At 61.6% G+C, this 53,331-nt stretch carries 68 protein-coding genes, 2 tRNA genes and 1 pseudogene (2 of these 71 only partly in view); 52 read left to right on the top strand and 19 right to left on the bottom strand.

The window, feature by feature from the left end:
• The 3 genes from F2P44_RS21980 to F2P44_RS21970 all read left to right on the top strand — a co-directional run.
• Positions 1-115, top strand: the end of a protein-coding gene (locus tag F2P44_RS21980) for a hypothetical protein (RefSeq protein ID WP_167089317.1). 413 nt of this gene lie to the left of the window's left edge; the window shows 115 of its 528 coding nt (coding positions 414-528); the start codon falls outside the window, past its left edge; the stop codon is at positions 113-115.
• 44 nt (positions 116-159) lie between these two features.
• Complete coding sequence (locus F2P44_RS21975) at positions 160-852, top strand: SGNH/GDSL hydrolase family protein (RefSeq protein WP_167089315.1); 693 nt, start codon at positions 160-162, stop codon at positions 850-852.
• Positions 853-951: 99 nt separating this feature from the next.
• A tRNA-Gly gene (locus tag F2P44_RS21970) sits at positions 952-1,025 on the top strand.
• A gap of 70 nt (positions 1,026-1,095) precedes the next feature.
• Here the strand turns inward: F2P44_RS21970 and F2P44_RS21965 are convergent.
• The 8 genes from F2P44_RS21965 to F2P44_RS21930 all read right to left on the bottom strand — a co-directional run bounded on the left by F2P44_RS21965 (position 1,096) and on the right by F2P44_RS21930 (position 5,258).
• Positions 1,096-2,127 (bottom strand): tyrosine-type recombinase/integrase, encoded by a 1,032-nt coding sequence (locus F2P44_RS21965; RefSeq protein WP_167089313.1) that lies wholly within the window; start codon positions 2,125-2,127, stop codon positions 1,096-1,098.
• Positions 2,105-2,326, bottom strand: a complete 222-nt coding sequence (locus F2P44_RS21960; RefSeq protein WP_167089311.1) for a DUF4224 domain-containing protein — start codon at positions 2,324-2,326, stop codon at positions 2,105-2,107. The genes F2P44_RS21965 and F2P44_RS21960 overlap by 23 nt, the downstream gene beginning before the upstream one ends.
• A 172-nt stretch (positions 2,327-2,498) precedes the next feature.
• Complete coding sequence (locus F2P44_RS21955; RefSeq protein WP_167089309.1) at positions 2,499-2,684, bottom strand: hypothetical protein; 186 nt, start codon at positions 2,682-2,684, stop codon at positions 2,499-2,501.
• On the bottom strand, positions 2,681-3,004 hold the full coding sequence (locus F2P44_RS21950) for a hypothetical protein (protein ID WP_167089307.1): 324 nt from the start codon (positions 3,002-3,004) through the stop codon (positions 2,681-2,683). Before F2P44_RS21950 ends, F2P44_RS21955 begins: the two co-directional genes overlap by 4 nt.
• A gap of 217 nt (positions 3,005-3,221) precedes the next feature.
• A complete protein-coding gene (locus tag F2P44_RS21945; protein ID WP_167089305.1) occupies positions 3,222-3,521 on the bottom strand; it encodes a hypothetical protein in 300 nt (99 codons plus the stop codon).
• Complete coding sequence (locus F2P44_RS21940; protein WP_167089303.1) at positions 3,518-3,775, bottom strand: hypothetical protein; 258 nt, start codon at positions 3,773-3,775, stop codon at positions 3,518-3,520. The genes F2P44_RS21945 and F2P44_RS21940 overlap by 4 nt, the downstream gene beginning before the upstream one ends.
• Positions 3,775-4,227: a hypothetical protein gene (locus F2P44_RS21935; protein WP_167089301.1), complete on the bottom strand. Its 453-nt coding sequence runs from the start codon at positions 4,225-4,227 to the stop codon at positions 3,775-3,777. The genes F2P44_RS21940 and F2P44_RS21935 overlap by 1 nt, the downstream gene beginning before the upstream one ends.
• 200 nt (positions 4,228-4,427) lie before the next feature.
• Positions 4,428-5,258 (bottom strand): helix-turn-helix domain-containing protein, encoded by an 831-nt coding sequence (locus F2P44_RS21930; RefSeq protein ID WP_167089300.1) that lies wholly within the window; start codon positions 5,256-5,258, stop codon positions 4,428-4,430.
• Between the two features lie 93 nt (positions 5,259-5,351).
• Here F2P44_RS21930 and F2P44_RS36630 point away from each other — a divergent pair, with 93 nt between their 5' ends.
• The 40 genes from F2P44_RS36630 (at position 5,352) to F2P44_RS21730 (ending at position 35,693) form a co-directional block, all read left to right on the top strand.
• Positions 5,352-5,621, top strand: a complete 270-nt coding sequence (locus F2P44_RS36630; RefSeq protein WP_370662737.1) for a YdaS family helix-turn-helix protein — start codon at positions 5,352-5,354, stop codon at positions 5,619-5,621.
• A 197-nt stretch (positions 5,622-5,818) separates the two neighbouring features.
• The gene (locus F2P44_RS21920; RefSeq protein WP_167089296.1) at positions 5,819-6,202 is read left to right on the top strand and encodes a hypothetical protein; all 384 of its coding nucleotides are present in this window, start codon (positions 5,819-5,821) and stop codon (positions 6,200-6,202) included.
• An 8-nt stretch (positions 6,203-6,210) separates the two neighbouring features.
• The gene (locus F2P44_RS21915) at positions 6,211-8,445 is read left to right on the top strand and encodes a helicase-related protein (RefSeq protein ID WP_167089294.1); all 2,235 of its coding nucleotides are present in this window, start codon (positions 6,211-6,213) and stop codon (positions 8,443-8,445) included.
• Positions 8,442-9,401 (top strand): toprim domain-containing protein, encoded by a 960-nt coding sequence (locus tag F2P44_RS21910; protein ID WP_167089292.1) that lies wholly within the window; start codon positions 8,442-8,444, stop codon positions 9,399-9,401. Before F2P44_RS21915 ends, F2P44_RS21910 begins: the two co-directional genes overlap by 4 nt.
• Before the next feature lie 505 nt (positions 9,402-9,906).
• A complete protein-coding gene (locus tag F2P44_RS21905) occupies positions 9,907-10,113 on the top strand; it encodes a hypothetical protein (protein WP_167089290.1) in 207 nt (68 codons plus the stop codon).
• A complete protein-coding gene (locus F2P44_RS21900) occupies positions 10,110-10,598 on the top strand; it encodes a hypothetical protein (RefSeq protein WP_167089288.1) in 489 nt (162 codons plus the stop codon). The genes F2P44_RS21905 and F2P44_RS21900 overlap by 4 nt, the downstream gene beginning before the upstream one ends.
• 90 nt (positions 10,599-10,688) lie before the next feature.
• A complete protein-coding gene (locus tag F2P44_RS21895) occupies positions 10,689-11,555 on the top strand; it encodes a ParB/RepB/Spo0J family partition protein (RefSeq protein WP_167089286.1) in 867 nt (288 codons plus the stop codon).
• Positions 11,552-11,962: a hypothetical protein gene (locus tag F2P44_RS21890; protein WP_167089284.1), complete on the top strand. Its 411-nt coding sequence runs from the start codon at positions 11,552-11,554 to the stop codon at positions 11,960-11,962. Before F2P44_RS21895 ends, F2P44_RS21890 begins: the two co-directional genes overlap by 4 nt.
• Positions 11,963-12,074: 112 nt before the next feature.
• Positions 12,075-12,171, top strand: a tRNA-OTHER gene (locus F2P44_RS21885).
• A 22-nt stretch (positions 12,172-12,193) separates the two neighbouring features.
• Complete coding sequence (locus F2P44_RS21880) at positions 12,194-12,355, top strand: hypothetical protein (RefSeq protein WP_167089282.1); 162 nt, start codon at positions 12,194-12,196, stop codon at positions 12,353-12,355.
• Positions 12,352-12,525: a hypothetical protein gene (locus F2P44_RS21875; RefSeq protein ID WP_167089279.1), complete on the top strand. Its 174-nt coding sequence runs from the start codon at positions 12,352-12,354 to the stop codon at positions 12,523-12,525. Before F2P44_RS21880 ends, F2P44_RS21875 begins: the two co-directional genes overlap by 4 nt.
• A 151-nt stretch (positions 12,526-12,676) precedes the next feature.
• Positions 12,677-13,234, top strand: coding sequence for a hypothetical protein (locus F2P44_RS21870; RefSeq protein ID WP_167089277.1), 558 nt, complete (start codon positions 12,677-12,679; stop codon positions 13,232-13,234).
• A 5-nt stretch (positions 13,235-13,239) separates the two neighbouring features.
• Positions 13,240-13,608 carry an HNH endonuclease gene (locus tag F2P44_RS21865; RefSeq protein ID WP_167089275.1) on the top strand — a complete coding sequence of 123 codons (369 nt, stop codon included), beginning with the start codon at positions 13,240-13,242 and terminating at the stop codon, positions 13,606-13,608.
• 122 nt (positions 13,609-13,730) lie between these two features.
• Positions 13,731-14,129, top strand: coding sequence for a P27 family phage terminase small subunit (locus F2P44_RS21860; RefSeq protein ID WP_167089273.1), 399 nt, complete (start codon positions 13,731-13,733; stop codon positions 14,127-14,129).
• 1 nt (position 14,130) lies between these two features.
• Positions 14,131-15,813, top strand: a complete 1,683-nt coding sequence (locus tag F2P44_RS21855) for a terminase large subunit (RefSeq protein ID WP_167089271.1) — start codon at positions 14,131-14,133, stop codon at positions 15,811-15,813.
• Positions 15,814-17,070 carry a phage portal protein gene (locus tag F2P44_RS21850; protein WP_167089269.1) on the top strand — a complete coding sequence of 419 codons (1,257 nt, stop codon included), beginning with the start codon at positions 15,814-15,816 and terminating at the stop codon, positions 17,068-17,070. It abuts the gene before it with no gap.
• Positions 17,067-17,777, top strand: coding sequence for a head maturation protease, ClpP-related (locus F2P44_RS21845; RefSeq protein WP_167089267.1), 711 nt, complete (start codon positions 17,067-17,069; stop codon positions 17,775-17,777). The genes F2P44_RS21850 and F2P44_RS21845 overlap by 4 nt, the downstream gene beginning before the upstream one ends.
• 83 nt (positions 17,778-17,860) lie before the next feature.
• Positions 17,861-19,057 (top strand): phage major capsid protein, encoded by a 1,197-nt coding sequence (locus F2P44_RS21840; RefSeq protein ID WP_167089265.1) that lies wholly within the window; start codon positions 17,861-17,863, stop codon positions 19,055-19,057.
• Positions 19,058-19,105: 48 nt separating this feature from the next.
• A complete protein-coding gene (locus F2P44_RS21835; RefSeq protein WP_167089263.1) occupies positions 19,106-19,372 on the top strand; it encodes a hypothetical protein in 267 nt (88 codons plus the stop codon).
• Between the two features lie 3 nt (positions 19,373-19,375).
• Positions 19,376-20,827, top strand: a complete 1,452-nt coding sequence (locus tag F2P44_RS21830; protein ID WP_167089261.1) for an SGNH/GDSL hydrolase family protein — start codon at positions 19,376-19,378, stop codon at positions 20,825-20,827.
• A 9-nt stretch (positions 20,828-20,836) separates the two neighbouring features.
• Positions 20,837-21,397: a head-tail connector protein gene (locus tag F2P44_RS21825; protein ID WP_167089259.1), complete on the top strand. Its 561-nt coding sequence runs from the start codon at positions 20,837-20,839 to the stop codon at positions 21,395-21,397.
• Positions 21,394-21,717 carry a phage head closure protein gene (locus tag F2P44_RS21820; RefSeq protein WP_370662734.1) on the top strand — a complete coding sequence of 108 codons (324 nt, stop codon included), beginning with the start codon at positions 21,394-21,396 and terminating at the stop codon, positions 21,715-21,717. Before F2P44_RS21825 ends, F2P44_RS21820 begins: the two co-directional genes overlap by 4 nt.
• On the top strand, positions 21,714-22,139 hold the full coding sequence (locus F2P44_RS21815) for an HK97-gp10 family putative phage morphogenesis protein (RefSeq protein WP_167089257.1): 426 nt from the start codon (positions 21,714-21,716) through the stop codon (positions 22,137-22,139). The genes F2P44_RS21820 and F2P44_RS21815 overlap by 4 nt, the downstream gene beginning before the upstream one ends.
• On the top strand, positions 22,136-22,486 hold the full coding sequence (locus tag F2P44_RS21810) for a DUF3168 domain-containing protein (RefSeq protein ID WP_167089255.1): 351 nt from the start codon (positions 22,136-22,138) through the stop codon (positions 22,484-22,486). Before F2P44_RS21815 ends, F2P44_RS21810 begins: the two co-directional genes overlap by 4 nt.
• Positions 22,487-22,515: 29 nt before the next feature.
• A complete protein-coding gene (locus tag F2P44_RS21805) occupies positions 22,516-23,022 on the top strand; it encodes an HNH endonuclease signature motif containing protein (RefSeq protein WP_167089254.1) in 507 nt (168 codons plus the stop codon).
• A gap of 52 nt (positions 23,023-23,074) precedes the next feature.
• Positions 23,075-23,764, top strand: a complete 690-nt coding sequence (locus F2P44_RS21800; RefSeq protein ID WP_370662736.1) for a phage tail protein — start codon at positions 23,075-23,077, stop codon at positions 23,762-23,764.
• Between the two features lie 98 nt (positions 23,765-23,862).
• On the top strand, positions 23,863-24,207 hold the full coding sequence (locus F2P44_RS21795; protein WP_187363387.1) for a phage tail assembly chaperone: 345 nt from the start codon (positions 23,863-23,865) through the stop codon (positions 24,205-24,207).
• A 17-nt stretch (positions 24,208-24,224) separates the two neighbouring features.
• Complete coding sequence (locus tag F2P44_RS21790; protein ID WP_229423679.1) at positions 24,225-24,518, top strand: DUF1799 domain-containing protein; 294 nt, start codon at positions 24,225-24,227, stop codon at positions 24,516-24,518.
• A gap of 36 nt (positions 24,519-24,554) precedes the next feature.
• Positions 24,555-30,080: a hypothetical protein gene (locus tag F2P44_RS21785; RefSeq protein ID WP_167089252.1), complete on the top strand. Its 5,526-nt coding sequence runs from the start codon at positions 24,555-24,557 to the stop codon at positions 30,078-30,080.
• Positions 30,077-30,991 (top strand): hypothetical protein, encoded by a 915-nt coding sequence (locus tag F2P44_RS21780; RefSeq protein WP_167089250.1) that lies wholly within the window; start codon positions 30,077-30,079, stop codon positions 30,989-30,991. Before F2P44_RS21785 ends, F2P44_RS21780 begins: the two co-directional genes overlap by 4 nt.
• Positions 30,988-31,797 carry a hypothetical protein gene (locus F2P44_RS21775; protein ID WP_167089248.1) on the top strand — a complete coding sequence of 270 codons (810 nt, stop codon included), beginning with the start codon at positions 30,988-30,990 and terminating at the stop codon, positions 31,795-31,797. Before F2P44_RS21780 ends, F2P44_RS21775 begins: the two co-directional genes overlap by 4 nt.
• Positions 31,798-32,446: 649 nt before the next feature.
• On the top strand, positions 32,447-32,923 hold the full coding sequence (locus F2P44_RS21770) for a hypothetical protein (protein ID WP_167089246.1): 477 nt from the start codon (positions 32,447-32,449) through the stop codon (positions 32,921-32,923).
• Between the two features lie 109 nt (positions 32,924-33,032).
• Positions 33,033-33,311: a guided entry of tail-anchored proteins factor 1 gene (locus F2P44_RS21765; RefSeq protein WP_167089244.1), complete on the top strand. Its 279-nt coding sequence runs from the start codon at positions 33,033-33,035 to the stop codon at positions 33,309-33,311.
• Positions 33,308-33,622, top strand: coding sequence for a collagen-like triple helix repeat-containing protein (locus F2P44_RS21760; RefSeq protein WP_167089242.1), 315 nt, complete (start codon positions 33,308-33,310; stop codon positions 33,620-33,622). The genes F2P44_RS21765 and F2P44_RS21760 overlap by 4 nt, the downstream gene beginning before the upstream one ends.
• On the top strand, positions 33,619-33,840 hold the full coding sequence (locus F2P44_RS21755; RefSeq protein ID WP_167089241.1) for a DUF7940 domain-containing protein: 222 nt from the start codon (positions 33,619-33,621) through the stop codon (positions 33,838-33,840). The genes F2P44_RS21760 and F2P44_RS21755 overlap by 4 nt, the downstream gene beginning before the upstream one ends.
• Positions 33,824-34,366 carry a glycoside hydrolase family protein gene (locus tag F2P44_RS21750; RefSeq protein WP_167089239.1) on the top strand — a complete coding sequence of 181 codons (543 nt, stop codon included), beginning with the start codon at positions 33,824-33,826 and terminating at the stop codon, positions 34,364-34,366. Before F2P44_RS21755 ends, F2P44_RS21750 begins: the two co-directional genes overlap by 17 nt.
• A complete protein-coding gene (locus tag F2P44_RS21745; RefSeq protein WP_167089237.1) occupies positions 34,363-34,758 on the top strand; it encodes a hypothetical protein in 396 nt (131 codons plus the stop codon). The genes F2P44_RS21750 and F2P44_RS21745 overlap by 4 nt, the downstream gene beginning before the upstream one ends.
• A complete protein-coding gene (locus F2P44_RS21740) occupies positions 34,755-35,024 on the top strand; it encodes a YajG family lipoprotein (RefSeq protein WP_167089235.1) in 270 nt (89 codons plus the stop codon). Before F2P44_RS21745 ends, F2P44_RS21740 begins: the two co-directional genes overlap by 4 nt.
• 94 nt (positions 35,025-35,118) lie before the next feature.
• Complete coding sequence (locus F2P44_RS21735; protein WP_167089233.1) at positions 35,119-35,358, top strand: hypothetical protein; 240 nt, start codon at positions 35,119-35,121, stop codon at positions 35,356-35,358.
• Positions 35,343-35,693 carry a hypothetical protein gene (locus F2P44_RS21730; protein ID WP_167089231.1) on the top strand — a complete coding sequence of 117 codons (351 nt, stop codon included), beginning with the start codon at positions 35,343-35,345 and terminating at the stop codon, positions 35,691-35,693. Before F2P44_RS21735 ends, F2P44_RS21730 begins: the two co-directional genes overlap by 16 nt.
• Before the next feature lie 185 nt (positions 35,694-35,878).
• On the opposite strand, the gene F2P44_RS21725 is transcribed toward F2P44_RS21730, so the two are convergent.
• Positions 35,879-36,778, bottom strand: coding sequence for an NmrA family NAD(P)-binding protein (locus F2P44_RS21725; RefSeq protein WP_167089229.1), 900 nt, complete (start codon positions 36,776-36,778; stop codon positions 35,879-35,881).
• Between the two features lie 62 nt (positions 36,779-36,840).
• Between F2P44_RS21725 and F2P44_RS21720 the strand changes: the two genes are divergently transcribed.
• From F2P44_RS21720 to F2P44_RS21710, 3 genes and pseudogenes are all read left to right on the top strand, one after another.
• Positions 36,841-37,770: a LysR family transcriptional regulator gene (locus F2P44_RS21720; RefSeq protein ID WP_229423678.1), complete on the top strand. Its 930-nt coding sequence runs from the start codon at positions 36,841-36,843 to the stop codon at positions 37,768-37,770.
• Between the two features lie 105 nt (positions 37,771-37,875).
• Positions 37,876-38,181, top strand: a pseudogene (locus F2P44_RS21715) (DNA adenine methylase); the annotation flags it as partial.
• Positions 38,159-38,689, top strand: coding sequence for a hypothetical protein (locus tag F2P44_RS21710; RefSeq protein WP_167089223.1), 531 nt, complete (start codon positions 38,159-38,161; stop codon positions 38,687-38,689). The pseudogene F2P44_RS21715 and the gene F2P44_RS21710, both read left to right, overlap by 23 nt.
• A gap of 523 nt (positions 38,690-39,212) precedes the next feature.
• Here F2P44_RS21710 and F2P44_RS21705 read toward each other — a convergent pair.
• The 3 genes from F2P44_RS21705 to F2P44_RS21695 form a co-directional block, all read right to left on the bottom strand.
• On the bottom strand, positions 39,213-39,494 hold the full coding sequence (locus F2P44_RS21705) for a hypothetical protein (protein ID WP_167089221.1): 282 nt from the start codon (positions 39,492-39,494) through the stop codon (positions 39,213-39,215).
• A 94-nt stretch (positions 39,495-39,588) separates the two neighbouring features.
• Positions 39,589-39,969, bottom strand: coding sequence for a hypothetical protein (locus F2P44_RS21700; protein ID WP_167089219.1), 381 nt, complete (start codon positions 39,967-39,969; stop codon positions 39,589-39,591).
• A gap of 38 nt (positions 39,970-40,007) precedes the next feature.
• Entirely contained in the window at positions 40,008-40,715 is a 708-nt protein-coding gene (locus F2P44_RS21695; RefSeq protein ID WP_167089217.1) for a LexA family transcriptional regulator, read from the bottom strand.
• An 88-nt stretch (positions 40,716-40,803) separates the two neighbouring features.
• Between F2P44_RS21695 and F2P44_RS21690 the strand changes: the two genes are divergently transcribed.
• From F2P44_RS21690 to F2P44_RS21675, 4 genes are all read left to right on the top strand, one after another.
• Positions 40,804-41,016 (top strand): helix-turn-helix transcriptional regulator, encoded by a 213-nt coding sequence (locus F2P44_RS21690; protein WP_167089216.1) that lies wholly within the window; start codon positions 40,804-40,806, stop codon positions 41,014-41,016.
• Positions 41,017-41,193: 177 nt separating this feature from the next.
• Positions 41,194-41,607 carry a phage holin family protein gene (locus F2P44_RS21685; protein ID WP_167089214.1) on the top strand — a complete coding sequence of 138 codons (414 nt, stop codon included), beginning with the start codon at positions 41,194-41,196 and terminating at the stop codon, positions 41,605-41,607.
• Positions 41,608-41,737: 130 nt separating this feature from the next.
• Positions 41,738-42,418, top strand: coding sequence for a tRNA (guanosine(46)-N7)-methyltransferase TrmB (gene trmB, locus F2P44_RS21680; RefSeq protein ID WP_167089351.1), 681 nt, complete (start codon positions 41,738-41,740; stop codon positions 42,416-42,418).
• Positions 42,419-42,546: 128 nt separating this feature from the next.
• On the top strand, positions 42,547-43,722 hold the full coding sequence (locus F2P44_RS21675; RefSeq protein ID WP_167089212.1) for a DUF418 domain-containing protein: 1,176 nt from the start codon (positions 42,547-42,549) through the stop codon (positions 43,720-43,722).
• On the opposite strand, the gene F2P44_RS21670 is transcribed toward F2P44_RS21675, so the two are convergent.
• Entirely contained in the window at positions 43,646-44,575 is a 930-nt protein-coding gene (locus F2P44_RS21670) for a DMT family transporter (RefSeq protein ID WP_167089209.1), read from the bottom strand. The two genes, F2P44_RS21675 and F2P44_RS21670, sit on opposite strands and share 77 nt — an antisense overlap.
• 101 nt (positions 44,576-44,676) lie before the next feature.
• On the opposite strand from F2P44_RS21670, the gene F2P44_RS21665 reads away from it, so the two are divergent.
• On the top strand, positions 44,677-45,561 hold the full coding sequence (locus tag F2P44_RS21665; RefSeq protein ID WP_167089207.1) for an AraC family transcriptional regulator: 885 nt from the start codon (positions 44,677-44,679) through the stop codon (positions 45,559-45,561).
• Here F2P44_RS21665 and recQ read toward each other — a convergent pair.
• The 6 genes from recQ to F2P44_RS21635 all read right to left on the bottom strand — a co-directional run bounded on the left by recQ (position 45,558) and on the right by F2P44_RS21635 (position 52,430).
• Positions 45,558-47,381 carry a DNA helicase RecQ gene (recQ, locus tag F2P44_RS21660; RefSeq protein ID WP_187363386.1) on the bottom strand — a complete coding sequence of 608 codons (1,824 nt, stop codon included), beginning with the start codon at positions 47,379-47,381 and terminating at the stop codon, positions 45,558-45,560. The two genes, F2P44_RS21665 and recQ, sit on opposite strands and share 4 nt — an antisense overlap.
• 11 nt (positions 47,382-47,392) lie before the next feature.
• A complete protein-coding gene (locus tag F2P44_RS21655) occupies positions 47,393-48,226 on the bottom strand; it encodes an undecaprenyl-diphosphate phosphatase (RefSeq protein ID WP_167089349.1) in 834 nt (277 codons plus the stop codon).
• Positions 48,227-48,364: 138 nt separating this feature from the next.
• A complete protein-coding gene (locus F2P44_RS21650; RefSeq protein WP_167089202.1) occupies positions 48,365-49,126 on the bottom strand; it encodes a YoaK family protein in 762 nt (253 codons plus the stop codon).
• Positions 49,127-49,184: 58 nt separating this feature from the next.
• Positions 49,185-50,099: a carbohydrate kinase family protein gene (locus F2P44_RS21645; protein ID WP_167089200.1), complete on the bottom strand. Its 915-nt coding sequence runs from the start codon at positions 50,097-50,099 to the stop codon at positions 49,185-49,187.
• Between the two features lies 1 nt (position 50,100).
• Positions 50,101-51,309 carry an AGE family epimerase/isomerase gene (locus F2P44_RS21640; RefSeq protein WP_167089198.1) on the bottom strand — a complete coding sequence of 403 codons (1,209 nt, stop codon included), beginning with the start codon at positions 51,307-51,309 and terminating at the stop codon, positions 50,101-50,103.
• A gap of 101 nt (positions 51,310-51,410) precedes the next feature.
• Entirely contained in the window at positions 51,411-52,430 is a 1,020-nt protein-coding gene (locus tag F2P44_RS21635; RefSeq protein WP_167089196.1) for a LacI family DNA-binding transcriptional regulator, read from the bottom strand.
• Between the two features lie 381 nt (positions 52,431-52,811).
• Here F2P44_RS21635 and F2P44_RS21630 point away from each other — a divergent pair, with 381 nt between their 5' ends.
• On the top strand, positions 52,812-53,331 hold the beginning of the coding sequence (locus F2P44_RS21630) for a glycoside hydrolase family 3 C-terminal domain-containing protein (protein ID WP_167089194.1). 1,736 nt of this gene lie beyond the right edge of the window; only the first 520 of its 2,256 coding nucleotides appear in the window; the start codon lies at positions 52,812-52,814; its stop codon lies beyond the right edge, outside the window.

The raw sequence follows: 53,331 nt of genomic DNA, 5'->3' as shown, positions 1-53,331 counted from the left end.
CGTGTCGACCATCCACGGTGCCGGAATGCAGACGGTGTTCATGACGACGGCTGGCGATCTTACTGGCGCGCAGAGTTTTTCCCCTGAGCAGACCGACGACAGCCGCTTTTTTTAACCGACGTCGAGGTCCTGGCCGCCAGCGCGCCACGCACTTCTGTCGTGCTGGGCGATGCGATCACGGATGGCATCGGATCCGCGAACGACAGTAACGCACGCTGGACCGATGCACCGGCGGCGCGCCTGCAAGGGGATCCCGGCCTCGCCCCGGTGGCCGTCGTCAATGCCGGCATTGCCGGCAATCGGCTCCTGAACGATGCGGCCAAACCCTTCATCGGTCCCAGTGCGCTGGCGCGTTTCGGGCGGGATGTGCTGGATAAGCCTGGGGTGCATTGGGTTCTGGTACACGAAGGAATCAACGACATTACCGCGACGCATATGTTGAGCGCCGCCAAGGACCAGGTATCGGCTGCGCAGATCATCGACGGCATGCAGACGCTCACTGCGCGCGCGCGGAAAAACGGGGTGAAAGTCTGGGCGGGGACCTTGTTGCCCTTTGAAGGGACCAAGCGCTTCTACACCGAGGCGGCCGAGGCCAAGCGCCAGGCGGTGAATGCGTGGATCCGTAGCTCTGGCGCATTCGATGCCGTTGTCGACTTCGACCTGGCCTTGCGCGACCCTGCGCACCCCGGGCGGCTTCAGCCGGACTTCGACAGCGGCGATCATCTTCATCCCAACGAGGCGGGTTACAGGGTGATGGCCAACGCGGTCGACCTGCGCCTGCTCGTAGCGCAACCACCGCCCAGCGATGCCGGCCGAAAGGCAGTCTCGGCAGGGGCCGCTGCGGGGCGATAACTGCCTCATGGGGCCGGATGCAGGCAACCGGCCCCCATCAGCTTGGCCATTTTGAAAATTTGTCAAACAAGGTCAAAGCCGCGTAGAATACGGCTGCACGCGGGTGTAGCTCAATGGTAGAGCAGAAGCTTCCCAAGCTTACGACGAGGGTTCGATTCCCTTCACCCGCTCCAATGAGAAATGGCTAAAATCTCGATTTCTCCGCTCCACAAAACGGCTGGCGCTCCACAAAACACCGAAAAGTTACTTTGTAGGCGCCACGATCTTGCCCCGGCGCAGGTAGTGCCGCTGGGTCGTTTTGACGCTGTCGTGCCCCAGCAGATCGCTGGCCGCCTGGTCGCCCCGGTCGTCTGAAGTATCGTCGGCGGCCTTCGCACGCAGGTCGTAGAACCAGAATTTCTCAATCTCATCCTTCAGCTCAGGCACCTCTTTTCCTGCTGCCGCTCGGGCAGTGTCGAAGTGTGCGCGCAGCGTCGGCGCGGTCAGGCGCTTGCCCTGCCTGTTCACCAGCAACGCGGCCGTCTTCATCTTGCAGCCCGCCTTTCTGACCTCAATACGTGCAAGCAGCGCCGCAAGTTCGCCGACGATCTGGATACGCAGCGGCTGCTTGGTCTTCTCTTGGGTGACGATGAGGTGCCCGTCGATGATGTCGTGCTCGCTCATGCTGAGCGCGTCGGCCGGGCGCTGGCCGGTGAGGTAGGCCAGGTCCATGGCATCGCGCAGCGGCGCGCTGGCGTGGTCATGCACGGCCTTAAACACTGCGTCGGTGATATAAACCGTTCGCTTGGCCAGTGAGTGCCCCTGGATGCCCTCGCATGGGTTTGGCAGGTCGGTATACCCCCACCCGCGTGCCTTATTCCACATCGTTGAAAAAACGCGCTTGCACCGGTTCGCCGTGGTCGGCTTGTCCGCATGCCCATCAAGGAACTGCCGGATGTGCATCGGCTTTATCTTGCTCAGCGGCGCCTCGCCGAATGAGGCCATCAGGTGCTTGATGTCCGAACGGTACATCTTGGCCGAGCTGGCGGCCAGCTTGGGCAGCGCATCGGTCAGGTACCGCTTTTGCACATCTCCGAACGTTGCGCCGGCGCTGGGGGCAACAACCACGTTCAATTCGGCGTACTTTTTCAGGGCCAGAATGAAGTCGTCGCCCAGCGCAATTTCCTTGCGTGGCTTGTCCTGGGTGTACATGTAGAAGTAGACCTTGCCGCTTCGTTGCTTACGTGGATGCATATGCGGCGGCATATTCAGGTTACGCGTGTTTTTTCGGCCCATGGCTTATCCTCGGCATTACCCATTCCTTCTCGCGCGGCGCCTCTTTCCGCCCCTCAACTGCGGCGACGGTGACGACTGGCTGTCCAATGGCATTGACCCAGAAGGGCAAGCCCATCGTTCGCAACGCCTCGATTTGTTTCGACTGCCTGCGACGCCCGGTCAGCGTGACCAGTGCGTCTTTAGTGAGAAAAGTTTCCAACTATGCACCATTCCTTTTTATCATCGTTCAGCCGGTTGTGCAGGTACTGAATCACGGGGTTTCGCCGTCACCGGGCGTAGATCGAGAGCGCACCGCTTCACCTCGTCCGAATGCCGGTGCTGGGAAGTCGCGGTTGAAACGCGAGCCCCAGACGCGCTCGACACAGCCGGATTCATGCTGCCGCTCGTGTGAGGGCGTCCAGCTCGTCGGCCACATCGGCTGCCATGCTGGCGCAGGTTTGCAGCGCATCCGCCTGGCTCTCGCGCTGCAAGATCGGTATCGCGGCCAGCAGCGCGCTGATCACGTTGGTCAGGCCGGCCAGGCGCTTGACGTCCACTTCGTTGAAGGCGGTGCTCATCGCGTGCTTCCTTTCTTCGGGTCGAAATCTCGGATCATGGCGATCATTGCTCCGTCGCCACCGACGCTGTAGGTCACATCGCAGGCCAATTGCATCGTACGGGCAGACTGCTCGCCGTTGCTGAGCATGGTGACCAGAATGTCGGCCTGGCCAAAACCGGCCCGTGTAGCGCGCGCCAAGATAACGTCGACGTGCTCACGCAGACCTGGTGCAGCCGACTCCGATGGATCGTAGGCGTAGACCGCGACCATCAGAAATGATGCGGGCGCGCTAAGATTGTAGTGGTCGCCTTTTTTGGCGAAGTGCTGGCGCGCGCTCACGCTGCACCTCCACGGACCAGGTGGAGCACCGGCCGGGCATTGCATGGATAGATCCGTGCGTAATCTTGTGCCATACCGAAGAACATGGCGCGGCTCCTTGCATCCGTGGCGCGGTACAGCGCGACGATGCGCAGCTCTTCATGCGTCAGGTTCGACGGAACATCAGCAGCAACGGGGACCGCTGGCTGTGGTCGAGGTCGGCGCGTAGTCGGGGCGCTCATTGAATCGCTCCCTTCAACGCCGTGAGCTTCGCAAGCATGTCGTCTCGCTCCGTCTCCAGGAATCCTCCCGCGTCCTCAACAATGATTCGCCCAACCTTAGCGAAATCCAAGATCAGACCCAGGCGCGTTCGGATCGCAGCAGCATCGGCGCCTTCAAAATCGGCCAGTGCGACGATTGCGCTAATCATCGGATGAATGCGGTTGTTGACGAAACACACAGCAACGTCTGCGACGTTGACTGCATCACTTGCGCTCGCAATTGCGTCTCGCTGCACGGGGAGTGTGGTGGCGCTCATGCTTCACCTCCGCATACAGGGCTGGCTTTTGCGAAAACGAGCTCTTCAATCGCCCCGTGCCCATCCTTGATTTTTTCGATGGATGAGCCCAGCAGCCGAGTGAACGCGTACAGGGTGTCGATAGTTTCTTGGTCGCACTCGCGGTATTCGAAATGCTCCAGCAGGCCCGTGATCGCCGAGTTGAGCGCGCGCATGTCCATTTGCGCAGTATTGATTTCGCTGGCGGCTTTCTTTGCCATATTCAGGATGCTCATTAGGCTGCTCCCTTCTTTACATCACGATGGACGTGCAGTTCGACTTCGCCGTGGAAGAAATTCAGGTATTGGAGCTGGGTGGCCAGTGAGGCCACCAACTGGCCCACGTCGGCGAAGTCACTGTGTTCGACCTGCTGTTCGTCATTGAGAGCGGCACACCACATGATCCGCCCCAGTGATTCCAGGCCGGCCAACAGGGAGGTGCTGTAATTACTGGCGTGCTCGGCCGCAGCCGCAGCCAAGTCGCGCTGTTCATCAGTCAGCGCGGGGTCAGACAGATAAGGGGGCAGCCTGCGCAGCAAGCAGCCGAGCTCGTACGGTGCGCGCTCGATGTGGTGGAAGTGCGGGTTGGCGAGCGCGAGAATAGCCCCACCTTTTGTAGCATTGTTGCAGCTAGCGGATTTATCGCTTGCTCTTGACGATACCTTATTGATACTATTAGCCTGTTCCAATTTTCACTCCAAAAATTTAGGTTGTACGAGGCCATCCAGCGTTCGAGCGCTGGGTGGCTTTTTTATGTGATCCACTGGTGTCACGGACACAACCATATCACTAAAAACTACCAAATACAACCATTTGAAAATAATTGGTTGTATTTAATATGTAAAAAAATGCCCGGAGCCGGGCAGTCTAGTTGAATGAGAGGAGTCGTCTATTGGTACGCGGACCCGCCGTCCATATCTGGAAAGATCAGATAAGAAGAGTCAAGGATGGAGATTACATCAGCTGGCGTACGCGAGACAAACAAAAACATGTTGAGAATGGCTGCCTGCTCGGTTAGCTCACGCAGTAGACGCCCGTTCCGGACCTCCCGTGCCTGACTCATCGCGCTATCCGACGGATCTTGCTCCCCTCCCCCATTTGCAATAGTCATAATAAGCATGTACGTGCGGGAATCCTTCAGATGCGCGCGCAGTGTCGCTAGCTCCCACAAAGTGCGCGGAACAGCAATGCGCAGGGTATTCCACATCGACAAGTTGGACGAATGTACAAAATTAGCGACCCGGCGATCGTCCATGTAGTCAACCTTCCACGCTATAGAGCTGCCGTGTACTACGCTGTCCCATCTTCCGTCTGGATAAAACGGTTCAAGCACCGGAGCGATCATTGCCTTCATCGCCGATGCGTACTCCGACGGCTTCATGTTGCTTGCGAGTTCTGGGAATTGAGCGTCAATCTTAAATTGCAACGGTGGTATTGGAGCATGCGCGGCTTCTGGTTCTTCGCTCGCTTTCAGAACTTGTGGAAGGCTCGTTACGCCGCGCGCGCGCTTATTCACACTACGTGCTTGCAGTAGGAACGCGGTGGATACGCCCAACGTAGCCGCCAGGGTGTCTAATATTGAGGCACGTGGGGCGGCCTTTCCTGCCTCCCATTTTGCGATCGATTGCTGTGTAATCCCCAGGCGCTCTGCCAGCTGCCCTTGCGTAAGCCCTGATCGCTCCCGCAAATCTTGTAATGTCTTCCCCAGATCGTTATTCATTCTGACAGCCATTTGGTTGTTAATGCGCTAATTGTATAGACTTTGTTCGTCCCTCTCAAAAATATTTTTCGTGTAGGTGTTTTTAGTTGTAAAATGGTTGTGTTACGTACACGGGCCACTTTCATGAACACTGTATTTATAGCTCCATCTGGTATTGCTGACGCTGTCATTGCCGCTGGTACGCAATCAATACTTGCGAGTCAGTTGGGAGTAACGCAGCAGGTCGTGAGTAAATGGTTGCGTCGAGGATGGGTTCCACTTCGCCGAGCAAGCGAAATCGAGGCGCGGTTCAAGATTGCTCGCGCTCGCTTGGTTAACCCGAAAATCATGATGTTGCTCTCAGACGCAACCGACAGCCGCTAAGTTCCAAAAACCTGAGTCTTAATTCGAACGCCGATCAGCTACTCGCTCGGCGCGAGGCCCCTTTACGCCCAAATTTTGGAGAGCAGCATGAAAACCATCATCAAACGCACCGTCATCCAGCTGTACTGCCGCGAGCTGATCAAGGGCTCGACCGTCATCCGCGCGTTCAACCGCTTCAACCTGTGGAGGGCATAAGCATGAGCAGCAAATTCTTTATCGACCTGGGCCATGTCATCGACCTCGAAGGGGAAAAGATCGCGGTCAGCATCCAGACGCAAATGTGGGGTGACGAGATTGAGTATGGGGTGGCGTTCAACGAGTTGAATAATCCGAACGAGCTGTTCCACTTCGGGAGCCTTTTTGACTTTCTCCTCAAGGGCGAAGAAAAGGACTTCGAGATCATCAGCGAAACCCGGCTGTGCGAGCCAGACCGCATTCCAGCTGAACAAATCCGTTCGTTGGTACGTCGCATCCTCAAGCCGCATGAGCTTTGGGGTCAAGTTTTTACCGTCCAGTGGAACGGCACGATGGTGCGTCAGCAATGGCGCCTCATGCCTGTAGACGAAACGCCCCCGTTCTGAGGTCTGTTATGAGCAATATTCAAAAGCTGCGCCTCGACGAGATCAACATCCTTGCTGGGACTCAGGCCCGCGCAAAAACTGACGATGCGACGGTAGGCGAATACAAACTCTCGCTCGAGCAGGGCGTCGAGTTCCCGCCTGTAATCGTGTTTGCCGACGGTAGCGAAGGCGGCAGATGGCTGGCTGATGGGTTCCACCGCTACCATGCGCACCGCGCTGCCGGCCTCGCTGAAATTCGGTGCGATGTTCGCGCCGGCACTTATCGCGACGCAAAACTGTTTTCGTTCGGCGCCAATGCAACGCACGGGCTGCCGCGATCCGCTGCGGACAAAAAGCGCGCTGTCGAGGAAATGCTTGACGACCCGGAATGGTCTACTTGGACTCAGATGCAGATTGCTGCCGCGTGCCACGTGAGCCGCGAGTATGTGTCGCGTGTGTCGACGTCGCGCAAGCCATCTTGTGATCGATCACAAGATACGGTTCGTGATGTCACGCGGAACGGCGCTACCTATCAGATGGATACGGCGAAGATCGGCAAGCCAGCCGCACCCGCACCCGCACCCGCCGCGCAACCGCCGTTTGCTCCGCCAGTCGAGCCTGCAACCGTGTCACAGCCGTGCGTATCCGCTGGTGCCGGTCCCGTACCAGCAGAGGACATTCTCGACCTCGGCGTCTCTGCCGCCGCATCAGCCGGCTCCGCATCTATCGCCCAGTTCATTGACGGGCTGGACGATGGCCATGTGCCGGACCTCGAAGAATTAAATAGTGCCCTGGAGGGTAAAAACGAGGCGCTGCGCGAGGAAATTACAGAACTCAAGGCGCAGGTTGCAGCGCTTGGCAGCACGGATCAGGGCGCCCGCATCGAAGCCCTTCTGCGTGAACTTCACGAGGCGCGCAGCTTGGCTACTTCGCACCACAACGACTTCCTGAAGGCTAACGACCAGGTCGTGAAGTTCGACAAGTTGCTCAGGTACGGACTGGATCACGGAATCATGCAGGCCCAGAATCCGCGTGCCGACCGCAACAATCCGATCCAGATCGTCAGCTTGGCAACGCTCAAGGACGCGCCGCTCGACGTTAATCTGCTGGTGATCGACGAATGCCACGTGTTGCCGACATCGCTCAAGAAGCGCCTGACGCAGCGTCGCGGTGAACGCGGTTGCTTCACGATCGGATTGACCGCCACACCCTTTACAAAGGGACTCGGCAAGTACTTCGACCACGTCATCAACGCGGCGACCACGAACCAACTGATCGCCGAGAAGCGCCTCGTACCATTCCGCGTCTTTGCTGCATCCGAACCAGACATGACCGGCGCCGAGGTGTCTAACACCGGCGAGTGGGTCGAGAGAGAAGTGGAATCGCGTTCGCTGCCCATCATCGGTGACGTCATCCAGGGCTACAAGCAGCATGGCCAGGACAAGAAGTTCATCGCGTTCGCATCGTCCGTCGCACACGCGGAAGAGCTTCAACGCCAGTTCATGATGGCCGGTGTGATCTGCGGCCTGTACACCTATCGTCAGACCGACGACGAGCAGGTCGCCGCCGTTGCTGAGTTCCGCAAGCCGGACAGCTACATCCGTGGCCTCATCAGCATTGAGAGCCTCACCCGCGGCTTCGACGTGCCCGACATTGAGGTGCTGATAATGGCTCGCCCGTTGCGCAAGGCGCTTGCGATCCACATCCAAATGCTGGGTCGGGTGCTGCGCTGTTCAGAAAGTACAGGAAAACACGAAGCGATCGTGCTCGACCACAGTGGCAACTGCATGCGCTTCTGGACCGATGTGCAGCACTTTTTCGAGAACGGCATTGACGAGCTGGACGGCGGCAAGCCCAAGGAAGCCGTGGCGCCGCCGAAGAAAGCCGAGAAAAAGCCGGTCAAGTGCCCGGTGTGCTTTCACGTCCACGATGCTGCGCCGGCCTGCCCATCGTGCGGTGCTGCGTACGAAAAGTCGGCTGTCATCGAAAAGGTTGCCGGTGTGCTAAAAGAGGTAAAGGGCAAGAAGCCGGCGCCATCGGTGGACGACAAAAAGGAGTTCTACTCCGGCCTGCGATTTGTCGCTGAGAGCAAGGGGTGGAGTCTCGGGTGGGCGTCGCACAAGTTCAAGGACAAGTTCGGCGACTGGCCGGATACCGAAATGAAAGCAACGCCCGCAGCAGAGCCGAGCAAAAAGGTGCGGGGCTGGGTCACTTCACGCCACATCGCCGAGAACCACGCCAAGAAGAAGGCGGCGGGCGCATGAGTGATTTCCTGCAATTCGTCCAGGCGAACGGCATCATCGTGCCGGACACGTTTACGCCTGGCCGCTGGATTCGGTGCAAGACCGAGAGTCATCCGCGCAAGAAGAACGGCAGCATCAAGCTTGCCGACGACGGCCTGGTCGGCTGGTGCCAGGATTACGCTGTACACGCCGAGCCGGTGATGTGGCGCGCCAGCGATGACGCCGCCGCGCTTGTCGCACCGATCGACCGCGCCGCCATCGCACGCCGCCAGGCTGAGCGCCGCGCCGCGCTGTGCGAAGCCACGTTTGCCGCGCGCGCCTACTACGACCGCTGCGCACCGCTGCGCGACAGCCATCCCTACCTGGTGGGCAAGGGGCTCGGTGTGGCCGGCTGCGTCGGCCTGCGCGTCGATGCCGATGGCTGGCTTGTCGTCCCGATGCTTTACAACGGCAAGATTCTCAGCCTGCAGCGCATTTCGTCGGACGGCGAGAAGAAATTCCACTTCGGCGCCACGACCAAGAGCGCCTATTACGCCATCGAGCGGAATGGTGCCGCCGTCACGGTCCTGGTCGAGGGCTTCGCTACTGGCCTGACCATCTTTCAGGCCATACCGAACTGCCGCGTCATCGTCGCGTTCAACGCCGGAAATCTTCCCGTTGTCGCCGAGCGCATGGGCCGCTCCGGGATGGGCGTCGTATGCGCTGATAACGACCATGAGACTGCCGCGCGCATTGGCCGCAACCCCGGCCTTGACGCCGCGCACGCCGCAGCCGAGCTGCTGGGCGTGGGCGTTGCGGCGCCGGCCTGCAATGGCAGCGACTGGAACGATTACGCCATGGAGCAGATGGAGCTGGCGCTGGAAGGCCAGGCATACAGCTTCAGCCGCAAGCGCACGGTGCTCCAGGTGCAGGCAAGCGTGTTCGCCGACATCAAGCTGAAGGTGATGCGGGAAGCGCGGCTGCTGCGCGTGAAGTAGGGCAAGCAGCCCGCATCCGACTTCGTGCGAATTTCGTTCGAAGCCGAATGCGGTACCAGCCAGACGAATTTCGTCGGGCTGATCGAGCCAAGCCAACAGCGCGGCGCCAGGTGGAGCGGACGACACCAGAAAAAACGTGCAAGCGCCTGAATCGGCCCACACCGCAAAAAGACCGACAGCACCGTCGAACACCAAGGCACAGCACGAACAAGGCGCAGAGGGGGCCTTGCCGAGGCCTGAGAGCACAGGCCGGAGCGAACAGAGGTACAGAGTTGGAATGCTTGGCTCGTTTGGCAGGCGCATTCACCAGAGTGCGCCAATCGAAAGAGCGAGGGGGCGGCCTGGACGAGCCGTAGCGGAACTGACCATCCGTGAATACGTCACTTTCGATACAAGTTTTTGCTGATTTTGCTCGGGGGCCAGGAACACCTAACCCTCATACATACCGACTGCGGAGGGGTTCCAACCAACCCCTCTAAATGACCACTATGGCCGAGAGAAATGCATGACAAAAAGCGACCGCCCGATACCGGCAAAGATTGAGCAGCGCCTGATGGAGTTACTGAAAATGAAGGAGTTCGATATGCAAGAAGTGAACTGGTGCCGCTCGACGTACTGGGCCCGGCGCGATGACTGGCATCTGATCCTGGTGGCGTGCCACAACGCTGCGCTGGCCCGGACAGCAGCCGAAAGCGGCGAGGTGCGCCCATGAGCAAGCGCCCGACACTCACGCTGCGCTGGCCTGTCAAGACGCCACCGGTGCCCGACATCGTCTTCGTTGACGTGACTGAGGATAGCGCGCCACCGGCGCTCAATCCTGTGCGCGTCGCCACGCTGCCGCCGGTGGTGCGCGGGACCGTAGCACAAGAGCACTACGAGAACGTTCTGCGACTGCTGGACGGATGGGCCGAATGGATCAGGACTGGTGAACCGATTGCCGAAGGCGCGCCACGGCAATGCCTGGGCGCCCCAGACGCACGCATTCACAGCTTCGAGGACATGGAAATCGAGGTCAACAAGCGCCTGGTGCGCGAGGTGCACACGGCGGTCTGGGACCTGTGCGTCATCGAGCGCGAGGCGGTCATGTCGCACTACGGCCTCAAAACACGCGGCGTCTGGCGCGCGGACTTCGCCAAGGTGTTCGATCAGGCGGTCGACAGCTTGTTCAGGCTACTTAAAGACCGGGTGGCCTGTTGACTCGCCTAAATTCTCAGGCCAGTACGGGGACAGCACCAGCAACACTCAAAAGCGAGGCGGCGCATTCCGCCATAAAAATGGGAGAGAAAGATGGGTCAAGTCAACGAGTCGGCACCAACAGGTCTGCGCAACGAGAAGCCAGCAGTTTCGCTTAAGGTCATGAGGGAGCGCGGCATGCCCGGCGTGTCGACCGTCAAGAGCTGGGGCGTCGATCCGCGCCTGGTGCAGTTTGAGCCCGGCTTTAATCGCCCGATCAACCGCGAGCATGTGGAGTCGATCAAGGCATCGCTGCGGGCCGGGTACGAGCTGGACGATATCAAGGTGCGGATCGAAGAGGGCGCCATCATCGCGGTTGACGGCCACCACCGGGTAACTGCGGCTGTGGAATGGCTGGCAGAGCCTGGCGTGCGGGAACCGGATGGTGGGTTCCAGCTGGGTGCCAAGCAGTTCCGTGGTGGCGATGCAGAGCGCGTCATCCACCTGATCACCAGCTCGCAGGGCTTGGGCCTGACGCCGCTGGAGCGGTCGGCACAGTATCGCAAGCTCGTCGGATGGGGCTGGACGCCGGCGGCGATCGCCGAAGCTGTAGGGCGGTCGGTGCAGAACGTGAGCGATGCCCTGGTGTTGGCCGATGCAAACAGCGACGTGAAGCTCGCGGTCACCGAGAAACAGATCAGCGCGAGCAACGCGGCGAAGATCGTGCGTCAGAGCGGCGGGCGCGCCGGCGCCGTCATCGCAGAGCACGTCGAGGCAGCACGTCTCCAAGGCAAGGCAAAGGCCACGGCCAAGCAGATCGCCGGGAACACGCCCAAGGACCTGGTCGCAGCGATCCGGCGCGAGATCGATAGCGGCGGGACGTTCCGCGCCGAGGAAGTCTGCCCTACGTTTGCGGACTTGATCACCTACCTTCGCGGAACGGCTGCTCGCCACCCTCACGCTGAACAAGGAACAGAATGATCGAGTACATCAACAAGCGAATGATCGAGTGGTCGACATGGTGCAAGCGCCGTGACGATGGCGGCATGGGGTATCCATCGAAGTCGAACTATTGCGATCTGGTCCAGATTCGTGGCGCTAGTGGTGCTGGTCCGATCACCGAAGCGGCGGCAGCATTGGAGATCGAGGCGATCATCATCGCGATCCGCCAGAAGGCGCCGGCGCAGTACGACGTTGCGTTTTGGTTTTACCTGGCGGGCTCCATGACGGTAAAGCGCATTGCGGCCGAATTACACTGTAGCGAAGTGACCGTGTACAACCGGCTTCACGCGCTGCACTTGGCGGTAATGGATGCCCTGCATGACCTGGAGATCAAGGCCCAGGACCTCGCTGAAGGGTTACGAAACAATACTCAGAAAGTTTCTTGACGGACTTTAGGGTTAGGGTTATATTGTGCTACGCTTGCTCATCTGTACGTAGATGACAGTAAAGCAAAAAGCCCGCGCCGAGAGGTAGCGGGCTTTTTGCATTCCAGATCATGCAGTCTGTAGCTCAGATGGTTAGAGCGCTCCTGGGCGGGCTGAAATAGTGCCTTAGCTAATAGGACAGGTCGCTGGTTCAATTCCAGCCAGCTGCACCCGTACACAGCGAGACCATCCATGGCAACCACCACCAAGCCCGACAAGCACCTGGTGCGCGAATACATGGACCGCCGCACGCACGCTGAACACGACGATCCACCGCCATCTCCCGACGACATCCGCCGAGAGCTGGGATGGGGGCTGATCCCGCATAACGACGAACCGGATGCCGAGCCATGACGACCACGACGACAACCATCAGCCTCAAGGTACGCAAGGCCTGGTGGCTGATGCCGTACCTGCACACGCTCGCACTGTTCCACGTGATGACCTGCACGGAGCCCAACTGGGCAAGGATCAAACGCTTGATCCGCAAGGGCGTGACGGTCGAGCCTTTGCCTATTCGCTGATCGCTACTGCGCCATCGCACTCCAGCGGCGCGACTCGTAAAGCGGGTGCAGTCACCGATGAACCATGACTACGGACTCCAACCGCAGGGTATCGCGGGCAATCGCGTAGAGCAGGCGGTGACAATTCCATTGACAAACCATAGGAGAGACCATGTCCATTACCAGCGACACCAGCGTGACCGCCCTCATCGAGCAGCGCATCCGCGATCAGGTGAAGGGCGACGTCGTGCCAGCCCTTGCCGAGTTCGAGTTGACTGTCGAAGCGGCGATCAACAAGCTCGGCGTGTTCGCACCCATGACGCCGCTCCATTCGCTGGTGAGGGACGTGCGCACCAAGCACATCGACAACCTGGTTAGGCACCGTGTCGACGCGCTGGTTAATCAACTGGTGCTGAATGACCCCAATGGGCAAATGGTTGTGCAATCGGGGCAGACGCGGCTGGTGTCGAAGTCCTGGAGCGGCGCAGGGGTCGATGCGCTGAACGTGCATGCAGGTGAGCGCATCATCCCACAAGCGGCTAATCCTGCTGCTGCGGGCCGTGCCGATGGCGCAATCCAGCCGGGTGCAACCTTGTTCGTCGAGTGCGATCGGGCGCTGACCGACGAGCAGGTCAAGAAAATCAAGGCGGGCATTCTCGCTGACCTTCCGACGGGCTGCAAGGTGGTGGTACTGCATGGCGGGGTGAGGGCAACGGTTTCCGTCGGCTGATCCGCATGGCAGCACGACCCAAGTCGATTTGCCGGAAGGTGGCATGCGGTGCACTACTCGACACGCCAGGCTATTGCCCCAGGCACGCCAAGCTGAAGGTGGGCTGGAACCGCTCACACGGAGACAAGAGCAGCACAGAGCGCGGGTATGGCTGGGACTGGCAGCAGCTGCGTTCGCGCATCCTGAGCCGCGACATGGGCCTGTGCAAGATCAAGCGGCCGGGCTGTACGTTCGTCGCTCGTGAGGTTGACCACATCATCGGCAAGGAACAAGCCCGCAGCCGAGGATGGACCGACGAGCAGATCGATGCGGAGAGCAACCTACAGTCGGCCTGCTCTTGTTGCCACGCGGCGAAGACGCAGGAGGAAGGATAGCGATGCCGCATTCGGCACGGAGGGGGCGGTCAAAAGTCTGGCCGAAAAGCCTTCTAGACCGACTGTTTCGTTCAATTTTCACATCCCCAATTCAAACTTTCAGATTTTCCACGGAGTAACTCATGCCGAAGCCCCGCACGCCTTCGAATATCCTCGAAGCACGGGGAGCGTTCGCCCATAACCCCGACCGTCAGCGCGAAGATTTTGATTCCGGCGCTTTCGATAAAGCGGCGCCGGCATATTTCAACGACGGCCAGGTCGCGGTGTGGAATGAAATGGTTGGCCTGCTGCCGGAATCCGTTTTGCAGTCGACCGACCGCATGGCCGTTGAGTTGACGGCGCGCCTGGTGGCCCGCTTCCGTGCGCTCGATGATGGCGATGTGACGATGGCGCAAGCCGCGCAGATTCGCACGGCCCTGGCCTCGCTTGGCATGACCCCGGCCGACCGGTCGCGCGTGTCCTCCAAAAAAGCCCCCAAAGTCAATCCGTTCCTGGCGTTGGTGGGGCAGAAGAAAGCCTGACGTGTCCGCCGATTATGTCGGCACCGCGCTGGAGTATGCGAAGGCGGTTACCCGAGGCGATGTCATCGCATGCAAGTGGGTCAGGCTGGCTTGCAAGCGCCACCTCAACGACCTGAAGGCGGCGAAGAAGCGCGGCGCCAAGTTCTACTTTGACGAGGATGCTGGTAACAAGGTCTGTCAGTTTCTGTCGCTGATGCCGCATACCAAAGGCCAGTGGGCCAGAAAGCGCGAACTGATCGTGCTTCAGCCATGGCAGTGCTTCGCATTCTGTGTGCTGTTTGGCTGGAAGCAGTCGAAGGACGGGCGTCGTCGCTTCCGCAAGGCCTACTTCGCGGTGCCGCGAAAGAACGGGAAGTCGATCATCGGCTCGGGCATCGGGTTGTACATGTTCGCGGCCGACGGTGAGTTTGGCGCGGAAGTGTATTCAGGCGCGACGACGGAGCGCCAGGCATGGGAGGTCTTCCGGCCAGCCAAGCAGATGCTTGAGCGCACACCGGAACTGCGCGACGCTTTTGGCGCCGAGGTGTGGGCCAAGGCGTTGGTCAATCCAGAGGACGGTTCGCGCTTCGAGCCGGTCATCGGTAAGCCAGGCGACGGATCGAGCCCATCGTGCGCCATTGTCGATGAGTACCACGAGCATGACACCAGCGACCTGGTCGACACGATGGAGACCGGCATGGGGTCGCGCGAGCAGCCCCTGATGCTGATGATCACGACCGCTGGGTTCAATATCGCCGGCCCGTGCTTCGATCAGGAATCGGACGCCAAGAAGATGCTTGAAGGGGTGCTCGACAACGACGAATTGTTCGCGCTCATCTACACCATCGACGATTCCGATAAGTGGGATGATCCGGCCTCGCTCTACAAGGCGAATCCGAATATGGGCGTATCGGTCGATATCGACTTTCTGCTTAGCCAGCAACGCCAGGCTGTACAGAGTGCTTCGAAGCAGACGCGATTCAAGACGAAGCACCTGAACATCTGGTGCTCGGCCAAATCGGCATGGCTCAATCTGCTGGAGTGGGACAAGTGCACGGATCGCACGCTGCGTCCGGAGCAGTTCAAGGGTGAGAAGTGCTATATCACGCTCGACCTGGCCCACCGGTCAGACGTGTGCGTGATTATGCTGATGTTCGTGAAAGAGATCTCAGGCAAGCAGCACTTCTACCTGTTCGGCAGTTACTACTTGCCCGAGAACGCGATCGAGAACGACACTAAGAATTGCAGCGCCTACCGCAAGTGGGTGATCGAAGGGTTCCTTCAGCAGCACGATGGCGCCGAGATCGACTTCGATCTGATCGAGGAAGACACGCTGGCCATGATCGCTGCGTACGGGCCCGAGGAAGTTGTATTCGATCCCTACCGCGCCGCCCAGCTGGAGCAGCGGCTGACGAAGCAGGGCATCAACGCGGTGGAATTGGGGCAGACGGTCAAGAACCTGTCGCTACCAATGAAAGAATTTGAAAGTGCTGTGAAGGCTGGCCGCATGCACCACGACGGCAACCCCGTCCTGACCTGGATGGCGTCGAACGTGGTCGCCAAGCTGGACGCAAAAGACAACATCTACCCTCGCAAGGACAAGCCCGAGCAGAAGATCGACGGGATTGTCGCGGGGATCATGGGCGTGGCGCGCGCGATGAGCGGCGAGACGAACGAAATTTCGCAAGGTTTTGTGGATATCTAAATGAAAATATTTGACGCGATCGTCGCCATGTTCACCGGGCGGCAGGCATCGTCACGTCCGGAGGTTTCGAACGTGAGCTACAGCGATGCCGTGATGGATGCATTCGGCGTCTCGTCAGCCGGCACTACGGTATCGGCAACTTCAGCCATGCGAGTGTCGGCTGTTGTCGCCTGCGTGGCGAAAATCAGCGGTGCGATCGTCAGTATGCCGATCCATGAATACTCGATGGATGGCGGCGAGATCCCGGCCCTTCTCCCGCGCAGCGACCTGTGGTATTTGCTCAACGAGCAGCCCAGCCCGCAATATACTGCGGCGTCGATGTGGGAGGGCACCAGCATGTCGCAACTGCTACGTGGCGATGCCTTCGGCCTCATCAAATGGCGCACCAATGGCAGGCCCCGTGAGATCCTGCCGTTGCCATGGGGATGCGTCCCACCGATTCGCACCGGCGACGGACGTGTTCGATACTACGTCAACATGCCTTCCCACGGCATTTCTACCTGGTTCGAACCTTCCGACATCCTGCATTTCCCCGGCATGGGCTTCGATGACACGACCATGCGATCGATGTCAGCGATCCAATTCGGCGCTCGTAATGCCATCGGTAATGCCTTGGCCATGGATGAGTACAGCGGGAAGTTCTTCGAGAACGGTGCTCACCCTTCGATGATCCTGCAAAGCCCCAACAAGATGAACCCAAGCCAAATTTCTGACTTGCAGCAAGCCTTCGCCCGCAAGTACGCTGGCCTGAAGAATGCGCACGCTGTCCCACTGGTTCTGACGGAAGGGCTGACGGCGAACCAGATGAATATTTCAGCCGAGGACTGCCAGCTGCTGGAAGCGCGCAGGTATCAGGTGCTCGATGTGGCGCGCGCATTTGGCGTGCCTGGCTTCATGATCAATGAGTCGACCGGCGCAACATCCTGGGGTTCTGGCATCGAATCGATCGGGCGCGCCTTCGTTCAGTACACCTTGCAGACCTGGCTGAAAAAGATTGAGCAGGAGTTGAACCGCAAGCTTTACCCGCGCAACACCGGCCGCTTCCTTGAATTTCACCGTGAAGCGCTTTACGAGGGCGATATCGCCGCTCAAGGGGCCTTCTTCCGGCTGGCACTGGGCGGGCCTGGCGCTGGCGATGCCTTCATGTCGCTCAACGAAGTGCGCCGCCGGCAGCGCCTGCCGCCAGTGGAAGGTGGCAACGAGCTCTACCGCGCCCCGCGCGATCAACCTCAACCTGCTTCGAAAGATGTTGTATGACCTACCTTATGAAACTCTGCGTTGACAACGCCGCATCCTCGACGGCGAAGCAATCGATCTATGTATCGAACAGCACCGGCCAAACGCTCTATATCCGGGGCATCATCGCCGCGAACTTCGACGCGAATGCGGCCGATGTGATCGCCAGCTTGGATCAGGCCGACCCGGAGCAGGTACTCAATATTCGATTCAACACACCGGGCGGCGATGTTTTCCAGGGCAAGGAGATCGCTGCGGCCATCAGGAACTATCCTGGTGCGACCATCGGCCATATCGACAGCCTGTGTGCCAGCGCCGGCACCAGCATCGCTCTTGCGTGCGACGAAGTCGAGATGAGCAAGGGCGCCTTCTTCATGATCCACAACGCGCAGGGGATGGCGTTCGGAGACAAGACCGAGCTGCGTGATCAAGCCGATCTGGTCGAGAAGATCGAACTGTCTATCGTGGACGACTACACCGAGAAAACAGGTAAGCCTCCCGAAGAGGTGATCGCAATGATGGAAGCGGAAACGTGGATGGACGCTGACGAGGCGCTATCCCACGGCTTCATCGATCGCATCGCTGGCGCCACGGCCAAGGCATCGAACGCTTGGAACCTAGCCGCCTATGCGAACGCACCTGCAGCACTTGCACCAAGCGCGCCGGCCGCAGCGCGGTCCATGATCCAGGCGAATGCCAACCGCCTCGCACTGATTCAAGCCCTGTAACGCTTCTCGCGTACGCCCGCCGAGGTCGGTCACCTCACCCAATCGGGAGCCATTGCGGCTCCCTTTTTTATTGAAAGAAACACATGGTCACTATCGAAGCCCTGCGCGAGAAGATTGCAAACCTCGCTACCCAAGCCAATCACCTGCTCGCCGAAAAGGGTGATCAAGTTTGGACCAAAGAAGACCAGAAGAAATTCGACAACTTGACGGACGAAATCAGTTCCGCCAAGGGCCAGGTCCGCAACATCGAAAAAATGCGTGAGCTGGAAGCCGACCAGTATTTCAAGGAAAACGGCCCGACCAACAAGGCCGAACCTGGCGTAACGGTCGACGCTCTGGTCGCTGTCGCTCTGTACATGCGCAATGGCACCAACGTCACGGCGGAGCAAGCAGTTGCTATTCGTAACGCGATGTCGACCACGACCCCGGCCGAGGGCGGTTACACCGTGCCGGCAGAGATTGCCACCATGGTGATCGAAAGGCTCAAGGCGTTCGGCGGCATGCGCGAGGTGGCCACGATCATTTCGACTGCCGGCGGCAATCCGCTGAACTACCCAACATCAGATGGCACTGGTGAGGTTGGAGAAATCGTCGGTGAGAACGCGCCGGCAACCGGTGGCGATGTCACGTTCGGCACGGTCGGGCTGCCGGTGTTCAAGTATTCGTCCAAGAAAATTGCACTGCCGCTGGAGCTGATCCAGGACAGTGCCATTGACGTTATCGCCCTTGTTGTGAACCGTCTCGCGATGCGCATCGCACGGATCCAGAATACGCACTTCACCATCGGCCCCGGCACGACCACGCCGGATGGAGTGATCACGCGTGCCGGTATCGGCAAGATCGGTTCGACGGGCAACACGGTCACGCTCACCTACGAAGACACCATCGACCTCAAGCACGCAGTCAACCGCGCATACCGCGCCAACGCCGCGTACATGATGAACGACCTGAGCGTTGCCACCGTGTCGAAGCTCAAGGACACCACCAGCCGCCCTATCTGGACCCCTGCAATCACCGCCAGTGCGCCCGACCTGTTGAACGGTCATCCAGTAGCAATCAACGACGATGTTCCGGTCATGGCTGCAAACGCGAAGTCCATCGCGTTTGGCGACTTCTCGCAGTACACGATCCGTGACGTTGCAGGCAGCACGGTCCTGCGCCGCTTCGACGATTCGGCGTTTGCCTTGAACGGCCAGGTCGGCTTCTGCGGCTGGCAGCGTTCGGGCGGCAACCTGCTCGAACCAGCTGCTGTGAAGGTGTACCAGAACTCGGCCACCTAACCATCTGGCGGTCGGCTTCGGCTGGCCGCCACCTTCCAGGAGAATCCCATGTCGAAAATCCCAAAGAATGCCCCGCTGATCGAGGCGACGCCGCTGGCCGATCCAGTCCCTCCTGTTGACGTGCTTCCGGCCGCCGAGGAAGCGCTGCTGGTCGAGGCGCCACCGCTGGTCCGCGCGCGCGTGCTGGTCGGCTGCGCACTGGGCAAGCCCGGTGACGTGATCGAGATCGACGCTGCGCTGGCCGAGACCATGACCACCGTGCTCGATACTGCCCCGGCCGCCGTGACATACGCCGAATCCATCAAGAAAGTCTGAGCTATGACCATCCGCCTTCTCTGCGCCTACTCGATCTACCCTGCGAACGCCGTTGTCGTTTTCGATGCTGGCACTGAGGCCGGCCTGATTGCCGCGAAGATGGCGAGCGCCGATGTCACCGGTGGCACACCATACGTGCCGCCGGCGGCCATCAGCGCGAAGCCCATCACAGTCAGTATCGATATCGAGGGCCGGACCAAGCGCTACGCGATGTCGAGCACAAAGGGTGCGCAGAAGTGGTTCGGCAGCGCCATTGCCGGAATCACATATGGCGGCTTGGTGGCGAACGCCAGTGCCTACCGCGCCACGTACGGGCTCACGCTGGTAGCGGAAGCCCCGTTCTACGCGTTTCAGCTGGTCTACGTGAACTTGGCAAACAACGCGATTACCGGCATGCGTTTTATTGCAGGCGTTACCGAGACCACAGTAACAACCGTCACGGCAAACAACTGTAAGCCGGTAATCGGCGGCGTAACCTACGGCGTCATGGCGCCTGCTGGGAGCATACTCGGCTTCTTCCCCGTGACTTGGGGCGGACAAGCGACACTATCGGCAAGTCCGTCGGTGACGACCTCGCAGGTGGTGATTTCTGACGTAATCCCAGCCGGCTCAGTGCCGCGTGTGGATGTGCCAGGCGGGTATCCCGCTGTGGTCATACGTGCGGACCACGACCCAGCCACTGGCGGCCGCTTCACGTTCGTGAATACGCCTGCCAGCATGCGCACGCCAAACGCCGCCAATCGTGGCCGCATCGTTCAAACCTTCCAATACGGCGCCGATGCGGTCACCAACCCGAATATCAATATGCCATTCAGCGGCGAGACACACCTGATTTTCCCGATATTCCACTACTTGGTGCCATCGCTAACAGTCGGCATCGCCATTGATTCGACCGGCCAGAACGATGCTCTTGTGGCCGACGTGTTCACGTCGTGGGGCTACCGTGGCTGCGCAGATGCCTCGTCACCTGCCCGGCCGGTCAACTACGTGAATCTGGGTTGCTCGGGGAAAGGCTCGCCCGAGTTCTGGGCGCGCACGGTGGAAATGATCCTGGCCGGTGTGCCGATTAATACCGTGCTTTACGCGCCCGCATCAGTGAACGACGATTACACGATTGCGACATTGCCGCGCAAGTTCGCCGAGCACCGCGCCCGTGCTCTCGAAGCAATCCGTTTCTGCGAAGAACACAACATCAAAAACCTGTGCTTTCTGAAACTCCTGCCGTGCAACGGCAACAACACGGTGCAAGACGGGTACCGGACGGCATTTAACGCGTGGCTCGATACGATCCCTGGCGTGTCAACTCTCACTTTCCCCGAGCTGGGAAACGGTGCTGTGCCAGAGCGCTGGGTGTCAACGATGAACTTCAACGACGACGGGCTTCATCCAAACAACTTCGCAATCGAAACGGTGAAGGCCCGGCGCCTCACCAATTATCTTAACTCGCTGGTGTAAAGAGCAGCCATGACTTCACGCCAAATCACCGCGCCGGCCGAGCTGGCGGTTTCCCTGGAAGACGCTAAGTTGCATCTGCGCGAGACCACGAACGATCTGGATGCATCGATCACGCGGTGGCTCAAGGGCATCACGCGCGAGTGCGAGCACCAGATCGGGCGCGCGCTGATCTCGCAAGCCTGGCGCCTGGCCCTGCCAGCGTTCGAGGACGCGCTTCGCCTGGAGCGCGCGCCGCTTATCGCCGTGCAAAGCGTCAGCTACTACGACGCCGACAACGCGCTCCAGCTCATGGCGCCGGAAGCGTATTACGTCGACGCCGTGACCGAGCCTGGCTACGTCGTGCCGGCTGCGGGCGCGGCCTGGCCTGCCACGTACGCGCGCCGCAATGCCGTGGTCGTGGAATACACATGCGGCTATGGCCTGACCGCAGCGAGCGTGCCAGAGAATATCCAGCTGTATATTCTCGCGCGCCTGTGCGAGCAGTTCGACCCAGCCACACGCGAGTTCAAGGCCACCTCGCAATCGATATATGTGGACCGGCTGCTTGATGCCTGCCGGGTGTACGGGTGAGCGCCTTCGCGCAGACCCTGCGCCACCTGGTGACTATCCAGGCGCCTGTCGGCCGCGACCCGATCGGCCAGCCCATTCCGGGCGGCTGGGTCACGCACGCCACCGCCTGGGCTGACGTGCGCATGGTCGGCGGCCTGGAAGCCATCAAGGCCGGCGCTGTGGTGTCGCAGGTCAAAGCCTCGATCCGCATGCGGTACCGGACCGACCTGACCGCAGCGATGCGCGTCGTGCACGGCGCGACGATTTACAAAGTGCTGGCGGTGTTGCTGGACGAAGAGCGGCACCAGCACGTCGACCTTGTTTGCGAGGCCATCAAATGATCAAGTTCGACACCAGTGCGCTGCTCGATGCGTTCAAACAGACCACCGCCCTGATCACCGAAGTAGTTGGCGAGCCGACTCTTCGCGCTGCTGGTTTCGCCGGTGCCGCAGTGATCAGGGACGAGGCGAAGCGTAACGCCATGGCACACCAGCGCACTGGCACCCTGGCCCGCAGCATCGTCGTAAAGCGATTGGTCGAGGAATCGGACGGCAAGCGTCAAGCGTACCTGGTCACGGTGCGCGGCGGGAAATCCAACGCCGGCGGCGATGCGTTTTACTGGCGCTTCCTCGAATTCGGAACCGCCCATTCGCCTGCATACCCTTTCTTGCGCCCGGCTTATGAATCGAAAAAACAAGCCGCGGTTGATGCGATGACGCGCACGCTGGCGCAAAAAATTAAAGAAAGGCTGGGCGGGCAATGAGCATGGAAACAGCCGTTTATGCCGCGCTGCTGGGGCTTGGTGCCGGCGAGGTGTTCCCGGATTTCGCGCCAGAGGGCACCGTGCCCCCGTACCTCACCTTCCAGGCGGTCGGAGGTGAACCGATTGATTTTCTTGACGGCGCTGTACCGGACAAGGAGTTCACGCGCGTGCAGGTCAACGTATGGGCCGCCACGCGCCTGGAAGCATCGAGTATTGGCAAGCAGGTGGAGAACGCTTTGCGCGTCGTGGCGGGCCTGCAAACCTCCGTGCTGACTGGCCGCATTGCCACGTTCGACGAAGCCACCGAACTGCGCGGAACGATGCAGGACTTCGAATTTTTCACCTGATCCCATTCATCAATTGATTGAAAGCGAACATGGAAATCGAAACTATTGCCGCGCGTGTGCGCGAACTGCTGCATTACGATCCAAGCACAGGCGCTTTTACGCGCCGCGTGCGCACCGCCCAGCGGCACCAGGTCGGTGATCGGGCGGACTTTATCGTGACGGGCGGCGGGCTCAAGGGGTACTGCCGAATTTCATTCGACAGCACGAGGTACCTGGCCCATCGGCTTGCATGGCTGTATGTGCATGGCCGATGGCCGGAATTCGACATCGATCACGTTAATGGAATCAAAAACGATAACCGTATTGCCAACTTGCGCGACATTCCGAACGCGCTCAATCGGCAGAATATCCGGGGGCCGCGCGCTGACAACGCAATCAGCGGGATCCTCGGCGTTACCCGGCATAAGAAGAAGTGGCGCAGTCGCATCCAGATCAATAGTAGGACGGTCAACCTGGGGTGCTTCGACAGCGCTCAAGACGCCAAGAACGCCTACCTGAAAGCAAAACGTCTGCTGCACGCAGGCTGCACGATTTAACAGAAATTCCCTTTACCCAGGGCTCGCTACGGCGGGTCCATTTTTTCGCCCAATCGGGCTCACATCTTCGGCCGACATCGGCTGGAAAGGAACTATCATCGCTGTCTCCCTCCCAAACGGTATCGTCTTCGCCCTGGCGACCGCGTACGCCGCAAGCCTCACCGTCACCGCTGCGTCCAATGCGAACGAAGCGGTCCTCACCGTAACGAACACCCTGGTTGCTGGTGACTTCTTTGAATTCACCTCGGGCTGGAGCAAGGCGAACAATCGTGTGTACCGCGTTAAGTCGCCGACCGGCACCACCGTCGTCGCTGAAGGCTTGGATACCACGCTCACCGCGCTCTACCCTGCCGGCACCGGCGCCGGCTCGATCCGCAAGATCAACAGCTGGACCCAGATCACGCAAATGATGGGCTGCACCAGCTCGGGCGGCGAGCCGCAGTACCAGACCTACTCCTTCATGGAGCAGGATTTCGACAGCCAGATCCCGACCACCACGTCGGCCCAGTCGCTGGCCCTGGAAATCGCCGACGATCCGGCTCTGGCCGGCTACCAGGCGTTGCGCACCATCGCGCAAACCCGCAGCACCACCGCCATGCGCGGCACGCTGCCGTCCGGGAGCTTGATCCTCTACAACGGCATTTTCGCGTTCGACGAGACCCCGTCCATGACGAAGGGCAACCTGATGTCGGTCAAGGCCGGCGTCGCGCTGCAAGGCCGCCCGGTTCGCTACGCATCGTAATTCCATCCGACGTTTTCCGTGTCTCCCGGCCCGCATCAGCGGGTTTTTCCATGCCGGCGGCTTGATCCCCGCCGGTCTTTTTCTCTCGAAAGCAAAAAATGACCAAGACAATCGCAAAAAAATTCTCCCTGAATGTTGCGCCTACCTTCAAGGCTTCTGTGCAGATTCAAATCCCGGGCGCCGGCGAAGCTGAAATCCTGTTCACGTTCAAGCACCGCACCAAAAACGAGCTGAAAGAATTTTCCGAATCGCTCAAGGCGGTGGATGGCGAGGACGGCCCGAAGGATGCCGACGTGCTGCTCGACATTGCCAGCGGCTGGGATCTGGACGAGCCGTTCGATGCCGACTCGCTGGAAAAACTGACCCAGCGCTACATGGGCGCGGCCCAGGCGGTCATCGGCGCCTACTTCACGGAATTGATGGGTGCCCGCACAAAAAACTGATCGCGCTTGCAAAGGCCATGTACATCAAGGCCCCGACGCCGGAAGAAATTGAGGCGACGGGGCTGGCGGTGGAGGACTTTGTAGGCGAGGAGGTTGAGCCGTGGCCCGACAACGTGGCGGCGCTGCTGCTGTTCCAGTACCTGCGCACGCAATGGCGCACAGGCGCGGGCGGGCCGAGCGGCCTGGACTACACGGTGATGCACAGAAAAATGGATCGCATGGGCCTGGCCCCTGACGATTACGACCAGCTTGAGCACGATATCCAGACCATGGAAGTCGCCGCGCTCAACTGCATCTACGCAGAAAAATAGCCGCCTTCGGGCGGCTTTCTAATTTTAGGCCGGCCAATGTCAGAAATCACGAACACCGCGACGATTAAGGTTGCTGTCGATGCCGATGGCGTCGAGACTGGCTTACGCAAAATCGATGACGCTGCGGCAAAGACCGGGCGCAATCTCGACAACCTCGGGAAGGGTGATAGCGCGTTCGCCAAGATCGGCGCCGGTGGCGATGCGGCCGCCGTCAGGGTACAGGCAGCTTCCAAGAGCCTCGCCGACGCCGTAGCAACCACGCAAGCCGCGATGGCGGAAGGGTCGAAGGCCAGCGCCGCCTACTACGCGTCGTTGGCGAATTCCAAGGCCACGCCGGAATCGGTGAAACCCTTCCTCGCGCAAATCGAGGCCTTGACCGCAGCGGAAAAAAACCGCGCCGAGACGTTCGCCACCGGGCTGGAGCAAACCAAGAGCCTGTTTGCCATCGCCGGCGCCGCCGCCACAACCGCGCAGCAGCAGATCGCGGCAATGCGGCTCGACAGCGATCAGCTGATTGTCCCGGACGAGGCGATTCAAAGCCTGAAAAACTGGCACGAGGCGGCTGCTTACGCTGTCGGCACAGCAGTCGGCGGCGGCGTAGCGGCGGCCAAGGTCGCTTTCGAGCACATGACCGACTTTATCAAGACAAAACTGATCATCGCCGGCGCCGCCGCCGCAATCGGCATCTCGGCGGCTGTGCTGGGCGCGACGTACGCCGCCTACAAGACCATCGACTTCGCCGCCGGCCTGCTGACCGGCGACAGCTACAAAAGTGCGAACATCGACGCCCTGGCCGCCGCCAACAAGGAAGTGGTCGACCTGCAAAAGAACTTCCGCCTGAGCGCGAACGAAGCGTCCGGACTGGTGGCCGCCCTGGCCGGGCTTGGCGTGTCCAAGATCGATTATGTCGATACCTTTCGCGAAGCCGGCGCGGCCATCAAGGCGAACAGCGACGAACTCGACGCGCTCGGCGTGAAGTACAAGGACGCCGCCGGCAATCTCCTGCCGATGCGGGATGTTCTGGTCAACGTCCAGGCCGAGCTTGCGAAATACACATCGGGCCTGGAGCGCAATGCCGTCGCCGCCGCGCTGGGCTTCGGCTCGTCGGAAAAGATCGACGCCGCGCTGGGCGTGACCGCCGAAAAGCTGGCTGCGGTGACTGAACGCCAGCGCGAATACGGCCTGCTGATCGGCGGTACACAGCAGGCAGAACTGGCGCGCTATGCCTCCGTCATGGCCGAATTCAATGTCGAGCTAGACAACACGTCGCAGGGCTTCAAGCGCGCGATCGCCGACAACATCATGCCGGCGCTCACCAACCTGGCCGATTTCTTCAAGGAAGGCTGGCCCGTGGTCGTGCAGGCATTTCGCGGCACCATGGCCGGGTTCACCACCTTGTTTTACGGGCTAAAGACCGTCGTCGATATCGTCGTCGAATCGGTCAAGGCCACGTTCGGCCTCTTGGCGATCTCCTTTGAAGGCGTGGTCAAGGTAATTGGCAATTTGATCAAGGGCGACTTCAGCGCGGCCGCCGCAAGCGCTGGGGAGATTTGGGACAACGCGATGGCCCGGATCTCCAAGGCCGGCGACAAGATCGTGGAGTACGCGCGCGCCAACGTCTCGGCCATCAAGATGGCATGGGGCCAAAAGATGTTCCCGGACGAGGTGCAGCTCAAGGCACCCGAGTTGAAGACTGCGGACTCAGCCAAGGACGTGATCAAGAGGGCCGCCGAAGTCAGGGAGCAGGCCGCCGCATACAAAACGCTGTCCGCTTCAATGATCGAGCGCATCGCCCTGCTCAAGGCAGAAGCCGACGGCGGCGCCAGGCTCAGCGACGGCCAGAAGCTGGCGCTCGAATTTACGCGCGAACTTGCCACTGGAAAGTCGAAGCTGACCGACGAGCAGAAAAAAGAGCGCACCGCGCAGATTGAGACTCTGATCGCGCTTGAAAAGACGATCGAGAAGAATGCTGAAGGACAGAAGGCCGGCGCTTCAGCAGCGACCGCTGCGGCAGCCGCAGCGAGCAAGCAGGCAAGCGAATATGCGAACCTTGGCCAAGCGATTCAGTCGAAAATCGACGCCAATAAGCTGGAGCTGCTGACCAGCGAAGCCGTGTCCGAAAGCCAGAAGCTCGGCATCAAGCTCGATCTCGAACTGGCATCGGGCAAGCTCAAGCTGACAGCCGCGCAGGTCGCTGCCACAAAGGCATCGCTGGCCGAGCTGGCTGTGACAGAACAGAAGCTCAAGCTCCAGGCTGCGGAAAAGGGCACTGCGGAATATATCAAGCAGAACACTCTTGCGCGCCAGGCGTCCGCTGCGGCGCTTGCCTCCGAGTATGCGCTGTACGGGAAAGGCGCCGACGCGCGCGACCTGGCGGCTGTTGGCCTACGCAATGAAGCCGAGCTGCAAAAGAAATTAGCCGACATGCAAAAGGCTAATCTGCCAGTCACCCAGCAGATGATCGACCAGATGACCGAATCGGCGAGGGCGCGCACGCTGGAAGAAAAGGCCACGCTTGCGCAAACCAAAGCCCTGGGCTACGCCGCTCAACTGGACGAAGAAAATGCCCGCTTTGCCGCCGAATCAATTGTCGACGAACGGGCGCGCGCCGCCGAACTAATCGAACTAGAAGCAGAAAAGTGGCGGAAGAAGATCGAGCTGTGCGAAGACGGCCTTGAGGCACAAAAATTACTGCAATCCAAGTTCGATACTTGGTATAAAAACCAGTCTGGCAAGCCGGCGATGGATGAATGGCGCAAGTCCGTTCAGCAGTACGACGACATCTTCCGCAACGGCTTTGCCGACATGCTGAACAACGGCAAGGATGGCTGGAAGTCGTTCACGAAATCCCTGGTCACGACGTTCAAGACCAGCGTCGCCGATCAAATCTACAAAATGTTCATTAAGCCGCTGATCGTGCAAGTCGTCGGCAGCGTGGTCAACGGCGGCAGCTCCGGCGGATCGGGCGGGTCCGGGCTTCTCAGCATGGGGCAATCCATCTACGAAGCGTTCACAAAAGGATCGTCCAACGGGTCCGGCATGCTCGACATGGGCAAGAAGCTTTTCGAGGGATTCGGCGGAGCTGCGGCCGCTGCGTCCTCGATCGGCGCCGGTGCGGCGGCTACTGGCGCCGGAGCGTCGGCAGTCGGCGCGAGCACGACGGTGATCGGCACGGGCTTTGGCGGGATCGGTGCGAGTGCTGGCGCGCTGACTGCCGGGGTCGGGTCTTCTGCCGTTGGTGTTGGCGGTACCGCTACTGTGGGGGCAGGTGGTGGCGTAGGCGCGGCTGGAGCAATTCCAATTGCGGGCTGGATCGCAGCCGGCATGGCCATGTCAAATGCTCTCTACAAGCAGGGGTGGGACGCGCAGAATGGCACGACCAGCGCGACCAAAATCCCGTTCAACGCCCCGATGCTGAACCTGAACAAAGGTCTGCAAAAGCTGGGCATGAACGACACCATGGCCAATATGTTTTCGGGTGCCTCAACGGTGTCGCGCCTCTTCGGTCGCAAGAATCCGGAGGTGAAGGATTTCGGTATCGAGGGCACGTTCGGCGCCTCCGGATTCGACGGCAAGACGTTCCAGAATATTCTTGAAAAAGGCGGCTTGTTCCGAAAGGACAAGAATTACACGAAGGACGGCGCGCTCGACGCGGCAGGCGAAAGCACATTCGACGACACGATCAAGAACCTGATGACCGCCGTCAAGGGCTTTGGCGCGCAGATGGGCATCGAGGCGTCGCAGATCGACAAGTACACGAAGGCGATCAAGCTCACCCTGACCGGCGACGAAGCGAAAAATCAGGAGCTGATTACCGGGCTATTTGGCGACATCGGGAACGATCTGGCCAAGCTCTTGATTCCGACCCTCGACACCCTGACCGCCAAGGGCGAGAAGGCCGGCGATGCACTGCAACGCATCGCCATCAATTACGCGGTGGTCGACGCCGGCCTGGCAAGCATCGGCAAGACCTTTGGCGCAGTCGGCATCGGTTCGCTCACGGCGCGCGAGAAGCTGGTCGAGCTGTCCGGTGGGATCGACAATTTCAGCAAGGGCATCTCGTTCTTTAGCCAGAACTACCAGACCGAAGCCGAGCGCATGGCCGCGTTGGGCAAGACGGTGGACGCGGCGTTTGCATCGCTGGAGATTACAGCGCCGAAGACGCGGGACGAATTCAAGACTCTCGCTCTCGGGCTCGACCTCACAACCGAGAAGGGCGCAAAAACCTTCGCTGGTCTGATGAATATTCAGGAGGCATTTGCGCAGCTGAACCCAGCGATGGAAGTGGCAGCGACTGCGGTCCGCTCGCTGGCTGATATTGCAAGTGAGCGCGCGGGCCTGCAAGATCAGTTCGACCAGCTGCGCATGACCCCGGAGGAGTACCGCCAACAGCAAGTGAACAAGCAGCGCGACGCCCTCGACCCCAGCAACCGGGACTTGTTCGACAACGTCCAGAATGGGCAGATCGCGAACTCGACGAACGTTGCAGCGGCCAACGCCGCCGAAACCCTGAGAGCTACCAACAAGAGCTATCAGGATCAAATCGACGTGTTCGTGCGCTCGACGATGAAGGTCGAAGACGTCCGCAAGCTGGAAATCGCTGGCATGGACGCGACCACCGTGGCGCTTTACGACCTGCTAAAAGGGTATCAGACGGCGGCGGCTTCGGCCACGGCCGCGAAGGATGCTGCGGACAAGCTGGCATCGACCAACAAGGGCTACCAGGACCAGATCGACACCATGCTCAAGGCCGGGATGACGGCGGCGGAAGTGCGCAAGCTGGAGACCAAGGGCATGGACGCCAGCACCTTGGCGCTGTACGACAAACTCAAGGGACTGGAAGCCGACAAGTTGGCGAAGGACAAAGCCGACCAGGACGAACGAGATCGGCAGGCGAAGCTGCTGCGGGACGGTGAGGACTACCGGCGCATCCAGGAGCAGCTGGCCGACGATGCGAAGCGCGCTGCCGAGCAGATGAGGGACGCTTGGCAGTCGGTCACGGATTCGATCTTCGACGAGGTGAAGCGCATTCGCGGGCTTGCCGCCGGCGACGGCGCGTCCACCCTGGCCAGCGTGCAGGCGGAATTCGCCACCAGGACCGCGCAGGCGCAGTCGGGCAACCAGGACGCGGCGAAGCTGCTGCCCTCGATCTCGCAGAAGCTGATCGAGCTGGCCGAAGCGAACGCCACGTCGCTGCTCGACCTGCAACGCATCCGCGCGCGCACCGCCGCCAGCCTCGATGCCACCGGCGCCATCCTCGCGGCGAAGTTCGGGCTGACGCTGCCGAGCCTGGCCGTGGGCACCAACTACCTCCCGGCCGACATGGTGATCCAGGCGCACGAAGGCGAGCGCGTGATCCCGGCCGCCGACAACCGCGCGCTGATGCAGATGATCAACCGGCCAGCGTCAGCGGATGCATCGGCGGCCTCTCAGCAGCAGGCCAGCGCTGAAATGGCAGGCCTGCGCGCTGAGGTCGTATCAATCGCACTGAGCAGCGCCGAAATGGCCCGCATGCTTAAACGCGTCATCAAGGACGATAAATTGCAAACGGAGGATGCATGAGCGGTATGAAAGTCATCAAGCCGACCACGATCACGGCGGCGATGCTGACCAGCAGCACGGTGGCCGAGCCGGCCGCCGGGGAGGTAGCCTGGAACGCGGCCACAGCCTACGCGGCCGGGGCGGTCGTGATCCGAACGTCCACGCACATGAAGTACGAGCGCGCCATTGCGGGCGCCACGGCGACGGCGCCGGAAAGCGACCCGACGAACTGGCTACCAGCTGGCCCGACAAACAGGTGGGCGATGTTCGACCGGAAGATCGGCACGGACACCACTGCGGCGACGACGATCACCGTCGTCCTGCGGCCGGGCGGTATCTCAGGCCTGGGCATGCTGGAACTGGTCGGGCGCCAGGCGGATATCACGCTCAAGGACGCGCCGGGCGGCACGACCGTGTACAGCCGCACTGTGAACCTCGACGGCACGATCATCACAAGTGTCTACGACTGGTTTTTCCTGGACTTCGAGCAGCTGAGCGACTTCGTGCTGACGGACCTGCCACAGCACTACGCGAGCTGCGAATTAACAGTCACGGTCACGAGCACCACCCCGGTATCGGTCGGCGTGCTCCAGGTCGGCCAGGTAATGACGGCTGGGCGCGCGGCAATGGGCGCCACCGCCGGCATCATCGACTACAGCAAAAAAGAGAAAGATCGCTTCGGAAATTTCGATGTGATCGAAGGTGCGTTCAGCAAGCGCTGCAATCTCCAAGTGCTCACCCCGGCCGCCGATTTCAACAAGATTTTTCGCGCGTTCGCTGCGCTGCGTGCGATCCCGTGCATTTACATCGGCGTGGACCAGGTGGGTTTCGAGCCGCTCATCATCTACGGCTTTTACAAAGATTTTTCCATGGTCGTCGCCTACCCGCTGTACCACCTCTGCAACCTCGAAATTGAAGGACTATCGCAATGACGCCAATTCCACCGCTTGATCGGACCTCTGCCACCTTTCGCGCCGAGGTCGATACCTATTTCGGCACGCGGATTCCTCTCTTCACCACGGAGATCAACGCGCTCGCCACCGACCTGACCACAAAGCAGGGGCTCGCTAGCGATGCCGCCATCAGCGCCAATGCGGCAAAGACAGCGGCCGAGACAGCGCGCGATAACGCTCTCAACTATAAAAACAATGCTTTCACTGCGGCAGATTCTTCTGAGAATTATAAGAATCAAGCTCGCGACTTCTCTATTGCCGCCGCAGGAAGCGCGCTCACGGCTAGCAGTGCCGTAGCATTTGTTGACTCGAATTCTATCGCGAAAGGAAGTGTTGACGCGTCAAAGCAGGTGCGCTTCGAGTGCGACACGCTGATTCCAACGGGCACCGTTATCCCGTTGACCGTGCCGGCGACCGGGGGGACCATCGCATTGCTCAGCGATACCGACCTCCGCCCCAAAAGCTACTACGACGCAGGCGCGGCGGTGGCGCTGGACTATGCCAGCGGCGTCCATCAGCGGTGGGCCCCGGGAACAGGTTCCAAGACATTAACTATCAGCAACTGGCCGGCTGCGGGAACGCATGCGGAATTAATGATCGAAGGCGTGAACTTGGGCCAGGCAACTATTACGTGGCCGGCCTATATCAACTGGATTCGCTACGACGGGACATACACCACTGCATTCTCGTATGCAGGCGCAACGCTGCAAACCGGCGGCACCGACTTTATCATTCTGTGGACCCGCACGGGAAGCACGCAGGTGTTCGGGAGGATCGTGCGGTGAGCCTGCTTCCATTACTTGCTGCGGCTGGAGGGCGGCGGCTAGTCACCCAAACTTTTAATGCGTCTACCACATGGACGGCCCCGGCCACAACAACAAAGGTGGAATCGCTGACAGCGCGCGGCGGGACGGGCACGCCTGCAGGCACCACTGCCGTGTACACCCGGAACGTTCTGATTACGATTCTTCAAACTTCTGGAGGACCAGGCCCGTCGTCGGGATATGGGGACTGGAGCACTCTTGTCTCGTACGCAAATTCAGCAGTAGCTTCAATAAACTCGGGGGCGTCCACATATAACGGGTGTGCGATATCCCAATGGACCACGCCGAGTGCGACATACGGCGTTTATCCGCAATCGTACGCGTCGCCTACGGGGTTTGTGTCGAATAGTGCAAGGTGGGCGGCGGAGGACGGAAACACATCCGGGGCTGTTTCGCGAAGCGGGTATTTCGCCCTGATCTGGGACGTCCCGTACGCGGCAACCACAGGCGGCTCCACAACAGCATTCGGCCAAACGTTCGTCGGCGGCACAGGCGGCATTGCAAGCCCAGCCACGGTTAGCAACATTTCTGTTACCCCAGGCCAAGGATATTCCATCAGCGTCGCGACCGATGGATACGTCACGATCAGCTATTTACAATAAGGGAAATCATGCTTAACCCAATTAGAGAATTGCGCTACAAAGAAGCCGGCCAGGTCGTAACGGAAGAAGCTTATAAATCGGACTACCCACACACGTCCTTTGCTGTCGACTGGACGCCTGACGACGCCGAATGGGTCGAATACATCGCCCCGCCTGCAACGATCGGTTATCAGCAAGCGATGCGTGACGGGATCAAAAAGGTAGACGGGAAATGGCAAACAGCCTGGAAGGTAATCCAAGGCGTCCCGCCGTCGGTGCCCATGCTGAATGCGCGCCTCGCGCTGATCGCAGCTGGCCACATGGCGGCGGTGAAGTCCTACGTCGACGCGATGCCAGGCATCGACGGCGAGCAGGCGCGCGCCTACCTTGAATACGCGCAGAACGTGAGGCGCGACCACCCGCTGGTCGAAGGTATCCGCCAGGTGCTGGGGCTGACGCCCGCTGACATCGACGCGCTGTTCATCACTGCCGCCGCGATCGACTGATTCGCGCGCGCTCCATCTCTGGCCACCTTCGGGTGGTTTTTTTTCGCCGGTTCACCGGCATCACCGCGCTTTCCGCCTGGCCGCCGCGCACGACCGCATAGAGAAGCCAATGACCCAAACATCAACCGAAGTACAGATCGCCCTGCTGATCCATGGGCAAGCGCTATTGCAGCGCGAAATCGAAGAGAACAAGCGTGAGGCGGAAGCTGACCTCAAGCGCGTGACCGACAAGGCTAACGCCGACATTAAAGAAGCGAACGACAAGATCGACGCGCTGGAGGACGAGCGAACGAAGGCGCTCAAGTGGGGCGTGATGACGCTCGGCACGGCGGTCATGGGCATGGCGTACTGGATTTTCGACAAGGTAGTTGGAGGGCACATTCGATGAGCGCGAAAAAGTGGTCGACGTCATTTTATTGGGTGCTGCGCATTTTTATCGGTGTTGCCGCAGTGCTGATCCTTGTGGCGGTTCTCTACCCAGCGAAAGTAGTGCACGGGCCGCCAGGCAAGACTGGCGCCCAGGGAGTGGAAGGCCCGGCCGGCGCAACCGGCGTGGGCGAGAAGGGCGACACAGGCGACCGGGGCCGCGCTGGCAGTGACGGCGGCACGGGCAAGAAAGGCGAGCCCGGAACGAAGGGGCAGCAAGGCGAACCCGGCGCAACCGGGGCGAAGGGTAACGGATTTTGGAGCGGCAAATGACCCTCATCGAAGACTGGCGCGCGGTGCTGCACAAGGCCTGGAGCGTGAAGTTCAACGTAGCCGCGACCCTGTTCGGCGCGGCCGAGGTGGCTGTGGCCATCTGGAAGCCGGACGGCATGCCGAACGGCGTCTTCGCCGGCACCGCTGCGGCGGTCTCCGTTTTCGCAAATGTCTCGCGCATCATGGCGCAGAAGGAATTGCATGGCAACGACAAATAGAATCCGCATGGGCATCGCCGGCCTGGTGCTGAGCGCTGGCGCATTCGTGGGCCTCCTCACCCGCGAGGGATACACCGACGGCGTGATCATCCCCACGAAGGGCGACGCGCCCACCCTCGGCTTCGGCACCACTGGCGGCGTGAAGATGGGCGACCGCACCACGCCGGTCAAGGCCGCCCAGCGCGCGCTGCTCGACGTCCGGACCTATGAGGGCGCGGTCAAGGACTGCGTGCGCGCGCCGCTGAGCCAGGCCGAATACGACGTGTACGTCGATCTGGCCTACAACATCGGCCCGACAAACTTCTGCTACTCCGTCGACAAGGCGGGCAGGATCACCGGGCCGTCGACCCTGACTCGCCGCCTCGCGGCTGGCGATTACCGGGCCGCGTGCGATGCGATCCTGATGTATCGGTTCGCCGCCGGCTACGACTGCTCGACGCTGGTAGATGGGCGCCCGAACAAGCGTTGCTACGGCGTCTGGGCAGATCGCCAGCGCTCGCATGCGCAGTGCGTGGCGGCGCAATGAGCGCCCTGGGCACGCTGGCCGCCGGCGTCACGGGCGGCATCTGGAAGATCGCGGCCATCGTGCTGGCGGCCGTCCTGCTGGTCGTGCTGTCGGCCGGCGCCACCGGCTGGTGGATGATCGCCAGCGCGCGCGATGAAGCCGTGACTGCCATGGCCGCCGAGCGCAGCGCGAACGCGGAACTGCGCGCCGGCATCACGGTACAGAACGGCGCAATCGAGGCCGCTGGGAATGCCAAGCTGGAGGCTGACGCTCGCGGGCAGGCCGCCCAGCAGCAGGCCGCCGCAGCCGGTCGGCGCTTCGATGCCGCGTTGGCCAAGGTCGCCGGCGCACGCGCCACCACCTGCGACGAGGCCATGCCAGCTGTGAACGTCATCCTGGAGTCCGTGCGATGAGCGCCCGCCGCATACTGTGGGCGTGTGCGCTGCTGGTGATCCTGATGCTCGCCGCCTGCGCGGGCCCGGCGCCGGCCATCCCGGTCATCAAGGTGCCAGTCTACCGGCCGTGCGTCACTGGCGCGCTCGAGCGGCCGCCGTTCGCCGTGCGCGGCCTGGCGCCGGATGCCAGCGACGGCGAGAAGATCCTGGCCCTGGCGCGCGACCTGCCGGTGCATCTCAAGTACGAGGCCCAGCTGGAAGCCGTGATCGCGGGGTGCTTGTGAGCGATGCAGGGGTTACGGCCGCCTCAGGTTGTCAAAGGGCCGTGACAACCTTGCTGTCAAAATCCGAGTATTTGTCAACCAGTTGGCGGCGCGTGTGACCGATACCGGAATTCCGGCATCGCCTGCTCGATATCGTGATGACGATATCGATGCCGGGCCGCTGATCTTGGAAATGCACCGGATCGACGGCCCGGACAAGTCGCCCATGCAGATGGTCAGCGGCGACCTGCTGGCGTACTACCGGCGCTGCGAGGTCGAGCTGGTGACGATCAAGGCGGCCAGCCAAGGGGGCGCTGGCGAGCCTGATATACTGGATGCATGTACAGTAAAGTAAAAATGCTCAGGGTGCGCGGCACGCGCCGTTCGGATCGGGAAATCTACGCAGATCCGGGCGCCGTCGGCCACCTCGCCATGTGTCAAGTGGCAAGCTGGCTGGAGATCAAGCTCTTCGCGCCAGGCACCGACGCGCGCCCCGAACCGATCATCCCCGTGCTGTTCGACCCTGTGCTTGTTGCCATGCACGGCAATAAAATGCTGTTCAGGGGCTTGGAGCGGCAAGGCGACCAGCGCGATGCGAACTCGGCAACCGTGATGCAGGAATGGTCTGTTCAGGTCATGGTCGAGCAGCCGGCCGATATCAGGCATCAGCCCCATCGAACATCGTCGTGATGGGGTTCTAAGCCGGAACCGCCGAAATTTCCGTCACTCCAACTCCAGCCCATCCAGGAGTGCAGATCGCGACAGTGACGACTGTTCGAGGTGCAGCCGCTCGGCCGCGGGCGAAGTAAACTTCTTCGGCTACTGCTAGAAACAGCGAAGGTAGCGAAGTTCACGCATATAACTCCTGCTGGCCTTTATCGCTGACGCTGTGCCAGTTCGACGATGACTCGTTCGAGCGTAGTCGTTCCTGCCCATTCGACTGCGCTGGGATCGCTCTTGATGTCGATATGCGAGCAATTGAGGCCACGGGTCATCTCGGCGAAACCAGCCAGGGCGGTCCTTGAGAAATGGGCATCGGCCAGCGCTTCTGGCCACTTTGTTTCCGGCAGGACTGCCACGTCGACGGGCTTCTGGAGCGTGGTTGAAAGAATGGCGGCGACATCATTCGGGGCGTAGTCTTTGGGCCCCGAGAGAGTGACGATGCAGGTCCCCGTTCTTTTTTCTTGCAGCAAAGCAGCGGCGGAGCTGCCGACATCGACAGTCGCCACCATCGGGAGAGGACGCTGTGGTGGTGCCAGAAACGTCGGCAGAGTGCCGCTGCGCATGGCCTGTCCAATCATCGGCATCCAGTTCTCCATGAAATAGGCCGCGCGCAGGAAGATGGTGGAAACACCGGTTTCGCCCAAACGCTGTTCGAACATGCGGTTCATCCTAATCCACCCCGTTCCGCTTTCACGGTCGGCGCCCACCGAGGAAAGAGCCACAAGCCTGGGTACATCCGCCGCAACCGCAGCGCGCGCCGTGGTATCGGCAATCAAGTCTGCCCTCTCGAACAAGTCATCACGGTTGTATTGCTGCGGACTGACGACATAGGCGCCCTGGACCTGACTGAGCGCCTTGGTCATCGAGGCCAGATCTGTCAGGTCGGCCACGGCAACCTCTGCGCCGCGTTCGGCCCACGGCCGGCCCTTGACTGGGGCGCGCACCACGACGCGCACAGGATGGCCGGAGCGCAAAAGCGCATCGGCGGCAGCGGCGCCGGTACGGCCGGTCACGCCGAATATAACGTAAGGAAAAAGGGAGGAAGCAGTCATACATGAATCTCCTATTAAAATGAACCAGAATGGTGCATGATTACTCGACATACATAAATGGCATGAAAGTCATAGCCAACATGCGCCAAGTGGATTTATCTACAGTCGACCTCAATCTGTTAAAGCTGTTCGAAGCACTTGTTCGGGAGCGAAGCGTCACCCTAGCGGGCCTCCGCTTGGGCTTGAGCCAACCGGCCGCCAGCCGCGCACTGGGCCGACTGCGCATGATGCTGGGTGATCGCCTCGTGGTCCGCGGCAAGCTTGGGCTGGAGCTGACTCCACGCGGCGAAACGCTGGCAGGTCCAGTGACCAGACTGCTGGACGATGCCCGAGGCATCGTCTCGCCCGCCGTCTTCGATCCCGGCTCTGCAACGGGTCGGATCACGATCGCCGCGCACGACCACCTGAGCCTGGTGGTCCTTGCTGGTTTGATCGCCCGCTTCGAGCGCCATGCGCCTGCGCTAAGTCTCCATATCGCGCAACCGGCCGGGGACAACGTGCGCCTTATCGAGCAGGGCGCCGCAGATCTAGCATTGGGCATTTTTGAGGCACTGCCCGGTAGTTTCCATCGACGCGGCCTTTACGCCGACAGCTTGGTGTGCGTGGCGAGGTCCGATCACCCCGATGTGACAGACGGACTCAGTCTGGAGCGTTATGTGACCTTGCGTCACATTGCCGTGACCATCTCTGGAGTGGGGGAGAGTGCGGTCGACGTTGCTCTCTCGGCACTGGGGCTCACTCGCCACATCGCGCTGCGAGTTCCCCACTTTCTTGCTGGTGCGATGTTGGTAGCAGACAGTGACATGATTCTGACGTTGCCAAGCCGTTTGGCGCGCCTACTTGCGAAAAGGCTCCCGCTCGCGCTCCTGGATCTACCGCTACAGGTTGCGCCCTTGTCGCCAGCCATGATCTGGCACGAGCGCTTCCACCGCGACCCCGCCCATGTTTGGGTCAGGCAACAGCTTGTCGACGTCGTGTCGTTCAAACCGTAGAAATGATCTACGGGCTATCCCGGAATTTTCGGCGGTTCCGGCTTACATCCCCGTGATGCTGACGACGCTCTGGTACTGTGCAGCGCCGCCGAACGGTACAAGCTCATGGAGCGGTACGATCGCCCGCACACGTTGTTTTACCTCGACCCGCCATATTGGCAGACGGCCGGCTACGGAGTTGAGTTCGGATTGCCCGAGTATGAAAAAATGGCGGACATCATGAGCCGCCTGAAGGGGAAGGCTATTTTGAGCTTAAACGACCATCCCGATATCCGGCGCATCTTCGCAGCCTTCGAGATGGATACGGTGCCGATCACGTACAACGTCGGTGGCGGCGGCAAGGCGGTCGACCGCAACGAAGTCGTTATTTACAGCTGGGATCGGCAACTTGATCCTGTCGGGCTTTTCTAATCTGGCGCACAGCCAAGGCTGCGAGGCTGAGCTGGTGACATTTCGTTACTTTGTGCGTAGCACCGGCGTTTTCAGCTGTATCATTTCGGAAAAATTTCAGCGAGTAGCGATGAAAAAGACGACATGCGGCGAAATTTCCCGATCAAATTTCGCCGACCGATTGCACAACACGGCAGCGTTTGCGCCCTACCGCCGCAGTCCTACTGCGCTCTCAAGTGCGTTTAATGTTCGCTTTCCGCAAATGGCAATCACTTCGCATGCAGCTCGCAAATGGCTCCTAGGCGAAGCCATCCCTACGCAGGAAAGGCTAGTCGCACTCGCCCATTGGCTGGACGTTGACCCTACGTGGCTGCGTTTTGGCGACTTCTCGGGCTCTTCACAATCGTTACCTTTGCAAAAAAATTCCGACCGAATTGAATACGATCTTCGCTTGCTAACTGAGAGCGAACGTAAGGTCATTCGCGCTGCATTAGATGCCATATTTGCAGTCCGGCAGCTGCCCAAATAGGGCCCCGCCGACCCATTTTGCTGCCAGGCTGGACCGGCTCAAGCTGAGCTTCGCAGGCCCATTTTATCCTTAAAACCCGCTCCACAAAATAGATTGAGCCCGCATGGATAGGGGCTTTTCGGCATCCTACAATCCTTATTTTGTGGAGCGGAAAACAGGCTCAAACCCGCATGGTTGTCACGTTTCTTTGGTAGCTTCCCAAGCTTACGACGAGGGTTCGATTCCCTTCACCCGCTCCAGTGACCTCCGGGGCAAGCTACGTGGCGTACGCCGCATCAAAGAACAAATTCGCTGCCGACAACACGCCATCCACAGCGCAATAAGGAACGGCGGCCCGGATTGCGGTTGACCGAACCGGCTTGCGCGTCCACGGATTCGACAGCGGCAATTCCAGCATTATCTCAAGTACTTCGTTAAGCCACGCCATATTGAGGCCGGTTGACGACTATCCATCTCCGCATAGACTTTGCAACGTGTTGATGGATCGACGGTCGACTTTGATACGGGCGTGCGCCATGGCGGATCAGAAAGGAAGCGTTCCCGTATCCGTAGGCCCGGCATTGAAATCGACCTCGACAAAATTGACGTTTTCGAGCTGCACGAGGGCAAGCAGCTCGCTCGTCTGGAACGTGGCAAAGGCGCGAAAGCCGTTGTCCTCGATCGACACCAGCATGATCGGCAAGGCCGGGAAATACGGCTGCAAGCGCACCAGCAGCGCCGGCCCGCGCTCGGGCAGCGTGTCGGCTGAATCGACCAGCACGATCGCCAGCAGGGAGCCGCCTACGGAGATGCAGGCCGACTTCATTGGATGCCCGACCGGTCTGTGTCAGCGGCGGGGCGCCGTGATTCGCCTGGCATCTGCGGCAAGGTGCCATCAGGTGGATTTCCGTGAAATAGTTTCAATCCGGGCCTCTTAACTCGCGCCACGTTTCCTGTGGGTTCGGCAACTTAGCCCAACCATTCTCTGGCGACATCAATATGGCGAGCACTTCATCAGGTGCTGCTTCATCCAGCGCTGCCCAGCCGGCGACACGGACAAGTTCCAGCTGCCACCTGCCATCGTGTTCACGTCGCCATCGTCCAAGGCCATGAACGCGCACCGGCATCGACCAATCAAGCAGTGCGATTGCCGCCGCCTGCACGCCATCGCGTAACTGGCATCGCACCGGCTGGCCTTCCACATCCTCAAGTGTTGCCTCCGTCATGCCATCGCATGAAGTCATGCTGACGATGAATCCATCGACACGCGCCGCCGTGTCGATGATCACTGGCAGATTCATGTGTATCTCCTCGCGCCCAAGCCGGTTCGGCCCGTGCATCAGATCCGGTCACTCTCCTTGCGCACCACGCGCCCCACGATAATGCAGTCGCTGCCCCGGCACACCTTGCGATGATACTTGCGCTTGTCGGAATTATCGGATTCCAGCCACCATTCCCCCGCATCGCGCGAGAGCCGCTTCACCACTGCCTCGCCCTCGTAATTGACGGCGAACACCACGCCATCGACCGGCCGGTTGTCGGCCGTGTTGATCACGATGATGTCGCCCTCGTACAAGGTCGGCTCCATGCTCTGTCCTTTGACACGGGTGGCCACCAGGCGTTCCGCAATATAGTTGTTGCGCCCCACCCAGCCGGCGTCGAGCGGCAGGGTGGCGCCGCTATCGTGCCCGGGATCTGACTGAAACCCGCTGATGCCGGCCGACAGGCGCAAGGTCACCATCTTGATCTGCACGAAGCGCGGATCGCCGTCTTCCGCCACGATCACCGGCTGCATTTCCCGGGCCAGGCCATCGGCCCCGGCGGCGCGGCGCGCCATCGGCCCCGTGCCTTCGTGCAGCCACTCGAACGCCACCTTGCAGGCCGCCGCCAGTGCCGCCAGGGTAGCCGCTTCCGGACCGCGCGTGCCGCTGCGGTTGAGGATGCGGTTGATGGTCGGCTGCGGCACGCCGGAGGCGCGCGACAAGGCGCTCTGCGACTGGAAACCGGCTTCTTCCATCGCTTGTGTCAGGCGGTCTGAAATAGTCATGAACCAATTATACATGGATGAATAGATTTTTTCAAAACTGTAGCGTGCTCTTGTTGAAAATCTATCCGAGCACGTATAGACTGTGTACATGGAAAAAGACATCTCCACCCTGTTACGGGAAATCAAGGACGCAACCGGGTGGACGGAGATGCGCATGGCGACGGCGCTGGGCACCACACAGCCGACCGTCAGCCGCATCCTGAATGGCCAGGCGGACTGCAAAATCGCCACCTTTCACGCCATCTGCGCCCTGCACGCGCTGAAATGCCCTCTCGCCCGCGCAAGCGGACCGTTGACCTGACCTGAGGCACCTATGAGCAAGACCACGATTGCCGGCGGCCTGTCCGCCGCACCGGGACAGTCACGTCCGCACCCTGTCCGGCGCGCCGCGCGCCGCCTGATCAAGGTTTTTCTGGAACGCCGGAGCCCTGTTGGCGCTGACGCTCTCCGATGCCCACCAGCGCTTGAAGGAGGTACTATGCGCACCTTTCTACACTTGAAACCCCGGCTTTGCTGGACCTGGCTGCTCGCCTCGTGGGATACCAGTGCGGCTGCCGCCACCAGCTTTGCCAGCGACCTGTCGAGCATCCCGCTCGATGGCGTCGTCGTCGCCATCACGCTGTCCCTGGTCGGCGGCGCCGCCGGCACCCTGCAAAAGATCGCCAGTCCCGAGGTGGTGATCAAGTCGCTGCCGCTGGAAATCGCCAAGGATATCCTGATCTCCCTGGTGGCCGGCCTGGTAACGTACTCGCTGTGCGCGTGGCAGGAGATTCCGCTCCTGCTGCAGCCGGGCTGCATCACCATTGCGGCCTACGGCGGCTCGCGCGTGCTGGAGCGCTACCTGTCGGCCGGCATCTCGCGCATGGAACGCCTCGACGGCAAACGGGACTAGCCGCCCCGGCGCCTCCCGTTTCCCCCGTGGCGGCGCCTGCCGCCGGCACGGGGGAGCAGGTACGATATAATGCCGTCCCGGCTTTTTTTCCTCATCCATCCCCATGTCCGCAGATACCCCGAACCGCCCGATGTTGTACGACCCGACCGAACACCGGATTCGCAGTTTTGTCACGCGCGCCGGCCGCCTGTCGATCGCGCAGGCGCGCGCGCTGGAAGAGCTGGGACCGAAGTTCCTGGTCGACTACGCCAAGGCGCCGCTCGACTTTGAACAAGCCTTCGGCCGCCGCGCGCCGGTGATCCTCGAAATCGGCTTCGGCATGGGCGACACCACCTCGCACATCGCCAAGGGCATGCCGGAGAAGGACTTCATCGGCGTCGAAGTGCACACGCCCGGCGTGGGCAGCCTGCTCAAGCAGATCGGCGAACAGGACCTGACCAACCTGCGCCTGATCCAGCACGATGCCGTCGAAGTGCTCAACCAGATGATCCCGGCCGGATCGCTGGCCGGCGTGCACGTGTTCTTTCCGGACCCGTGGCACAAGGCGCGCCACAACAAGCGCCGCTTGCTGCAGCCGCCGTTCGTCAAGCTGCTGGCCGAGCGCCTCGCGCCGGGCGGCTACCTGCACTGCGCCACCGACTGGGAAGACTACGCGGTCCAGATGCTCGACGTGCTGGGCGCCGAGCCGCTGCTGCAAAACACGGCCGAGGGCTATGCGCCGCAGCCGGCCTACCGTCCCCTGACCAAGTTTGAAAACCGCGGCATCAAGCTCGGTCACGGCGTCTGGGACCTGGTGTTCACCAAAAAATAAGCTGACAGTGGGCTTACCTCAGGCGATGCGGCCATGCAGGCCGCATCGCCGTGTATTTTTTCCAAAGTGGTAGCGTTTCCAACTAGAATACGATTTCCTGGTACGCTTCTTCACGAGGAGTCAATACGATGGGATCAACGGCACAGCGCCTGGACGTGGTCGACGCATTGCGTGGCTTTGCCATCGTCTCGATCATGCTGCTCCATAACATCGAGCACTTCGACCTGTACTACGTCGTACCCGGCGTGCCGGCCTGGCTGGCCGCCCTCGACAAAGTCGTCTGGGAATGCGCCTTCTTCCTCTTCGGCGGCAAATCGTACGCCATCTTCGCGCTGCTGTTCGGCCTCACCTTCCACCTGCAGTCGCAGCGGCGCGCCGAACGCGGCGAGGATTTTCGCGCCCGCTACGGCTGGCGCCTGCTGATCCTGTTCGGCTTCGGCATGCTCAATTCGATGTTCTTCCACGGCGATATCCTTACCATCTACGCGGTGCTCGGCCTGTGCCTGCTGCCGGTGGCGCGCCTGGGCGATGGCGCCGTGCTGGCGCTGGCCGCCATCCTGCTGCTGCAGCCTTACGAGTCGCTGGTGCTGGCCGACGCCCTGCGCCATCCGGACGTGAACATCGGCGACCCGGTCTCGTGGCAGTATTTCGGACGGATCAACGAGTACCTGATGGGCGACTCGGTCCTGCGCGCCTGGGCCGGCAATCTGACCAACGGCAAGCTGGCGGTGCTTCACTGGAGCTGGGAAAACGGCCGCGTGTTCCAGATCCTGTCGCTGTTCATGCTCGGCATGCTGGCCGGGCGGCGCGGCTTGTTCGTGGCAGGCCCGGACAGCCTGCGCTTCTGGCGCCGCACGCTGGCCGCCGCCACGCTGCTGTTCCTGCCGCTGTACACCATCCGCACGCTGCTGCCCGACTGGGTGGCCAGCAGCGCGCTGCGCCGGCCCCTGGCCACCATCGTCACCTCATGGTCGAACTTCGCATTCATGCTGGTGCTGGTGGCGTGCTTCGTGCTGCTGTACCAGGGCGGTGCGGCGACGCGCGTGTTGCGCCTGCTGGCGCCACTGGGCCGAATGAGCCTGACCAGCTACTTCACGCAATCGGTGATTGGCTCGTTCATCTATTACGGCTTCGGGCTGGGACTGTACAAGGTCACCGGCGCCAGCGTATGCCTCGTGATCGGCGCGCTGCTGGCGGCGCTGCAATGCGCGTTTTGCGCGTGGTGGCTCAGGCGCCACGCCCAGGGGCCGCTCGAACACCTGTGGCACCGGGCGACCTGGATAAGCGCGCGCCAGCCGGCATGAACGCCAGCAGGTTCCCGCCCAGGACCAGCAGCAGGCCACAAACAGCAAGGGCGCTCCACTGATAACCCTCAAGGACGGTGGACACGCTCAGCGCCACCACCGGGAACAGCACCGTCGAATAGGCCGCGCGGTCAGGGCCGATGCGTCCCACCAGCAGCAGGTAGGCGGTAAACCCGACCACCGAGCCGGGAATGGCAAGGTACAGCAGCGAGGCGGCGTAGCGCATGGTTGGTTCGACCGCGAAGGGCATCTTCAGCAGCCACGCGCCGCCACCGAGGATGGTGGCGCCGATCAGCATGGCCCAGGTATTGGTCAGCCAGGGCGTCAGGCCGAGCGCCTGCATGCGCGAGGACAGCAGGTTCCCGGTCGAGAAGCACACGGTGCCCAGCAGCGCCAGGCCCAGGCCGAACAGCATGCCGCTGTCGTTCCAGTGTCCGCGCATCTGCGGCAGGAACAGCAGGGCGATACCGCACAGGCCGAGCAGTGCGCCGCCCACCACCTGGCGCCGGATCGGGCGCCCCATGAAGACGCGGCCATTGATCGCATTCCAGATCGGCGCGGTCGAAAACACCACCGCTACCAGGCCGCTCGGCACCCATTGGCTGGCGTAATACAAGCACAGGAAGTTACAGCAGAACAGGGCGAAACCCTGGGCCAGCAGATAGCGCCAGGCGCTGCGCGGCGGCCAGATGGGCTTGCGGGTGGCGATCAAGAACAGCATCAGTACCGCGCTGGCGATCCAGAAGCGGTAGGCGATCGATACCGGCGCTGGCACCACGCCAAGTTGAAAGGTAATGGCGATCCAGGTGGTACCCCAGATCGCGACGGTGAGAAAGTAGAGGAAGATATTCATGGCCCCATGTTGAACCGGCATGCCTGATGCGACTTGTCTGATCTTGCGCACTTTGGGCCGGCCGCCGGCAGCGGCGGGCATGCCATGCTAGACTTTTCAGCATGCACTCACGCCCACCGCTCATTTCGCACGCCGTCTTCAACACCATGAGCGGCACCAATGCCACGCTGGAACGCTTCGCGTGGCTGGGCGACGGCATGGCGGCGGCGATCTGGAAACGCGAAACCGTGGAGGAGCTCACCAGCTATGTGCAGCCGGGCCACCACACCCTGTCGTGCTACCTGGGCGGCGGCTACCGTACCGAGCGCGCCGGCGTGCCGGGGCGTTACGGGGCACCGCAGCAGCTCTGCTCCATGCCCGACTGGCACGAGTCGCAATGGGTGGTGCGCGGCCATGTGCACATGCTGCATGTCTACTTCATGCCCGAGCATTTCACGCGGCGCGCCGTGGCGGAACTGGACCGCGAACCGCGCGAGCTGACCCTGGCCGATCGCACTTACTTTGAAAACCCCCGCATCGTGCAGCTGTGCGAGGCACTGGTGAGGCAGCCCTGGGACGGTACGGGCCAGCTCCTGCGCGCCAACGAGATCACGCACGAAGCGCTGAGCGAACTGCTTCGCTCGCAGGCCATCGTGCGGCGCGACCTGCGCCTGCGCGGCGGCCTGGCGCCGCTGGTCAGGCGCCGCCTGGCCGACTATATCGAGCAGCACCTGGCGCAGCCGATCACCCTGGGCGAACTGGCGCAACTGGCGTGCATGTCGGAGTTTCATCTGGCGCGCATGTTCCGCGTCTCGTTCGGGATGCCGCCCTCAGGCTGGGTGGCGCAGCGCCGCATCGAACGCGCGCGCGCCCTGCTCAAGGCCGGCAAGCTGCCCTTGCAGCAGATTGCCGCCGCCTGCGGCTACGCGGACCTGAGCCACTTCAGCCATCGTTTCAGCAAGGCGGTGGGGGTACCGCCGGGACGCTACCGCCAGGCCGTGGCCTAGCTCATTTCCATGATGATGGCGACGATCTCGTCGCCGTACGAAACCAGCTTCTTCTCGCCCACGCCGGTCACGCCGCGCAGTTCCTGCAACGATGTTGGCTTGGCCTTGGCGATTTCGCGCAGGGTGGCATCGACAAAGATCACGTAGGCCGGCACATTGTGCGCACGCGCGGTTTCGACGCGCCACCAGCGCAGCTTCTCGAAAATCGCCTGTTCGGATTTGGACAGGTCCATCTCCACATGCCCCTTGGACGAGGCGGACGGCGCTCGCTTCTGCTTGACCGGTTTCTGGTACTGGCGCAGCTGCACCTTCTGGCCGCCCTTGAGCACCGGGCGCGCGGCGTCGGTCAGCTTGAGCGAACTGTAAACTTCATGGTCGACCGTGATCAGGCCGAGCGCGATGGCCTGGCGCAAAATGGCGCGCCACTCCGCTTCGGTGCGTTCGCCGCCGATGCCGTAGACCGATAGCGAATCGTGGTGCCACTGCTTGATGCGGTCCGTCTCGACCCCGCGCAGCACGTCGATCACATGGCCGGCCGCAAAGCGCTGGTCGACCCGGTAAATCGCCGACAGCAGCTTTTGCACCGGCACCGTGCCGTCGAAGGACACCGGCGGAATCAGGCAGGTATCGCAATTGCCGCACGGGGTGGATTGTTCGCCGAAGTATTCGAGCAGGCGCACGCGCCGGCAGTTGAGCGTCTCGCACAGGCCCAGCATGGCGTCGAGTTTCATCGACAGCACGCGCTTGAAGGTTTCGTCGGCTTCCGACTCGTCGATCATGCGCCGCTGTAGCACCACGTCCTGCAAGCCATACGCCATCCAGGCGCTGGCCGGCATGCCGTCGCGGCCCGCGCGTCCGGTCTCCTGGTAGTAGCCCTCGATGCTTTTCGGCAGATCCAGGTGGCACACGAAGCGCACGTCCGGCTTGTCGATACCCATGCCGAAGGCGATGGTGGCGACCATCACGATGCTTTCTTCGCGCAGGAAGCGGGCCTGGTTGGCGCTGCGCTTGGGGTAGTCCATGCCGGCGTGGTAGGGCAGGGCGCGGATGCCGTTCTCGTTCAGGAAGTCGGCGGTTTCCTCGACCTTCTTGCGCGACAGGCAGTACACGATGCCGGCATCACTGCCATGCTCGGTGGTGATGAAGTCGAGCAGCTGCTTGCGCCCATTGGCCTTTTCAACGATCTGGTAGCGGATGTTGGGGCGGTCGAACGAGGACACGAACTGGCGCGCATCGCCCAGTTGCAGGCGCAGCGCGATTTCGGCGCGGGTCTGCTGGTCGGCGGTGGCGGTCAGCGCAATGCGCGGCACGTCCGGAAATTGCTCGTGCAGGATCGACAGCTTGATGTACTCGGGGCGGAAGTCATGCCCCCACTGCGACACGCAGTGCGCCTCGTCGATGGCGAACAGCGCGATCTTCGATGCCTGGAACAGGTCCAGGCAGCGCTGCGTCATCAGGCGTTCGGGCGCCACGTACACCAGGTCGATTTCGCCGGTGCGCACCAGCCGTTCGATGCGCATCGATTCTTCGTACGTCTGCGTCGAATTGAGGAACGCGGCGCGCACGCCGACTTCGGCCAGCGCGTCGACCTGGTCCTGCATCAGCGCGATCAGGGGCGACACCACCACGCCGACGCCGTCGCGCAGCAGCGCCGGAATCTGGTAGCACAGCGACTTGCCGCCGCCGGTGGGCATGAGCACCAGCGCATCGCCGCCGCTGGCGACGTGTTCGACGATTTCCTTCTGCTGCCCGCGAAAAGCCGGATAGCCGAAGACCGTTTGCAGCTGGTCGAGCGCGCGTGCTGAGAGACCGGGGTCCATACTGGGGTCCATTATTCCGCCCAAACGACCCATCCGTAGTGCGAGCTTGCCAGCACCACGATGCCGAACACGATGCGGTACCAGGCGAACACGGTGAAGTCATGGCTGCTGATGTAGCGCAGCAGCCAGCGCACGCACAGGAAGGCCGAGATGAACGCTGCGATCGAGCCGATGCCGAACAGCGGCAGGTCGCTTGACGACAGCAGCGCGCGTTCCTTGACCAGCGAATAGGCGGTGGCCAGCAGCAGGGTCGGGATCGCGAGGAAGAACGAGAATTCGGTGGCGGCCTTGCGCGGCAGGCCGAACATCATCGCGCCGATGATGGTTGCACCCGAGCGGCTGGTGCCGGGAATGAGCGCCATGGCCTGGGCGCAGCCGACCTTGAAGGCGTCGAGCACGGTCATGTCGTCCACCGTCTCGACCCGCACCACGGGAGGATTGAGCTTGTTGCGGCGCTCCACCCACAAGATGATGATGCCGCCGATGATGAAGGCCAGCGCCACCGGCACGGGCTTGAACAGGGCCGATTTGATCATCTTGCCCAGCGCGAGGCCGAGCAGCGCCAGCGGCAGGAAGGCGACGATCAGGTTGAGCATGAACTTTTGCGCCTTCGGGTCGGATGTCAGCCCGCTCATCACCGATGCGATGCGCGCGCGGTATTCCCAGCACACCGCCATGATGGCGCCGGCCTGGATGACGATCTCGAACACTTTCGCTTTCTCGTCGGTGAAGTCGAGCAGGCTACCCGCGAGGATCAGGTGGCCGGTCGAGGAAATGGGAAGGAATTCGGTGAAGCCTTCCACCAGACCCATGATGATGGCTTTAAGCGCAAGAGCGAAAGTTATGTCCATGAAGCAGTTTGTATTGTTAACGGGGAAGTCGGACCGGATGACGGCACGGTGCGGGGTCGAAGCTTACCACGAGCACGCCCCCGGCTTCTGATCAGCCGCACATGCGGGGCTGTTTTTCGTGACGGGGATGGACTACTGTTTTTTTGTTGCAATATTTTTAACGTCGTCCAGCAGCGGCAGCATGGCCAGGGTCATCAGCGCCAGCGCCAGCGGCACCGTGGCCACGTAGCCGAGGCGGCTGAAACCGAAGGCGCCGGCCACGCCGCCGAAAAAAAAGCAGGCGGCCAGCATGGACAGCACCGTCAGGCGTTTGCGGTCGCCCGCCACCGGCGCCAGTCCGGCCTGGCTGGGCGCCGGGCGGTTCAGGTACATCATCTTGCCCAGTTCAATGCCGATGTCGGTGACGATGCCGGTGATGTGCGTGGTACGGATTTCGGCGCGCGACAGTTTGGTGATGAGGGCATTTTGCAGTCCCATGATAAAACTGAGCAGCAGTACCGTCACCGATGCGAACCGGCCGTCGATATCGGCCAGGCGCATGCCGAGCAGGCCAAAGCAAAGCAGCAGGACCGCTTCGAGCATCAGGGGCAGCGCATATTCGCCGTGGAGCGCGCGGCGCCGGCCGTAATTGACCATGATGGCGGTGCAGGCCGCGCCGGCCATGAACGAGAGCAGCGCTCCCAGTCCGCCCAGGACCAGCGCGTGCGCGCCCAGCACCAGGTCGTCGGCCATGGCCGAGACCACGCCGGTCATGTGCGATGTGTAGCGGTGCACCGCCAGGAAGCCGCCGGCATTGATGGAGCCGGCCACGAACGCCAGCATGTAGCCCAGGTGCGCATTGGCGTCGCTGGAGCGGCTTGGCGCGGTGAGCCTCTTGGCGTAGTTGACGGGCATGGGCGGTGCTTTCTCGGGAACCGGTCATGCATTGTAACGCGGCCGGCGGCGGCGCTCTTTAGTGCTGCAACAAACCTTCGACCGTTTGCAGTGCTGGCGGCGCCGCGCCCGCCGACAGGCAGGCTGCCGCGCCGGCGGCCACCGCGAAACGCAGGTGATCGAGCGGCGCGCGCTGCGGTTCGTGCATGAAGCTCCAGGCCAGCGCCGCAATGCTGGCGTCGCCCGCGCCGACGCTGTCGACGACGGTAATACGCGGTGGGGCAGCATCCCATGCTTCGTCGCCGATGTGCAGCGAAGCGCCTTGCGCGCCGCGCGTGTACAGGTAAGTGGCGCCCGGGTTCCAGCCGCGCAGGGTGGCAAACGCATTCTCCAGGTCGGTGCTGCGAAACAGCCCGGCCAGGTCCTCATCGGACACCTTGATCACATCGGCCAGCGCCGTCATGCGCTGCAAGGTGGCGTCGTAGCGCTGGTCCATCAGCGCGCGGAAGTTAGGGTCGTAGCTGATCTTGGCGCCATCGGCCTTGAGGGACGCTGCCAGCGCCACCAGCTTGCCGGCGAGCGGCTCGCGCGCCAGGCTGATGCCGCCGAAGTGCGCCCACTTGCAGTGCGCGCGCCAGCCGTCCGGCAGGCGCGCCGCGTCGAAGTGCAGGTCGGCGCTGTCGTCGCCCACGAAAAAATAGCTGGGCGGGTCGGTCCGGTAGACGATCGCCAGCAGCGGCGAGCGCGCCTCGCGCTGCACGAAGCGCACATCCAGCCCGGCCGCCACGCTGGCGTCCCACAACTGGTCGCCGAACACGTCGCAGCTGACAGCGCCGGCGAAGGCGCTCGGCACGCCCAGGCGCGCCATGGCGCGCGCCACGTTCCAGGTCGAGCCGCCCACCTGGCTGCTCCAGCGCTGCTGGCCGGGATCGGCGATCATGTCGGTCAGCGCTTCGCCGGCGGCCACGAACGCGGGAAAGATCGGAGCGTTCATGTCAGTCCTTCAGTACATTGAGCACTTCGTAGCAGGCGCCCATGGTGTGATAGTCGACCTTGCCGGCCGGGCTTTTCTGGTCGGTCAGCTTGGCGTTGGCCGGGCTGAGAATGCGGTACCAGGCGCCATGCTGGTGGTCGACGAAGTGCGTCCAGCTGTATTCCCAGATGCGCTGGTACCAGTCCCAGTACACCGCCTCGCCCGTGCGCGCGCCCAGCAGCGCGGCCGCGGCCAGGCTTTCGGCCTGCACCCAGAAGTATTTGTGGCCGTCGCAAATGCTGCCGTCCGGCGCGAAGCCGTAGAAGATGCCGCCGTGCTGCGCATCCCAGGCCCTGTCCATCGCCTGCAGGAACAGGGCGGAGGCGCGCGGCAGCAGCCAGTGGGCTCCGTCCAGCAGGTGGGCCTTGTGGCGCTCCAGGATCAGCAGCAGCTTGCTCCACTCGGTCAGGTGGCCGGGCTGGAAGCCCCAGGGGCGGAAGATATTGGTGCTGTCGTGACGGTTGTAGTCATGGTCGACCGACCAGTCGACGTGATAGTGCTCCCACACGGTGTTGTCGCACAACGCGGCCTGGCGCATGGTGACGTTGTAGGCCAGCGTTTCGGCGCGGCGCAGGTAGGCGTTCTCGCCGGTCGCTTCAAAAGCGCTGAGCAAGGCTTCGCAGGCGTGCATATTGGCGTTCTGGCCGCGGTAGGCCGACAGTTGCGACCAGTCGGCGCTCGCTTCGTCGGCGTACAGGCCGTGCTGCGGCTCCCAGAAGCGGCGCTCCATCAGGGCGAAGGTTTCTTCGATATGCAGGCGCGCCTCTTCCACGCCGGCCATCAGCGCGTGCGAATATGCCAGCAACACGAAGGCCAGGCCGTAGCAATGATTAGTCGCATCCGTGACCTCGGCCTTGCCATCGGCCCAGTGCAGTTGCCAGCAATAGCCGCCGGTGAGCGGATTGCGGTGCGCGGCGCGCAGGAAGTCCAGCCCGTGTAAAAGACGCATCTCGTCGGCCGGATCGCCAAACTCGCGGTACGCCATCGCGTAATTGAAGATGAAGCGTGTGCTGCTTACCAGATGGCGCGTGTGCGCGTCGTAGACGGTGCCGTCGTCCTTGTAGAAGTGATAGAAGCCGCCGCTCGGATCGACGCAGCGCGGATCGTAAAAGCGTTTGGTGTGGCGAATGTGGTCAAGCAGGGTGTCGCGCGAATGAAAATCGGGGGCCATCGTCAAGTCTCGTTGTCAAAAAAGGGTGTTAATAGCGTACGGACGCGGGCCGGGAGACCACGCGTGCACACAGCTTGGTCAGTCGGTGAAGGAAGCTCGCTCTATTTGTGCGGCACGAAGTCGTCGCACACGGTGCTGGCGCGCACAATCAGTTCCACCGGGGCGACTTGTTCGACAGGTTCTTCCTGCTGGTCGCGCAGCAGCAGCTCGACGCCCATCGCGCCGAGCGCTTTTTTGTCGATGCGCAGGGTGGTCAGGGGCCGGTGCCCGAGCACAGCGCTGGAGATGTCGTCAAAGCCGACGATCGATACGTCGTGCGGCACCGTCAGGCCGGCCGCCAGGCAGCAGCGCATCGCCACCAGGGCGGCGCTGTCGTTGTAGCAGAACACCGCGTCCGGTGGATTGGGCAGGGCCAGCAGCGACTGCATCGCTTCGCAGGCCCCGGTTTCGAGGTCGACGCCTTCCGGCAGGCTCGCTTCCAGGCGCGGGTCGGCCAGCATGCCCGACTCGAACAGGGCCTGGCGGTAGCCCTTGTTTCGTTCACGCACGCTGTAGTGGCCGAGGGAACCCGAGATCATGCCGATGCGCGTGCGTCCGAGGCCGATCAGGTGTTTGGTGGCCAGGTAGCCGCCCATGAAATTGTCGGGGTTGACCGAGCTGTAACCGCGCAGCTTCATGTCGATCAGGACCAGCGGCTTGCCGCTCGCGCGCAGGGCGCCCAGCAGCTCGGGTTCGAAAAAGCCGGCGCACACGATCGCGTCCGGCGCATGCATGCGCAACTGCTCGGTCACGCCATCGGCCGGACCGACCGCCATGAACGAGAGGACGATGCCCTGCTTGCGGCAGGCTTCCTCGGCCCCGTGCAGCACCGGCGAATAAAACGGACTGCTGGCGGCCGTGTTGTGCTGGCGGTGCAGCAAAAAGGTCAGGCGCCGCATGCGCTTGCGCCGCAGGTTGGCAAAATCGTAGCCCAGTTCATGGGCGGCCGACAGCACCATCTGGCGCGTGGTTTCGGTCAGTCCCGGCTCGTTCTTGAGCGCGCGCGAAATCGTCCCCGCCGAGACGCCGGCAAACTTGGCGATGTCGCGGATGGTGACGTTCGATGGGCTGGCGGCGCTCATCGGAACGGGACCAGCGGGGGGCGCGGACGCGCTGTCGGATGGATCACAAGCTTCTCCAGTGGCAGATGCCTTTTCATGCTGAGAGTCTTGCATATCGATGAGCCCATGGTCAAACGATTGGTCCGGTTTGCAAACAGTTTAGCCGGGTTTTACTAAACAGGGCAGCGCAGACTGTTGCGAAGCCGCTCAAGCGCGCCGCCCCGGGCTAGCGCCCTGCCAGCGGCCGCCCGCGTGTTTAGTGATCATGGCTAAACATGATCGAAAGCGCCACCTTCTGTTTGACCGGCCGACCGTCCGCATGCACACTCACCTCATCCATATAAACCGGCCGGCGACCTTTCCGGGCGCCGAGCGGGTAAATACAAAGAGGAGACAGGCACGATGACCACCCGCACGACCACCCTGATCAAACACACCCTCGCCGTCGCCATCGCGGCCGCCCTGCCGCTCATTGCCGGCGCGGCCGAGGCGCCCATGCCCTGGATGAACCGCGCCCTCTCCGCCGGCCAGCGCGCCACGCTGGTGCTCAAGGAGATGACGCAGGAAGAAAAGCTGCAATGGGTGTACGGCTACTTCGGGTCGGACTTCGCACCCAAGAAAACCATCAAGATCGCGGCCGCCCTGCCGTCGTCGGCCGGCTACATTCCCGGCGTGGCACGCCTTGGCCTGCCGGAGCTGTTCGAGACTGACGCCGGCCTTGGCGTGGCCTCGCAGGCCAGCGCCAATCCGCGCGAGCGCACCTCGCTGCCATCTGGCCTTGCCACGGCGGCCACCTGGAACCCCAAGCTGGCCTACCAGGGCGGCGCGATGATCGGTGCCGAGGCGCGCGCCTCGGGCTTTAACGTGATGCTGGCCGGCGGCGTGAACCTGATGCGCGATCCGCGCAACGGCCGCAATTTCG

It is taken from the genome of Massilia frigida (assembly GCF_011682175.1).
GTDB lineage: Bacteria > Pseudomonadota > Gammaproteobacteria > Burkholderiales > Burkholderiaceae_D > Telluria_A > Telluria_A frigida.
Note: the sequence above shows the minus strand (reverse complement) of the source record. Positions and strands in the feature narration are given on the sequence as shown.

What these genes read in the sequence shown, in the direction of transcription:
- F2P44_RS21965 (WP_167089313.1), bottom strand. Translation starts at nt 2,127, where the DNA reads ATGGGCCGAAAAAACACGCGTAACCTGAATATGCCGCCGCATATGCAT.
- F2P44_RS21955 (WP_167089309.1), bottom strand. Translation starts at nt 2,684, where the DNA reads ATGAGCACCGCCTTCAACGAAGTGGACGTCAAGCGCCTGGCCGGCCTG.
- F2P44_RS21945 (WP_167089305.1), bottom strand. Translation starts at nt 3,521, where the DNA reads ATGAGCGCCACCACACTCCCCGTGCAGCGAGACGCAATTGCGAGCGCA.
- F2P44_RS21940 (WP_167089303.1), bottom strand. Translation starts at nt 3,775, where the DNA reads ATGAGCATCCTGAATATGGCAAAGAAAGCCGCCAGCGAAATCAATACT.
- F2P44_RS21930 (WP_167089300.1), bottom strand. Translation starts at nt 5,258, where the DNA reads ATGAATAACGATCTGGGGAAGACATTACAAGATTTGCGGGAGCGATCA.
- F2P44_RS36630 (WP_370662737.1), top strand. Translation starts at nt 5,352, where the DNA reads ATGGTTGTGTTACGTACACGGGCCACTTTCATGAACACTGTATTTATA.
- F2P44_RS21920 (WP_167089296.1), top strand. Translation starts at nt 5,819, where the DNA reads ATGAGCAGCAAATTCTTTATCGACCTGGGCCATGTCATCGACCTCGAA.
- F2P44_RS21915 (WP_167089294.1), top strand. Translation starts at nt 6,211, where the DNA reads ATGAGCAATATTCAAAAGCTGCGCCTCGACGAGATCAACATCCTTGCT.
- F2P44_RS21910 (WP_167089292.1), top strand. Translation starts at nt 8,442, where the DNA reads ATGAGTGATTTCCTGCAATTCGTCCAGGCGAACGGCATCATCGTGCCG.
- F2P44_RS21905 (WP_167089290.1), top strand. Translation starts at nt 9,907, where the DNA reads ATGACAAAAAGCGACCGCCCGATACCGGCAAAGATTGAGCAGCGCCTG.
- F2P44_RS21900 (WP_167089288.1), top strand. Translation starts at nt 10,110, where the DNA reads ATGAGCAAGCGCCCGACACTCACGCTGCGCTGGCCTGTCAAGACGCCA.
- F2P44_RS21895 (WP_167089286.1), top strand. Translation starts at nt 10,689, where the DNA reads ATGGGTCAAGTCAACGAGTCGGCACCAACAGGTCTGCGCAACGAGAAG.
- F2P44_RS21890 (WP_167089284.1), top strand. Translation starts at nt 11,552, where the DNA reads ATGATCGAGTACATCAACAAGCGAATGATCGAGTGGTCGACATGGTGC.
- F2P44_RS21880 (WP_167089282.1), top strand. Translation starts at nt 12,194, where the DNA reads ATGGCAACCACCACCAAGCCCGACAAGCACCTGGTGCGCGAATACATG.
- F2P44_RS21875 (WP_167089279.1), top strand. Translation starts at nt 12,352, where the DNA reads ATGACGACCACGACGACAACCATCAGCCTCAAGGTACGCAAGGCCTGG.
- F2P44_RS21870 (WP_167089277.1), top strand. Translation starts at nt 12,677, where the DNA reads ATGTCCATTACCAGCGACACCAGCGTGACCGCCCTCATCGAGCAGCGC.
- F2P44_RS21865 (WP_167089275.1), top strand. Translation starts at nt 13,240, where the DNA reads ATGGCAGCACGACCCAAGTCGATTTGCCGGAAGGTGGCATGCGGTGCA.
- F2P44_RS21860 (WP_167089273.1), top strand. Translation starts at nt 13,731, where the DNA reads ATGCCGAAGCCCCGCACGCCTTCGAATATCCTCGAAGCACGGGGAGCG.
- F2P44_RS21850 (WP_167089269.1), top strand. Translation starts at nt 15,814, where the DNA reads ATGAAAATATTTGACGCGATCGTCGCCATGTTCACCGGGCGGCAGGCA.
- F2P44_RS21845 (WP_167089267.1), top strand. Translation starts at nt 17,067, where the DNA reads ATGACCTACCTTATGAAACTCTGCGTTGACAACGCCGCATCCTCGACG.
- F2P44_RS21840 (WP_167089265.1), top strand. Translation starts at nt 17,861, where the DNA reads ATGGTCACTATCGAAGCCCTGCGCGAGAAGATTGCAAACCTCGCTACC.
- F2P44_RS21835 (WP_167089263.1), top strand. Translation starts at nt 19,106, where the DNA reads ATGTCGAAAATCCCAAAGAATGCCCCGCTGATCGAGGCGACGCCGCTG.
- F2P44_RS21830 (WP_167089261.1), top strand. Translation starts at nt 19,376, where the DNA reads ATGACCATCCGCCTTCTCTGCGCCTACTCGATCTACCCTGCGAACGCC.
- F2P44_RS21825 (WP_167089259.1), top strand. Translation starts at nt 20,837, where the DNA reads ATGACTTCACGCCAAATCACCGCGCCGGCCGAGCTGGCGGTTTCCCTG.
- F2P44_RS21815 (WP_167089257.1), top strand. Translation starts at nt 21,714, where the DNA reads ATGATCAAGTTCGACACCAGTGCGCTGCTCGATGCGTTCAAACAGACC.
- F2P44_RS21810 (WP_167089255.1), top strand. Translation starts at nt 22,136, where the DNA reads ATGAGCATGGAAACAGCCGTTTATGCCGCGCTGCTGGGGCTTGGTGCC.
- F2P44_RS21805 (WP_167089254.1), top strand. Translation starts at nt 22,516, where the DNA reads ATGGAAATCGAAACTATTGCCGCGCGTGTGCGCGAACTGCTGCATTAC.
- F2P44_RS21795 (WP_187363387.1), top strand. Translation starts at nt 23,863, where the DNA reads ATGACCAAGACAATCGCAAAAAAATTCTCCCTGAATGTTGCGCCTACC.
- F2P44_RS21790 (WP_229423679.1), top strand. Translation starts at nt 24,225, where the DNA reads ATGTACATCAAGGCCCCGACGCCGGAAGAAATTGAGGCGACGGGGCTG.
- F2P44_RS21785 (WP_167089252.1), top strand. Translation starts at nt 24,555, where the DNA reads ATGTCAGAAATCACGAACACCGCGACGATTAAGGTTGCTGTCGATGCC.
- F2P44_RS21780 (WP_167089250.1), top strand. Translation starts at nt 30,077, where the DNA reads ATGAGCGGTATGAAAGTCATCAAGCCGACCACGATCACGGCGGCGATG.
- F2P44_RS21775 (WP_167089248.1), top strand. Translation starts at nt 30,988, where the DNA reads ATGACGCCAATTCCACCGCTTGATCGGACCTCTGCCACCTTTCGCGCC.
- F2P44_RS21770 (WP_167089246.1), top strand. Translation starts at nt 32,447, where the DNA reads ATGCTTAACCCAATTAGAGAATTGCGCTACAAAGAAGCCGGCCAGGTC.
- F2P44_RS21765 (WP_167089244.1), top strand. Translation starts at nt 33,033, where the DNA reads ATGACCCAAACATCAACCGAAGTACAGATCGCCCTGCTGATCCATGGG.
- F2P44_RS21760 (WP_167089242.1), top strand. Translation starts at nt 33,308, where the DNA reads ATGAGCGCGAAAAAGTGGTCGACGTCATTTTATTGGGTGCTGCGCATT.
- F2P44_RS21755 (WP_167089241.1), top strand. Translation starts at nt 33,619, where the DNA reads ATGACCCTCATCGAAGACTGGCGCGCGGTGCTGCACAAGGCCTGGAGC.
- F2P44_RS21750 (WP_167089239.1), top strand. Translation starts at nt 33,824, where the DNA reads ATGGCAACGACAAATAGAATCCGCATGGGCATCGCCGGCCTGGTGCTG.
- F2P44_RS21745 (WP_167089237.1), top strand. Translation starts at nt 34,363, where the DNA reads ATGAGCGCCCTGGGCACGCTGGCCGCCGGCGTCACGGGCGGCATCTGG.
- F2P44_RS21740 (WP_167089235.1), top strand. Translation starts at nt 34,755, where the DNA reads ATGAGCGCCCGCCGCATACTGTGGGCGTGTGCGCTGCTGGTGATCCTG.
- F2P44_RS21730 (WP_167089231.1), top strand. Translation starts at nt 35,343, where the DNA reads ATGTACAGTAAAGTAAAAATGCTCAGGGTGCGCGGCACGCGCCGTTCG.
- F2P44_RS21725 (WP_167089229.1), bottom strand. Translation starts at nt 36,778, where the DNA reads ATGACTGCTTCCTCCCTTTTTCCTTACGTTATATTCGGCGTGACCGGC.
- F2P44_RS21720 (WP_229423678.1), top strand. Translation starts at nt 36,841, where the DNA reads ATGAAAGTCATAGCCAACATGCGCCAAGTGGATTTATCTACAGTCGAC.
- F2P44_RS21705 (WP_167089221.1), bottom strand. Translation starts at nt 39,494, where the DNA reads ATGAAGTCGGCCTGCATCTCCGTAGGCGGCTCCCTGCTGGCGATCGTG.
- F2P44_RS21700 (WP_167089219.1), bottom strand. Translation starts at nt 39,969, where the DNA reads ATGAATCTGCCAGTGATCATCGACACGGCGGCGCGTGTCGATGGATTC.
- F2P44_RS21695 (WP_167089217.1), bottom strand. Translation starts at nt 40,715, where the DNA reads ATGACTATTTCAGACCGCCTGACACAAGCGATGGAAGAAGCCGGTTTC.
- F2P44_RS21690 (WP_167089216.1), top strand. Translation starts at nt 40,804, where the DNA reads ATGGAAAAAGACATCTCCACCCTGTTACGGGAAATCAAGGACGCAACC.
- F2P44_RS21685 (WP_167089214.1), top strand. Translation starts at nt 41,194, where the DNA reads ATGCGCACCTTTCTACACTTGAAACCCCGGCTTTGCTGGACCTGGCTG.
- trmB (WP_167089351.1), top strand. Translation starts at nt 41,738, where the DNA reads ATGTTGTACGACCCGACCGAACACCGGATTCGCAGTTTTGTCACGCGC.
- F2P44_RS21675 (WP_167089212.1), top strand. Translation starts at nt 42,547, where the DNA reads ATGGGATCAACGGCACAGCGCCTGGACGTGGTCGACGCATTGCGTGGC.
- F2P44_RS21670 (WP_167089209.1), bottom strand. Translation starts at nt 44,575, where the DNA reads ATGAATATCTTCCTCTACTTTCTCACCGTCGCGATCTGGGGTACCACC.
- F2P44_RS21665 (WP_167089207.1), top strand. Translation starts at nt 44,677, where the DNA reads ATGCACTCACGCCCACCGCTCATTTCGCACGCCGTCTTCAACACCATG.
- recQ (WP_187363386.1), bottom strand. Translation starts at nt 47,381, where the DNA reads ATGGACCCCGGTCTCTCAGCACGCGCGCTCGACCAGCTGCAAACGGTC.
- F2P44_RS21650 (WP_167089202.1), bottom strand. Translation starts at nt 49,126, where the DNA reads ATGCCCGTCAACTACGCCAAGAGGCTCACCGCGCCAAGCCGCTCCAGC.
- F2P44_RS21645 (WP_167089200.1), bottom strand. Translation starts at nt 50,099, where the DNA reads ATGAACGCTCCGATCTTTCCCGCGTTCGTGGCCGCCGGCGAAGCGCTG.
- F2P44_RS21640 (WP_167089198.1), bottom strand. Translation starts at nt 51,309, where the DNA reads ATGGCCCCCGATTTTCATTCGCGCGACACCCTGCTTGACCACATTCGC.
- F2P44_RS21635 (WP_167089196.1), bottom strand. Translation starts at nt 52,430, where the DNA reads ATGAGCGCCGCCAGCCCATCGAACGTCACCATCCGCGACATCGCCAAG.